At 37.4% G+C, this 57,671-nt stretch carries 46 protein-coding genes (1 of these 46 cut by a window edge); 37 read left to right on the plus strand and 9 right to left on the minus strand.

What is annotated here, in order from left to right; translation table 11 throughout:
- The first annotated feature begins 90 nt into the window (after window positions 1-90).
- The 8 genes from MKY07_RS03265 (at window position 91) to MKY07_RS03300 (ending at window position 14,749) form a co-directional block, all read left to right on the plus strand.
- Window positions 91-750: an S-layer homology domain-containing protein gene (locus MKY07_RS03265; protein ID WP_339263806.1), complete on the plus strand. Its 660-nt coding sequence runs from the start codon at window positions 91-93 to the stop codon at window positions 748-750.
- 455 nt (window positions 751-1,205) lie between these two features.
- Complete coding sequence (locus MKY07_RS03270) at window positions 1,206-3,773, plus strand: S-layer homology domain-containing protein (RefSeq protein ID WP_339263807.1); 2,568 nt, start codon at window positions 1,206-1,208, stop codon at window positions 3,771-3,773.
- 427 nt (window positions 3,774-4,200) lie between these two features.
- Window positions 4,201-8,274: a hypothetical protein gene (locus tag MKY07_RS03275; RefSeq protein WP_339263808.1), complete on the plus strand. Its 4,074-nt coding sequence runs from the start codon at window positions 4,201-4,203 to the stop codon at window positions 8,272-8,274.
- Window positions 8,275-8,528: 254 nt separating this feature from the next.
- Window positions 8,529-9,590, plus strand: coding sequence for an S-layer homology domain-containing protein (locus MKY07_RS03280; protein WP_339263809.1), 1,062 nt, complete (start codon window positions 8,529-8,531; stop codon window positions 9,588-9,590).
- A 284-nt stretch (window positions 9,591-9,874) separates the two neighbouring features.
- Window positions 9,875-10,816, plus strand: a complete 942-nt coding sequence (locus MKY07_RS03285; RefSeq protein ID WP_339263810.1) for a C40 family peptidase — start codon at window positions 9,875-9,877, stop codon at window positions 10,814-10,816.
- 535 nt (window positions 10,817-11,351) lie between these two features.
- Window positions 11,352-13,328: an N-acetylmuramoyl-L-alanine amidase gene (locus tag MKY07_RS03290; protein ID WP_339263811.1), complete on the plus strand. Its 1,977-nt coding sequence runs from the start codon at window positions 11,352-11,354 to the stop codon at window positions 13,326-13,328.
- A 231-nt stretch (window positions 13,329-13,559) separates the two neighbouring features.
- Entirely contained in the window at window positions 13,560-13,862 is a 303-nt protein-coding gene (locus MKY07_RS03295; RefSeq protein WP_014822792.1) for a transposase, read from the plus strand.
- The gene (locus MKY07_RS03300) at window positions 13,859-14,749 is read left to right on the plus strand and encodes an IS3 family transposase (protein ID WP_339263812.1); all 891 of its coding nucleotides are present in this window, start codon (window positions 13,859-13,861) and stop codon (window positions 14,747-14,749) included. Before MKY07_RS03295 ends, MKY07_RS03300 begins: the two co-directional genes overlap by 4 nt.
- Window positions 14,750-15,031: 282 nt before the next feature.
- On the opposite strand, the gene MKY07_RS03305 is transcribed toward MKY07_RS03300, so the two are convergent.
- On the minus strand, window positions 15,032-17,041 hold the full coding sequence (locus MKY07_RS03305; protein ID WP_339263813.1) for an S-layer homology domain-containing protein: 2,010 nt from the start codon (window positions 17,039-17,041) through the stop codon (window positions 15,032-15,034).
- A gap of 314 nt (window positions 17,042-17,355) precedes the next feature.
- The gene (locus MKY07_RS03310) at window positions 17,356-17,622 is read right to left on the minus strand and encodes a hypothetical protein (RefSeq protein WP_008407391.1); all 267 of its coding nucleotides are present in this window, start codon (window positions 17,620-17,622) and stop codon (window positions 17,356-17,358) included.
- A 359-nt stretch (window positions 17,623-17,981) separates the two neighbouring features.
- On the opposite strand from MKY07_RS03310, the gene MKY07_RS03315 reads away from it, so the two are divergent.
- From MKY07_RS03315 to MKY07_RS03325, 3 genes are all read left to right on the plus strand, one after another.
- Window positions 17,982-19,472, plus strand: a complete 1,491-nt coding sequence (locus MKY07_RS03315) for an O-antigen ligase family protein (RefSeq protein WP_065216561.1) — start codon at window positions 17,982-17,984, stop codon at window positions 19,470-19,472.
- Window positions 19,473-19,718: 246 nt separating this feature from the next.
- Complete coding sequence (locus MKY07_RS03320) at window positions 19,719-21,992, plus strand: S-layer homology domain-containing protein (protein ID WP_339263814.1); 2,274 nt, start codon at window positions 19,719-19,721, stop codon at window positions 21,990-21,992.
- A 321-nt stretch (window positions 21,993-22,313) separates the two neighbouring features.
- Window positions 22,314-22,502 carry a hypothetical protein gene (locus MKY07_RS03325; RefSeq protein WP_339263815.1) on the plus strand — a complete coding sequence of 63 codons (189 nt, stop codon included), beginning with the start codon at window positions 22,314-22,316 and terminating at the stop codon, window positions 22,500-22,502.
- A gap of 199 nt (window positions 22,503-22,701) precedes the next feature.
- On the opposite strand, the gene MKY07_RS03330 is transcribed toward MKY07_RS03325, so the two are convergent.
- Window positions 22,702-23,649: a nuclease-related domain-containing protein gene (locus MKY07_RS03330; protein WP_339263816.1), complete on the minus strand. Its 948-nt coding sequence runs from the start codon at window positions 23,647-23,649 to the stop codon at window positions 22,702-22,704.
- Between the two features lie 364 nt (window positions 23,650-24,013).
- Between MKY07_RS03330 and MKY07_RS03335 the strand changes: the two genes are divergently transcribed.
- From MKY07_RS03335 to MKY07_RS03350, 4 genes are all read left to right on the plus strand, one after another.
- A complete protein-coding gene (locus MKY07_RS03335) occupies window positions 24,014-25,156 on the plus strand; it encodes a polysaccharide pyruvyl transferase family protein (protein WP_339263817.1) in 1,143 nt (380 codons plus the stop codon).
- Entirely contained in the window at window positions 25,156-26,244 is a 1,089-nt protein-coding gene (locus tag MKY07_RS03340; protein WP_339263818.1) for a glycosyltransferase, read from the plus strand. Before MKY07_RS03335 ends, MKY07_RS03340 begins: the two co-directional genes overlap by 1 nt.
- Before the next feature lie 31 nt (window positions 26,245-26,275).
- Window positions 26,276-27,793 (plus strand): murein biosynthesis integral membrane protein MurJ, encoded by a 1,518-nt coding sequence (gene murJ / locus MKY07_RS03345; protein WP_339263819.1) that lies wholly within the window; start codon window positions 26,276-26,278, stop codon window positions 27,791-27,793.
- A 289-nt stretch (window positions 27,794-28,082) separates the two neighbouring features.
- Window positions 28,083-28,679 (plus strand): TetR/AcrR family transcriptional regulator, encoded by a 597-nt coding sequence (locus tag MKY07_RS03350; RefSeq protein WP_339263820.1) that lies wholly within the window; start codon window positions 28,083-28,085, stop codon window positions 28,677-28,679.
- Window positions 28,680-28,725: 46 nt separating this feature from the next.
- Here MKY07_RS03350 and MKY07_RS03355 read toward each other — a convergent pair whose 3' ends face one another.
- Together MKY07_RS03355 and brnQ are read right to left on the minus strand one after the other, a co-directional pair.
- Window positions 28,726-30,096 carry a S41 family peptidase gene (locus tag MKY07_RS03355; RefSeq protein ID WP_339263821.1) on the minus strand — a complete coding sequence of 457 codons (1,371 nt, stop codon included), beginning with the start codon at window positions 30,094-30,096 and terminating at the stop codon, window positions 28,726-28,728.
- A 195-nt stretch (window positions 30,097-30,291) separates the two neighbouring features.
- Window positions 30,292-31,611: a branched-chain amino acid transport system II carrier protein gene (gene brnQ / locus MKY07_RS03360; RefSeq protein ID WP_339263822.1), complete on the minus strand. Its 1,320-nt coding sequence runs from the start codon at window positions 31,609-31,611 to the stop codon at window positions 30,292-30,294.
- A gap of 302 nt (window positions 31,612-31,913) precedes the next feature.
- Between brnQ and MKY07_RS03365 the strand changes: the two genes are divergently transcribed.
- Window positions 31,914-32,882 carry an NlpC/P60 family protein gene (locus MKY07_RS03365; RefSeq protein ID WP_339263823.1) on the plus strand — a complete coding sequence of 323 codons (969 nt, stop codon included), beginning with the start codon at window positions 31,914-31,916 and terminating at the stop codon, window positions 32,880-32,882.
- A 313-nt stretch (window positions 32,883-33,195) separates the two neighbouring features.
- Complete coding sequence (locus MKY07_RS03370; protein ID WP_008407374.1) at window positions 33,196-33,747, plus strand: C40 family peptidase; 552 nt, start codon at window positions 33,196-33,198, stop codon at window positions 33,745-33,747.
- A 486-nt stretch (window positions 33,748-34,233) separates the two neighbouring features.
- On the opposite strand, the gene MKY07_RS03375 is transcribed toward MKY07_RS03370, so the two are convergent.
- Both MKY07_RS03375 and secA2 read right to left on the minus strand, forming a co-directional pair.
- Window positions 34,234-35,139, minus strand: coding sequence for an accessory Sec system S-layer assembly protein (locus tag MKY07_RS03375; protein ID WP_339263824.1), 906 nt, complete (start codon window positions 35,137-35,139; stop codon window positions 34,234-34,236).
- Between the two features lie 3 nt (window positions 35,140-35,142).
- Window positions 35,143-37,503, minus strand: a complete 2,361-nt coding sequence (gene secA2 / locus MKY07_RS03380; protein WP_339263825.1) for an accessory Sec system translocase SecA2 — start codon at window positions 37,501-37,503, stop codon at window positions 35,143-35,145.
- A gap of 350 nt (window positions 37,504-37,853) precedes the next feature.
- On the opposite strand from secA2, the gene MKY07_RS03385 reads away from it, so the two are divergent.
- Window positions 37,854-38,909 carry an MraY family glycosyltransferase gene (locus tag MKY07_RS03385; RefSeq protein ID WP_014824666.1) on the plus strand — a complete coding sequence of 352 codons (1,056 nt, stop codon included), beginning with the start codon at window positions 37,854-37,856 and terminating at the stop codon, window positions 38,907-38,909.
- A gap of 321 nt (window positions 38,910-39,230) precedes the next feature.
- On the opposite strand, the gene MKY07_RS03390 is transcribed toward MKY07_RS03385, so the two are convergent.
- Together MKY07_RS03390 and MKY07_RS03395 are read right to left on the minus strand one after the other, a co-directional pair.
- Window positions 39,231-40,280 (minus strand): LCP family protein, encoded by a 1,050-nt coding sequence (locus MKY07_RS03390; RefSeq protein ID WP_065216550.1) that lies wholly within the window; start codon window positions 40,278-40,280, stop codon window positions 39,231-39,233.
- A gap of 141 nt (window positions 40,281-40,421) precedes the next feature.
- A complete protein-coding gene (locus MKY07_RS03395) occupies window positions 40,422-41,057 on the minus strand; it encodes a YigZ family protein (RefSeq protein WP_339263826.1) in 636 nt (211 codons plus the stop codon).
- Between the two features lie 161 nt (window positions 41,058-41,218).
- Between MKY07_RS03395 and MKY07_RS03400 the strand changes: the two genes are divergently transcribed.
- The 19 genes from MKY07_RS03400 to MKY07_RS03490 form a co-directional block, all read left to right on the plus strand.
- Window positions 41,219-42,382, plus strand: a complete 1,164-nt coding sequence (locus MKY07_RS03400) for a sensor histidine kinase (RefSeq protein ID WP_008407367.1) — start codon at window positions 41,219-41,221, stop codon at window positions 42,380-42,382.
- A gap of 22 nt (window positions 42,383-42,404) precedes the next feature.
- On the plus strand, window positions 42,405-43,079 hold the full coding sequence (locus tag MKY07_RS03405; protein ID WP_008407366.1) for a response regulator transcription factor: 675 nt from the start codon (window positions 42,405-42,407) through the stop codon (window positions 43,077-43,079).
- 297 nt (window positions 43,080-43,376) lie between these two features.
- Window positions 43,377-43,892, plus strand: coding sequence for a nuclear transport factor 2 family protein (locus MKY07_RS03410; RefSeq protein ID WP_339263827.1), 516 nt, complete (start codon window positions 43,377-43,379; stop codon window positions 43,890-43,892).
- A gap of 176 nt (window positions 43,893-44,068) precedes the next feature.
- Window positions 44,069-44,911 carry a DegV family protein gene (locus tag MKY07_RS03415; protein ID WP_339263828.1) on the plus strand — a complete coding sequence of 281 codons (843 nt, stop codon included), beginning with the start codon at window positions 44,069-44,071 and terminating at the stop codon, window positions 44,909-44,911.
- A gap of 280 nt (window positions 44,912-45,191) precedes the next feature.
- A complete protein-coding gene (locus MKY07_RS03420) occupies window positions 45,192-46,658 on the plus strand; it encodes a DEAD/DEAH box helicase family protein (RefSeq protein WP_339263829.1) in 1,467 nt (488 codons plus the stop codon).
- Window positions 46,651-47,256 (plus strand): ComF family protein, encoded by a 606-nt coding sequence (locus tag MKY07_RS03425; RefSeq protein ID WP_339263830.1) that lies wholly within the window; start codon window positions 46,651-46,653, stop codon window positions 47,254-47,256. The genes MKY07_RS03420 and MKY07_RS03425 overlap by 8 nt, the downstream gene beginning before the upstream one ends.
- A gap of 98 nt (window positions 47,257-47,354) precedes the next feature.
- A complete protein-coding gene (locus MKY07_RS03430) occupies window positions 47,355-47,765 on the plus strand; it encodes a TIGR03826 family flagellar region protein (protein WP_008407359.1) in 411 nt (136 codons plus the stop codon).
- A 230-nt stretch (window positions 47,766-47,995) separates the two neighbouring features.
- Window positions 47,996-48,259: a flagellar biosynthesis anti-sigma factor FlgM gene (gene flgM, locus MKY07_RS03435; protein ID WP_008407356.1), complete on the plus strand. Its 264-nt coding sequence runs from the start codon at window positions 47,996-47,998 to the stop codon at window positions 48,257-48,259.
- Window positions 48,260-48,292: 33 nt separating this feature from the next.
- Window positions 48,293-48,796, plus strand: a complete 504-nt coding sequence (locus MKY07_RS03440; protein ID WP_339263833.1) for a flagellar protein FlgN — start codon at window positions 48,293-48,295, stop codon at window positions 48,794-48,796.
- A 92-nt stretch (window positions 48,797-48,888) separates the two neighbouring features.
- Entirely contained in the window at window positions 48,889-50,430 is a 1,542-nt protein-coding gene (gene flgK, locus MKY07_RS03445; protein WP_339263834.1) for a flagellar hook-associated protein FlgK, read from the plus strand.
- A 28-nt stretch (window positions 50,431-50,458) separates the two neighbouring features.
- Window positions 50,459-51,382 (plus strand): flagellar hook-associated protein FlgL, encoded by a 924-nt coding sequence (gene flgL, locus MKY07_RS03450; RefSeq protein WP_339263835.1) that lies wholly within the window; start codon window positions 50,459-50,461, stop codon window positions 51,380-51,382.
- Window positions 51,383-51,576: 194 nt separating this feature from the next.
- Window positions 51,577-52,143 (plus strand): DUF6470 family protein, encoded by a 567-nt coding sequence (locus MKY07_RS03455; RefSeq protein ID WP_339263836.1) that lies wholly within the window; start codon window positions 51,577-51,579, stop codon window positions 52,141-52,143.
- Window positions 52,144-52,157: 14 nt separating this feature from the next.
- On the plus strand, window positions 52,158-52,601 hold the full coding sequence (gene fliW / locus MKY07_RS03460) for a flagellar assembly protein FliW (protein WP_339263837.1): 444 nt from the start codon (window positions 52,158-52,160) through the stop codon (window positions 52,599-52,601).
- Window positions 52,602-52,823 (plus strand): carbon storage regulator CsrA, encoded by a 222-nt coding sequence (gene csrA / locus MKY07_RS03465; protein WP_339263838.1) that lies wholly within the window; start codon window positions 52,602-52,604, stop codon window positions 52,821-52,823.
- A 254-nt stretch (window positions 52,824-53,077) separates the two neighbouring features.
- Entirely contained in the window at window positions 53,078-53,890 is an 813-nt protein-coding gene (locus MKY07_RS03470) for a flagellin (protein ID WP_339263839.1), read from the plus strand.
- Between the two features lie 114 nt (window positions 53,891-54,004).
- Window positions 54,005-55,693, plus strand: coding sequence for a 6-hydroxymethylpterin diphosphokinase MptE-like protein (locus MKY07_RS03475; RefSeq protein WP_339263840.1), 1,689 nt, complete (start codon window positions 54,005-54,007; stop codon window positions 55,691-55,693).
- 15 nt (window positions 55,694-55,708) lie between these two features.
- Complete coding sequence (locus tag MKY07_RS03480; RefSeq protein ID WP_339263841.1) at window positions 55,709-56,056, plus strand: hypothetical protein; 348 nt, start codon at window positions 55,709-55,711, stop codon at window positions 56,054-56,056.
- A gap of 1 nt (window position 56,057) precedes the next feature.
- Window positions 56,058-57,278, plus strand: coding sequence for a 6-hydroxymethylpterin diphosphokinase MptE-like protein (locus MKY07_RS03485; protein WP_339263842.1), 1,221 nt, complete (start codon window positions 56,058-56,060; stop codon window positions 57,276-57,278).
- Between the two features lie 178 nt (window positions 57,279-57,456).
- On the plus strand, window positions 57,457-57,671 hold the 5' end (the start) of the coding sequence (locus MKY07_RS03490) for a polysaccharide pyruvyl transferase family protein (protein WP_339263843.1). 886 nt of this gene lie beyond the right edge of the window; 215 of the gene's 1,101 nt are visible here — the first part of the coding sequence; the start codon lies at window positions 57,457-57,459; the stop codon falls past the right edge of the window.

Consider the following 57,671-nt stretch of genomic DNA (forward strand, 5'->3'; position numbering starts at 1 on the left):
ATGAGATACCGGTTGTATAGTTATCATCTACATAAAACTAAAACTATTGTATAATTGTGCTAATTAGTTTAATCGAAAGGATTGTTGTAAATGAAGAAATTATTCAACGTATCAATACTTACTGTAGTGCTTGTTATTATTTCAAGCATTTTTGTAAGCGGCCATTCAGTACAAGCATATACAAACCCATTTACCGACGTAAAAGAAACGAACTCCCATGCCAATGCAATAGTTTCATTATATAATGAAGGAATTGTTACAGGCGTGACGAGTAAAACTTATGAGCCTGGTAAATCGGCAACACGCGGGGATGCCGCACAATATTTAGCGAACGCATTGAATCTGCAAAATAATACCGCTCCAAATCCAGGTTTCAAAGACGTTCCAACATCAAGCAAATATTACAAAGCCATCGCAGCGTTAAATAAAGCAGGCATTGTGAACGGTTATGTCGATGAATTCCGCCCGAACGCAACATTGACTCGTTCCCAGTTAGCGAAAATGTTAACGATCGGTTTTGAGCTCCAGCAATCTACTACTACGAAGACGAAATTTACCGATGTCAACAAATTAACAGATACTGCAACGAAGAAGTACATCCAGACTTTAGTTGATTACGGAATTACAAAAGGTACGACTGCTACAACATTCAGCCCGAACATGAAATTAACACGCGCCCAGTTAGCGACATTTTTATATAATGCTATCGAAGCAACTTCTGATGACTTTATTGTAATTGGTATAGAATAAGGAAGATTTTTGGGTAATGCACTTGAGTCTTGATATAAGCTCAAGTGTTTTTTTATGGGGAAATTCAGAGATTGAGATTATGAGATAGAGGGGGAGAGAAGAAGTGTGGAGCTTTTATGTGTAAAGGGAAAGTTTATGCTTAAAAGTGGAGCCTTTGCTCTGAAAAGTAGAACAGATTATGAGGAAAGTAGAATTTCAGAAGGGGAAAGTAGAAAGTTGCGGCGTGAAAGTAGAACGCTTATGTCAGAAAGTAGAACCACACCGCCGAATACTAGAACCCCAATAAAGAAATACCTACTAAAGGAAGCGAGAATTACCATCGCTTCATAACAAGTAGCGTGCTAAACTTACATTGATTGCTATTATTCTATTAAATATTGTACATTTCAGTGAAATATATGGCGATATTCGGTATAATTTATACGTTATTGAAATAAAAGGAGGGAATCTGTCGAATGTTGAAAATAAAATCAGCACTGTTAGCCTCGCTACTATTTATATCCACAGCGCTACCAACCGCAACGTATGCAAATGTACAAGGCACAGTTGAAGCTGAAAATCCAACAGTACAAAATTCAACCACTACTACGACTCAAACTACGGATTCCGGTAATAATCCGGTAGTTCAAGAGGAAACGGTTACAGATGAAAAGGAAGCGGAATCCACTTCTGCAGACGAAAAAGCTGAACAAACAACGACAACACCTGCTCAGCCAGAACCACAAACAGAAACATCTCCAGAAAAAGAGGAATCAGTAGAGCAAGAGTCTCCGGCACAAACTGAACAACCTGCAACTGATGCGGAACAAAACGAGTCATCAGAGGAGCCAGCTAATCAGCCGCAAACAGGTGAGCGATTAACGGTTAAGCAGAAGCTTGCGGATGTGCCGGATAATTTCTGGGCAAAAAATGAAGTGATGCAGCTAGTAGAGATGGGCGTAATCGGCGGTTACCCGGATGCACAGTTCCGCCCCAATCTAAATATTAACCGTGGTCAGGCGACAAACCTGTTTAAAGGTGCGTTAAAGCTTCCGGACGGAAAGTATCAAAACAAGTTTTCAGATGTAAGTACGAAATCTAGCTTTTTACAAGGTGTGTTTTCTACATATGAAGCTGGTATTTTTGGCGGTAAACCAGACGGACGTTTCGGTGTAGCGGATGCGTTAACACGTGAACAGATGGCGACGACTTTAGTGCGTGCATTTGATTTGAAAGATACAGGTAAGGAACTGACATTTAAAGACTGGAACAAAATCAGTGAATCACATCGTGAAAATGTTAAAATTTTAGCGCAGCACGGAATTACAACAGGGCGTGAAGACGGTACTTACGATCCTAAAGCAACAGTTAACCGTGTTACGTTCTCGGTCATGCTTCACCGTGCACTTGTTGCAACAAATCAAATTGCAAAAAACGAATATAAAGTTCAAGCAGCAGAAGTATCAAGTAATTTTAAAAACAATCGTGAAGAAATGAATTTTGCGCAAGTAACATCGGATGCAAACCCGTTATATCTTCGTTCAACAGCTACGATTGTATTTAAAGGAACAACGACTGAAACTTACGGTGTTGCAAAGGATACAGTTTATAATTATGCAGTCGGAAACCAAGGTGCAACAGTGAAAGTAACAGTTCGAGCTTTGGAAAATGGCGATGATTTTGTATTTACAACGTTAGCGAATAAGGGAAAATCAAAGCTGACTGTGGATTTATTCCAGAAAGCAACGAATGTAACGAATTACCGATTGTACCGATATGATCGTTTCCCAATTGAGAAAAATTCGGCTGATGTATTTGGCTTTGACTCGTCATCATACCCGACAGGATTATTACGCATTATGGAGAACGAAAAGCTGGCGACAGATCGTATGGTCGGAAAGGCATATCGTTCAAAACAATTAACACAAAGCTATAAAGATACTGGTGGTACAAGTTATATGCGTGATCTGGAATCGGAGTATGAAGCGTATTCACAAGCGTGGCTTGGCGAAGATTTATTCAGCTACTATACACTTGTTTCTAATGGCAACGATATTGTTGACACATGGTATATGAATTCCAATGAACGTTTATTTAAAACAGATGAAAATATGAATGGCTGGATGCTTGAAACTGCGCTTAACTATAAAAAGCGTAATAACTGGTACACAGCAGAAGGTCCATACAATAAAATGGCGACAACTACAGAGCCAATGCCGAAATCTTATCAAGGATTCGGGCGTAATCTATTGTTGGTAAAAGAAGACCGCGCACTTGTATTATTAAAAGAACAGGGCGACCGTTATTTTGCAAATTTAGTGAAAAACTCGTTCATTAACTTGAATAAGTTTAAAGGTGACGCGACTTACTGGAAGACTGAAGTAACGAGTACGTATTTAAAAAACTTATTTGGCATTACAGCACCATTTATCGACACGCGCTTCAATGAGCAGATTGCGTTATTCTACTATAATTCCGGAGCAGAGTTTAATATGCCGAACTATAAAGAGCCATTACGTAATTATGCGGACCTTTTAGCATCGCGTAAACAGGCAGGGCATGTTATTAATGTTGCTAAAGATGCTTACTATATTTCAGATTACTTCCCTGTGAATCAGCAAGTGACAACACATGCATCGATGAACCATGTACTTGGTGGCATGAATGTTCTGTTGTTGGCATATAAAGAATTCCAGGATCCAAAATATTTAGAAGCGGCAAAATCGATTAGCCGTGCATTACAAATTGAGAAGAACAAGTGGATCCGTTCAAACGGAGATATTTGGTACCGTGTAAATCCAAAAGGTGAATTTGCCGGTGATGATTATCAGCACTTAACGCTTGAAGACTTAATTAACTCTTATAAAAACTGGAAAGATGTAGATCCATCACAATTACCGGTGTTTGAAGAGATGTTGATTTCAAAAGCGAATTATTTATCGAAAAACCGTTTAGGTCACACATACAAAATTAAAAATGGTCTTGAAGAAATCGGCATGTCCGAGTATTTACCGGAAGGCAAATTATATACAGACGCATTGTAATAAAAAATCACTCTATTCTTTATTGGATAGAGTGATTTTGTTTTTTAAGGAAATAACGGATAAATATAAAAATTGTCTATTAAATATGGAATTGCCTATTATTTCATGTAAAGTGACGATTATTTGAGTTAAATTGACTAAAATACTAATGAAATTGACTAATAAGCTCACAACGTTGACTAATATGTTTAGTTAATTGGCGAATAAATGTTGTCAGTTACAGACTTTGCAACTTTACAATGCATTTTGACGAATAAGGAACCCCTTTTGGCGAAAATAGCATGTAAAGTGTCGAATATATATTGGGCTCACTAACCCTAAATCCTTTTCCTTATAAATCAACTAACAAACTGTGAGAATATGCCGATAATTAACCTAGGATTATGAACCATTTTGAAGCACTACCCATGAAGGAAGGGATAATACGATGAAGAAAAACTTGAAGGTTGGTTTAATGGCGGGGCTTTTGATTACTCCTGCTATCGTCGCGCAGGCTGGAGCGACAGAAGCGAGCGAAACACCGACTCCCTTTAATGTCGTAGCATCAGTTACTGCAGAGGGATTATTGAATAGTTTTAAAGCAGTCAATGAAGAATCAGGCGCTCAAACAATTCAAATTGAGCGGAATCGATATAATACAATGTCTGAGGAAGAAAAAGCCCTATTATCAGATACGGATAAGAACTTAATTGATTCCAAGCTTACATATTTAGAAGACTATATTGAATTTACGAAAAAGGCCAATAGTTTACAGGAAGATATAGGAAAACTAACTTCATCCAATAAAAATTTAATTGCGAAAACTAATGCTGCTCAAACTGCATATGACGAACTGTTAAAAGATATACCTGCAGCTTCACAGCAATTAAGTTCAGTAGCTGCCCAAGCAGGCGAACATGCCGGTAATTTCCTTTCGACACTTAAATATTACGGAGGAAATGGAACAGACACATTTGTGAGCGAACAAGCTGTCGAAAACCTGAAAACGAATAAAGAGGTTGTTGAGCAGCTGGAAGAATTTATTGCGAATGCAATTACTCCTATTCAAACCGCTTCAAAAACGGAATCGGTTGATAAAGATACTTATGAAAATGTTGTTGAAAATGCCCATACAATATTAAGTGAAATTGAAATTTCAAACCCGTCGTTAAAAAATATTTTAATAATTCAAATCGTTGAAAATAGTATCAGCGTTGAACAATATATAAAAAACGCAGAGACGAATATTACGAAAGCTGAATCTGTAGAAAATAAAATAAATGATATTAAACTCAATCCACCAACTGCAACTACGTTCAATTCAAAAATAACGTCAATTATTAATGAATATGAAAAATTGTCTACACTTCAACAGCAACTGGTAGAGAATTACGGTGATTTGGAAAGCTACATAAATGCTTTACAAGTTTTGAATGGAATTACCCAATTAACGAAGCTGAAGGCAAACTCAGAAGAGCTTCGCACAGAATTACCGACAATAGAAGCAAAGTATGAAAATCTGAACACAATCGAAAAAACGTTTGTTACAAATTATAGTAAATTATTAGACATGCAAGAGGCTATTGAAAAAGTACAAAAAGTCGAAGTGGAAATCTTAAAAATCAACACTGCAACATTTGAAGAAAAAAGCTCGATCGTTGCGGATGCGCGTAAAGCTTATAATGGCCTATCCTCGTCTGATCGCAAATATATATTAACTGAGGCATTGGATTTACTAACTTCATGGGAAAAAACATCATCAACAGCTGCAAGTGTTATAAAGCAAATTGATGCAGTCAAAACAAATGTTTTTTCTAATCATGATGATAGTAAAATAGCGGATTCAAAAAAGTTATCGACGACAACAAGTTTTATCACGAAGGTTCGCACAGCTGAATCTTCTTATGCAAAGATTAAAGCAGGCGAAGGACCAACTGCTTCGCCAGAGCAAGAGCTTGTCACGAATCGTGCCCGCCTTGAAGCCTTGATGCCGATAGCGAAAATTGCCGAATATGTAGCCAACTTAAAAGTTACGAGCACTACTTATACGGAAGATCTAGTAGAAGCGGAAAAACAATTAAATACTTGGGATTCAGTCAAAGTTACAGTTCTTCAAGATGATGCAGAATATATCGAGAAACTTCATCAATTTTTAATGTCCTATTTGCAACTGCAAAAAGAAGAACAATCTATCGCGGCAAAATTGGATACGGACATTCTTGTATTCAAAACTGCTGATATAGTTGATTTACAGCAAATTGATGCTGCTCGTGAAAAATATAATTCACTATCTGCAAACGGCAAACGATTAGTGAAAAATATTAAAGTATTAACAGAAGTCGAGCGGTCCCACAAGACAGCATTAAATACAATTGAGGCAATCAATAAAATTGACGTTAAAGTAAAGGATTTTGCGCGTAAAACGACTGCAGCCGAAACCTCTTTCAACAAACTGACAGAGCCTATGAAAGCGATTGTCTACAATAAAACGAAACTGGATGAACTTTTGCCGTTCGCAAAACTGATGATGGAAATTGATGCAATCCGTCCGACTGTAAAAGATTTCAAAGAAAAATTATCAGCTGCACAAAATGAGTTTATAGAATTATTAAAAGGCTACACAGCACCAGAAAAACCAAATACAGATTTAGATATTATTAAATCTAAGTTACAGAATGAATACGGTAAAAAGTTAGATGCCTTCAATTATGTTGTCAGTTCTGCATTTTCAATCGAGCAAAGAATCGATGCACTGCAAACAAAATCCGGTGAAGCATTCATCACCGATTTAGCGGAAGTATCGGCAGCTTACAAAAAATTGGATTCTGCAACGAAACGCAATGTCGGGAATGCCAAAGTGTTAACGGAGCTTGAACGGGACTACAAAGCATCATTAAAAGTAATCGATCTCATTGAAAAGCTGCCCGTTCACACAGACCGTAATTTTCCGTCAAAAGTAGCGGCTGCTCAAAAAGCATATGAACGATTAACGGATAAGCAAAAACAAGATGTTTATAATTATGGCTCGAAGCTGAGCGATATTTTAAAAGTAGCAGATTTAATCAACCGTATAGAAAAACTGCGTGTTGGTTCGAAAACCTATGAGGCAGAAGTTGCGGCAATACGTACGGATTATGCAGCACTATCTGTTCAAGAGCAAGAACTCGTGCACAATATTACGAAGCTTGCGTCTGCCGAACAAGGTGTTTCCGATGCCAAGAAGGTAGCGGCACTAATTGATGCGGCAATACCTACTGCGGAAGGTTATATTCAAAAACTGATTGATGCGCGAAACGGCTATGACAGTCTGACTAAATCAGATCAGCGTTTAGTAACGAACTACAAAGATTTGACGAATCGCGAACGCGGAGTAAAACCGGTATTAAAACTGGATAACGATATTCTCGCATTGGATCCGTCAAATGCCCGTAAATTTATTTCTAAGTATCAATCAGCAGAGAAAGCCTATGAAAAGCTGACAATGTCTGAACGCGCACTGCTCGTCAACAGTGAAAAGTTATTGGGAGATCTCGCTACCATTTATAATGTAGTAAATACAATTAATTCAATTAAATCATCGAGCAAAACGTTTGTGGAAGAGACAGCAGCAGCAAGAGCGTTATATAACGAATTGCCGGCTGAGTTAGCAGCGCAAGTGTCGAATTTACCGACATTGCAGGAGCATGAACTGAATGTAGAAGGTGGCGCAAAGGTAGATGCCATGATTCGAGCATTAAATGCAGCACCGGCAAATGAATTTATCGCCAAAATAAAAGAAGCGCGTGAAGCCTATAAATCATTAAGCTCGGCCAATAAAAAAGGCGTGACGCTCGAACCTGAATTAAAAGAACAGGAAAAATACATTAAACCGATCGAAGCAGCAATTAATGCAATTGAGGGTTTGAGCAATCCAAGAAATGATTTGAGCCGTCAGTTCAATACAGTCAATAATGCACTGAAAAAACTGGATGATAAACAAAAAGAGTACGTAACAAATATGGATCAGTACTCGAATTTATCGAATGTAATTTATGTCTATACACTAATTGCCGGGTTAAAGCCAAGCGACAAGTACTATCAAGGGAATATGGAAGCAGCAAAGCTGGCATATGACAAATTGTCTGAAGAGGAAAAATTGAAGGTAACAAACTATTACAAATTACAAGAGGCCGTACTCGATATGACAGAAGTCCAAAAAGTGACGACAATCATTGCCTCATTGAATTCTTCTTCCAGCAGCTTTGCTACAGATGTTACAAATGCATTGGCGGCATATAAAGCACTTCCTTCTGGTTCCAAGCGTCAAGTACTGAACTACTCTGTTCTTCAGCAAGCCGAAAAAGATTTAAAAGCAGCGGAGCGTGTCATTAAGCAAATTGAGGATCTGGATTCAACCTTAAGAACGTACGCTTCAAGAGCAAAGTCTGCGAAAACAGCTTACGATCGCCTGACAAACGACCAAAAATCATTAGTGAAAAACTACAATAAACTGCAGGCAGCTATTTTTGAATTAGGGTTGTAATTTAATTGAAAATATTATAGTTTAATTACTGTACCCCAAAAGGTAGAATGGAAAATCTGCCTTTTGGGGTATTTTTTAGAGTAAACTTAAATTTGAGCTGGACGCTTTTTAGCAGAAAATAAGATTGATTCTGGTCGAATTTGTCGTAGAATTTCTATTTAGTGGCTTTTAAGTGAGTAGACAAGTTTTCTGTTAAGAGAAAAGTAATTAATTCATTGTATAATAATAGGAAATGGACTGATAGGGGGGGTTTGATGAAACGGGTTTTAATTATGGGGTCCATCATTGCATGTTTATTACATGCACCATCTTCTGATGCATATGCAAAAACGTCTCCAACTTTCACTGATGTGAAAAGTACGTATTGGGCAGCACCTGTAATATATGAGCTAGTTGAAAAAGGGTTTATGGAAGGCTATACAGACGGTACATTCAAACCGAACAGTACGACGACTCGTGCTGAGGCGGCAAGTATTATTGCAAGAACGATGGGCATTCCTCTCGCGACTGATTTTGTTCCGAATTTTACGGATGTTCCTGCAAATCACCGTTATTATAAAGAGATTTGTAAACTTGCAGAATTGGGGATTATTCAAAACGCTAGTGAGTTTCATCCTGAAGCCCCTTTAAAGCGTGCACATATTTCAAAAATGATCGCTCTTGCCTATGAGGTTGAAGTTGATCAGAAAAATAAGACATCATTTAAGGATCTGCCTAAAAACTATTGGGCAAAAGATTATATTGAATCATTGGCAGATGTGGAAATTGTAAAAGGAAAGACTGCTAAAACTTTTGAACCGAATGAGTTTGTTACACGAGCTCATGTCGCTGCACTGACGATGCGCGGAATGGAGTTTAAGGAAAAGATTAATAATCTGGAAGTAGTATATGACTTTTTACAAAAAGATTATATTGATACAGTGAATCATCATAAACAGTGGGAGAAAAAAATATTGGAGCTTGTTAATAAAGAACGGGCTGCTAAAGGACTTTCACCATTTATGCAAGACAAGAAGTTAACACAGATCGCTATTATTAAAGTGAAGGATATGCTAAAACGCAATTACTTCGAACATAATTCACCATTTTACGGCAACCCCTGGGATTTAGCGACATTGTTCGATTATGAGTATTCAAGCTATGGAGAAAACTTGGCCCGAAACTTCGAGTCACCGGAAACAACGGTAAAGGCTTGGATGGCGTCACCGAAACACCGAGATAATATTTTAAAAGAAGTGTATACACATATGGGCACCGGCATTGAGCGATCTAAAAATGGAAAATATTATGTAGTTCAACACTTTTCTAGTAAATAAAATGGTAAATACTAGTACCTTACATTACAGTAATGTTACAAAATATAATTTCGTATTATAAAAATTCTATTAAAAACACCAAATCTCTGCGTAAATACAGGGATTTGGTGTTTTCTGTTTTTATATCGAATTACTACAAACTGTTACACAAGTGAAAAATAATATCACAATTATATATGTTACCCTGTTATTAGGTTAAATAAACATGAACAAACAAGTTTTACGTTATGTTATACCTCGAATATTCATCACGAGGCCTATTTTGAAGGGAGTTCCATTTTAAAGTGAAAAAGAAAATCTTATTACCGATCTTTGCAACTTTCATGATTTTTTCAGGTGTAGGGATGGGTTCGAATAATACAGCACAAGCAGCATCAGTTTCAGAATTAACAGCAACAGCTTCTAAATATATCGGTGTACCATACGTTTACGGAGGAACAACAGCAAGCGGATTAGATTGCTCTGGATTTACTCAATTAGTATTCAAGCAATTAGGCTATGACCTAAACCGTACAGCTGCTTCTCAATATAAACAAGGTAGTTCCGTTTCAAAATCAGATTTACAACCAGGCGATTTAGTATTCTTTAATACTACTGGTAAAGTAGCTTCTCATGTTGGTATCTCATTAGGTGGAAATAAATTCGTTCACGCTGGTACAAGCACAGGCGTTACTGAAGCAAGTTTAAATTCTTCTTATTGGGCGAAACGATATAACGGAGCAAAACGCGTAGCGAGCTTTGGAGAAAGTAATAAAGTAGTTGCAGCAGTATCTTCAGTTGAAAAAGAAGAAGTTAAAGATTCAGCTATCGATTTCACGATTTATGCATCTCGTGGTGAAGTAGCGATTCAGTTAGCCAAAACATTAGGTTTAAATACATCTGATACAAATTCACCATTCTCAGATATTAAATCATCATCAAAATATGCAGGTGCAGCAACAGCACTATATAAATTAGGCGTTTTCACTGGTGATGAAGGTAAATTCAATCCAGCTTCACCATTAACACGTGCTCAAATGGCAAAAGTGTTAGTAAAAGCATTTGACTTAAAAATGAAACAAGATACTTTAAAGTTCACAGATGTACCAACATCTCACTGGGCACATAACGACATCGCGATCTTAGCATCGAACGGCATCACAGTTGGTAAAGGTGACGGCACATTCGGTACAAACGACAACGTTATGTTAAAACATTTAACAGCTTTCATTAACCGTTTACAATAATAAGATTGGCAATACCAATACTTAATGAATAAAAATTAGTAACTTCTACATATCTCAATAGATATCCACCTTGCAGGGAAGTACTTACTAATAGTATTAGAAACACAGACGAAATTTGTCTGTGTTTCTTTTTTTTGTGGGGGGAGCTTTATTAGCAGTTTGCGATGGGAAAGTAGAAACTCTTTCGTATAAAGTAGAATAGTTGCAAGGGAAAGTGGAAATTTTTACTCCTAATGTGGAACAATCAGCACTAAAAGTTGAACTCGACAACTCTATTAGAAATTCTCAGAAAGAAAGTGGAAACTTTTTCGCCTAAAGTAGAAGTTTACGAGAGAAAGTAGAACCCCACCAGTTTAATAGCCATTCATTGATGCCATTTTCACCTAAAAGGGAAACTCTCATCAGCAAATAATGAAAATATCACTTTCTACTTTCTATAATCTAGAAAAATATTAAATTTCTTGCTTTGTACATATTAATTTTATGAATAATTTGGTAAAATGGGAACTATCTAATAGAGGGGAGGATTTTAACATTGTCTTTGCGCAACCTGGTCATGTCGGTGACAATCATCTTCATGGCAATGTTCCAATTGAATACGGCATATGCTAGTACAAGCTTTGCCGATGTCCCTTCTTCAAACGGGGCGTATAATGAAATAAACTATTTAATAAATGTGGGTGTCATAAAAGGGTATACAGAAAACGGTAAAACTCTTTATAAACCGAATGCCCATGTAACCCGGGGACAAGCTGCTAAAATGGTTGTTGTTGCAACAAATAACAAGCCTTTAACTGTAAAAAAGTCCTCGTTTTCTGATGTTACATTAGGCACTGAGCTTTCGGGCTATGTAGAAAGTGCTGTGGAGTTAGGGTTTTTCTCTGAGCAATCCAATGGAAAATTTGCGCCGAACACTCCTTTGACAAGAGAAGAAATGAGTAAAGTGCTGGCCATTGCATTTAAATTAAACACAGCTCAAACAGAAAAGCTGGAAATTCCATTTAAAGATATTAAACCGACGTATGGCTATTATCCATACATCGCGGCAATCTACTTTAACGGAATTACTGTAGAAGCTGATAAATATAATCCGAAAAATTCAGTAACACGTGCACAGTTCGCATCATTTATTGCTCGTGCCTCTTCTGACAAGTATCGTTTGCCATTGCCTGTTCAAGGGGTGAATGTACCGGATATTTCGACAGCAATTGCTTCTGTTAAAGCAAATGTAAATAATTTAAATGTTCGCACATCTGCTTCTTCTTCAAATGCATCAAATATTTTGGCGAAAGTAAATACAGGTGCATCGTTTGCTGTATTTGATATCCAGAAAGATGGTTGGCTGAAAGTTTCCCATGAAGGACGCTATGCCTATGTTTACAAGGATTATGTAGATTTTATGGATGAAACAGGTAAGCAGCTTAATAAAGTACAAAAGCATGTTTACGCATCGGGCAATATTAAAGCATACGAAAAGCGTGATGTTGGTTCAAATAGTGTAAGTTCAATAGCAGCAAAAGAGAAAATTGCTGTTTATAATACTATTGGCAATTGGTATGTCACGTTAGTAAATGGTTTACCTGCCTATGTCCGTGTTTCTCAAACTGAGGATGCATTGCAGACAGAACCAGTTACTCCTCCAGTAGTGGAACCGGAAAAACCGGTAGTGGAAGAGGAAAATAATGTACCGAATCCACCTGCAGATAATGGCGGTGAAAACGAACAACCAGTTACTCCGCCGCAAGAGCTATTGACGAATACGTTTGGTAAAGCAACAGTTGATGCATTGCAAATTCGCGAGACTGCTTCAGGCAGTGCACGTTCGCTTGGTCAAATTAAGCGAGGTACACTTGTGGAAGTCCATTCGGTATCCGGTAGCTGGGCTAAAATAACGTATAACGGTATAAAAGGTTATATTAATAAAACATATTTACAACTTCTAAATCAAAAAGGACCTGCTGTAAAAGATCGTATTATTGTTCTTGATCCAGGTCATGGCGGTAAAGACCCAGGTGCTGTAAAGAAAGACGCACGTGAAAAGGAAATCGTTTTAAAAGTTGCGAATCTCGTAAAGCAAAAGCTTGAAAAAGATGGTGCAAAAGTGAAAATGACGCGTTCTGGAGATACATATCCTAGCTTAGAGGATCGTGTCCGATACGCAAAAAATGAAAACGGTGAAATTTTTATCAGTCTTCATGCAAATGCAGCAGCAAAGGAATCAGCAAATGGAACGGAAACATTCTACAGCGTGACTTCCAATGCAAATGAAAAAGAAGATTTAGCGTTGGCAACGGCCATTAACAATGAAATCGTTAAAAACGCCAAAATGTACAACCGTGGTGTAAAGCGCGCGGATTATGTTGTTACTAAAGGAAATGTAATGCCTGCTGTTTTAGTAGAGCTCGGTTTCATAACTAACAATGCCGATAGAGAAAAACTGGTATCTGACGAGTATGTCGAAATTTTTGCCCAGTCTATTTACAACGGCATTGTGCAATATTATACGAAATGATTGACTGAGCAGCTTCCTAGTAGAGGGGGCTGCTCAGTTTTTTGTTTTCGATTTGCTAATATCTTCATCAGAAGTTCTAATATCCTGGAAAATGTTCTAATAAAAGTGCCAAGTTCTAATATAATAGGCATTTCTTCTAAAATGACATCCGAATGTGAGGTTAGTATAAAAAATGGACACGTCTTAAGAGACACTTTAAGATTAAGATATCTAAAAAAGGACGTGGAACCGATGAAAGAAAAACAAACTCGTAAGCGATTAGACGCACAAACAAAAGAATACATTTTAAAGTCTGTTTTAGAAGATGGCGCAAAAGTTTCAGATCTGGCATTTAAGTTTGAAATTGGGTCTTCAACGATCCATAAATGGATTAAAGATTATCGTGAATCGAAAAATCAGGATGTCACACGATACTTTACTTCTAGCGAAGTAGATAAGTTGCAGGCAGCGTTTGATAAGAAGTTACGTGATTTGGAAGAAGAGAATGAAATTCTAAAAAAGGCTATGCACATCTTCGCGAAAAACCCCGAGTGATTTATGCATTCATTGAAAAGCATAAAAACGACTTTGGCATTGCGATGATGTGTAAAGTATTGATGGTTTCAAAAAGCGGTTATTATGATTGGCGTAAAAAACAGATACAGCCCTTATCGGAAAAAGAAGTACGTGATACAGAAATTGCCCATCAGATTCATCGATCGTATGCGAGGAGTTTTGGTACATACGGTAGCCCTCGAATTGCGCAAGACTTAGCGAGTTTAGGTTATGTCTGTTCGCAAAAGAAAATTGCGAATATGATGCGAAACCTTGGGTTAAGTGCCGTAATCCCGAAAACTGTTCAACGAACAACGGATTCCAATCACCATCAATTTATTTATCCGAATCTAGTCAAACGCCAATTTCAAGTAAAAGAGAAAAATAAAGTATGGGTCGCAGATATAACTTATATCCGAACACTGGAGGGGTGGGTGTATCTTGCGTCAATCATGGATTTATATTCTCGTAAAATCGTCGGCTGGGCCATCGCAGATCATATGGAAGAAACATTAGTAGATCAAGCCTTGAAGCATGCTTTAGCAGTTCGAAAACCCGAAAAAGGATTAGTTCATCATTCAGATCGAGGCGCACAATATTGTGCCACAAGCTATACAAGCACTTTAAAAGAACATGGGATTAAAATTAGCATGAGTCGTAAAGGAGATCCCTATGACAATGCGTGTATTGAATCCTTCCACGCCACAATCAAAAAAGAATGGATCTATCGTCACCGTTTCGAATCCAAAAAAGAAGCAAGAAAGAGCGTGGAGTCATATATCGTAAACTTTTACAATGAACGACGACGTCATTCAACAATCGGTTATTTATCACCAAACCAATTTGAGAGAAATCAACAGGAGTCAGTTTGTCAAAATGCCTCATAAAGTTCTCTTACAGGGTTTTCATCCCTCCATGCCCAGGTCTGGGCATGGAGGGATGAAAAGCAGAGCAACCGAAGGGCGGTAGCAAAAAAAGTCTCTTAACGTTTGTCCGAAATATTGACGGAAGACCAAATGTTCTAAAATCATAGCCGGAAGTTCAAATATCCTATCCCATTCTTCTAATAACCTTCACAACTTTTCTAATAAACAACAACTCTCGCAACCTCAGCCTCAATCTCAACTCACAAAAAATCCAGCACTTCCGTAGAAGTACTGGACTAAAAATTAGCTTCCTGGAATTAGTTGAACTAAATCAGAGCGTACCCAACCGTATTTTGCAGGAGGGTTATTGTCTGACATAATTTTGTACCATACATAGCCGTCTGTACCCTTCGTTTCTTCAACGATTGAGATAGGGTAGCCGAACACGCCTGTTTCACCTACATATTTCGCTTTATAAGTGAAGTGAACTGGTGAAGCTGTTGATGGCTCGTTACGGACATTTACTAAAAGACCATTTTCATAAGATACGAAGGCCAATTTAGCTTGTTTGTAATCTTTTTTACCAAAGCGGTTATCCATACGGTACATATGGCCCGCAATTTTACTGCCCCAGAATGGATCTGATGCATAGTGCACGTTCATGCCGGCTGTTTTATTCCCCGGTGCTGCACCTTTTGCATAACCTCCTGATTGAGGCACGTAGTTCAGGTTGACATAGCGGTTAATAAACGCAAGGACACTATCATCACGAGATTTATAAACTTCACCTAATGTCGGATCTGTATCGAATACTTTAATACCGAAAATATTGTTTTTCGTTAATGCATTTTTACTTACACCGTAATCACCTTCGTGCATTGCTGCAGCTAAAATGAATAGGGCATTGACGTTATATTGTGCTTCCACCTGCTTTAAAAATTTACCCATGCCGATTAAACGAGATTCAGTCGTTGCTTTAGCATATTGTGGGGAAGTTTTGATTGCCTGGCGCTCTGTTAATAATGTCATAATCATATTGTCTAGTTCCTCAGCTGTATAGTTAGATGGCTGACGAATCGATTGGAATTGGAAGTACGGATAATGTGTGCCTACTTTTTTCGTTAATAGAACATCAGAGTAGAAGTTTACCCCATCCTGGCTATAGTATTGACCGCCGCGCTGCATAAATACAGGTGCTTCACTCACTACATAATCCCAATTATACTTTTGTGTAATATGATTGTACGTACGATGTGTTAAGTAACCGCCTTCAACAAAATAGAAGTCTTGTCCTTTAATTAAGCTTGTCGGTGTTAATGTAACTTCATCAATTTTCGCATAGCCTTTTGTATCAGCTAATTGAACGATTGCATACTGATCGTTGCTTCCGATGTATTTAAACTGAGAGCCTTCTACAGCATACGATAACGACTTCGTGAAGTTTTTATCTGAATAAATTGTTACAGTGTTTGCTTTCGTGTCAGCTGCTGAAGCGATGCCAGATGACATTTTAATGATTTTATCGCCTTTAATAATCAAGTTTGAGCCAGAATTTTTTAACGCTGATTCAGCTTGTTCGTAGTTAAAGTAAACAGTAGAGTTTTTCGTAATTACTCCATTTGAAATTTTGCCGACATAATAAACATTTGGGTTCGGAGCAGGTGTTTCCACCGGTCCTTCACCTTCTTTTACAGCAAATGTTTCGATTGTCGTTTGCATACGGAATAAAAATGCTGCGGCATGTGCGATTGTCGCATTGCCTTGGGGTTCAAAAAATACCCCGTTTTTCGTATGTGATCCTCGGATAATATTGTAGTAAACATTTGTAGCTACAGCTGGTTTGAACTGATCACTGATTTTGTTGTTATCCTTGAATGTTAATGGTTGTCCTTCCAATGGCACGTTTGAATAACGCAATGCTTTTTCCAAAAGTGCTGCCATATGCTGGCGTGTAATCTTTTCGTTCGGACGGAATGTGCCATCAGGATAGCCACTTAAAATATTCGAGCCTGCAGCTGCCTGAATTTCACGTGTCAGTTCATTACCAGCTTTTAAATCTTTAAAAGTGTATGTAGATGAGTCTGGTAATTTAAGTGCGCGTGTAATGTAAGAAGCAAATTCACCTCGCGTAACGGCACGGTTTGGGTAGTAATTTCCTTTGCTGTCTGGTCGGATGACATTAAGATTAGACCAGTATGTTAATTCATTTACCATTTGATGGCCTTTTATATCATTTGCATGAGATGTAGATTGTGTTGTGAAAGACAGAGCAACGATTAATGCGAATGCTAGTCCAACTATTTTTTTAAACACAGATTCACGCTCCTTTCCTATATGATGATATTTTACCAATATATGAGCGAGAATCATAGATGAATCCTAATTCTTTAGACGTTTGTAATATAAATGTAATTAAAAAGTCCTTTGAAAAATATTTTGATGATAGGGAAAAATGAGTTCAATACTATAAGGATAGAAGAATATAAAAAAGAGTGAGCTGGGTTAAAGCTCATAAAATTCAATTGAGGGGGAGGTTTTTTATATGAGAGGAATAGCGATAAACAAATAGAATAGAAGGCACTTCAAAACAAAGCGTCGTATTTCTATTTAAGAAAACCGGAAAATGACTACAAGTTTAATGCCTTCGATATTTTTTTTACTTCTTTTGTTAAGTAATGAAGCTGTTCATGTACTTCCTGGAGATTCACGTTGTTTTGATTGTTATTAGTGACCTGCTGCTGTGTTTCCTGTAGTGCAAGAGCAGATGCAAATGTAGAAATCCCTTCAGCTAACGTAGCTAACAAACCGGCTAATACCTCAAGTGAAGCGGCTTGAATTAATGGATTGTTATCGATCGGCGGTTCATTGTTTTTCTTACGGTTATTAGTTTGCAATAGTACGACCTCCAAAATAGTGATGTATATATTTTATGGTTTTGATGAGCAATTATGAATGACTGGAGGGATTTGCTGCAGAAAGTTTTAAAATCTTTCAAGTTTATTTTATGGTAAAATTTAGGGGTATTTTAATTCGAGAGGTTTGGGGGTGAAGAGAGGCATATTTCCTCTCTTTTTTTTATGTTATGTGACTGAAAAACCATTGATCTGACAATTATTCTAGTAATTTAGGGTGTGTTTTATACTCTCATTGAATTATAATTGTAACCATATTATACTTAAGTTCGTCTTAATCCACATGAGCAAAACTCATCTAAAAATAGAGAACTACATATAGGAAAGGGTTTGGGACATCTATGAATGACATTTCTGTCAAAATGAATAAAAAAGAGTGGCTCGAAATTTTTGGGGCAATTCTTGTACTTGTGGCGGCCTTACTGCTTCCGCCTTCGATAGCGCAAATCAGTACAGCGATTTTCTTTGTACTCTTTGCATTTTTTAAGCCGTTTCAAAGTTTAGTAATTTTAGTACCGTACGTTATCTTCCGTACCTTCTTTATTGAACTGAACCCTGGTCTTAAACTCATCGGCGATTTAATTACAATCGTCGTATTACTGCGTTTATTTTTACTTAATACGAAGAAATTTAAAACTTGGTTTCATTTCAAACCATTTGAATACTTCTTCTTCGCCTTTTTAATCTTCGGTGCAATCATTGGCTACAAAAACGGTGTATCACTTGGTGCGATCGTCTTCCAATTACGTACATTCGGCGTTATGTATTTACTGTATTACATTCTAAGCCGCAGTGAATTGCCGAAAAACTTCCTTGTGAAACTGGCATGGGTTACTGTATTTTCAGGTGCAGTTATTTTCATTCAGGGGATTTTCGAAAAATTGTCGATGCGCCAGTTATTAATGCCTGAAATTTGGACGGAAAAAATACTTTCTTCAACAAACTTCGTGCGTGTCTACGGTATGCTGAACAATCCGAACTCACTGGCATTAGTCATGTTCTTTGCAATTGGCGCGGTATTCTTCCTGCGATGGGCTTATAAAAACAATGAATTTAAATGGACGTTCCGTATAGCACAAGTCGCTTTCTTTGGAATGCTGTTATTGACACTTTCCCGTGGTACATGGATTTCTGCGTTCGTCTTCGTCTTATTCTTCATGCTGCTATCACGAAATTGGAAGCTATTGAAGAGAATTGCCATTTCATTTGTTGTGGCAATTGCACTAATTTATTTCCCTGTAAACTGGGGAGTATCATTTTTACAAAACTTAGGTGTGGAAAACACGGTAGCACCAGAGGAAATTTCTGGTGGAATCAGCAATCGCTTCACGGAAACATTCTCGGACGACACTTTGGAGCTGATGCAGGAAAGTGGTCGTATGTTCTATATTAAAAAAGGATTTGAAGTGCTGAAGGATTATCCGATTACAGGTGCCGGCTTTGGGACATTCGGTGGTTCGGCAACTTTATCATATGACTCACCGATTTATGAGGAGTACGGTATCCGTTCTGATATATACGGCGGCAAGAACTTCTATTCCGATAACCAATATATTCAAGTTATTGCTGAGACAGGTGCAGTCGGCGTTCTATTATTTGCAGGCTTCTTACTTGCGATGGTATGGATGTACTGGAAAGAACGTAAAACAATCTTCGGGCAATATTTATTCGGGCTATGGTTTGCAACAGGTGTAGCAGGCTTCTTCTATAATATTTGGGAATTAAAAGTATATGTACTATTCTACTTTATTCTCTTTGGAATATTTGCAAGTATGCGCACAATGTATCCAATGCTCAAACTCAGCGATTACGAAAAACAAAAAGCAGAATAAATTAAGGAACTATCTCTTCAGGGGGGTAGTTCTTTTTTTATAAAATTTACAGACTATTTTAGAAGCTTCCATTATTGTATTTGCATTATTCTCTTATACAAGATGTAACTTTATGTTGAAAAAATGGATTTCTTGTAAAATGTAACAAAAGATTAATAGTTTCTCATGCGAAAATTTGTTAAGGTTAGAGATAGGACATTAAGAAAGGAAGGTGACTTGCTTCAATTTAATTAGGAAGCACAAATTATGAAAACAAATAAATCTCTATTTATTGCAGTGCTAATGGTGTTTGCACTCATTTTCAGTACACCGCAATTTGCAAGTGCAGCACAAACGACAAATGACTCATACCCGATCTCGACAGGGGTAACATATTCAAACTATACTCATAAAGGTTCTAAAACAAGTGTGGTTAATCATTTAGAAGTTGATTTAACAGACTCTTTCACAAAAATCGGTTTAGGTTTACCAACTCCGGTCAATACGTTAATGACAACGACGCAACATGCGAACAGTCATACGAAGGAAGGAAACCGGGTAGTTGGGGCAATCAACTCTAATTTCTATAATATGGGGGATGGCTATCCTTTATATTTAATTTCTCAATATAATACAATCGTTACACCAAGCGTTATTTCAGATTCAAGTTCGAACTATGTGAGCCAACCGATCGCATTCGGTATTACAAAGGACGGATACGGAGAGATTGCTTATTACAATAGTAAGATTAACGTTACATATAACGGTCAAACAAATGAAGTAAATGGTCTTAATGTAAAGCGCGGAACAGATGAGGCGGTTATTTATACACCGCAAAATCATAGTTCTATGACGCCGAACAATGGAAAAGGTATGGAGTTTATCGTTGAAACTGGAAATACAGTCGGTGCAACGAAATTCGGCCAAACATTAACGGGTAAGGTTACTGCAATCCGTGGTTATGATGATGAGACAAAAACGAAAATTCCGCGTAACGGTTTCGTGCTTTCATTTAACGGATCAGCATGGGGCGATAAATACCGTGGTATTAAAGTCGGCGATGAAATTTCAGTAAACTTTGCTATTGATGATCGTTGGATGGACGCACAGTTTATGATGGCAAGTGGTCCATTACTCGTATTGGACGGCAAGAAAAATCTGACAATCAATGAATCAAGCTCACGTGCAAGAGAAGTTGCACCACGTACGGCGATTGCAATCAGCAAAGATAAGAAGAAAGTACACTTAATTACAGTGGACGGACGTATTAGCTCAAGTGCAGGTATGTCTTTACCACAGTTTGCGGATTATCTAGTAAGCCTTGGCTTTGACCGTGCGATTAATTTAGATGGCGGCGGTTCAACAACAATGGGTATTCGAAAATACGGCAGTAACACAGTCGTTTTAGCCAATACACCGTCTGGAGGTACACAACGTCGCGTATCTGCAATTATTGAAGCAATCAGTACAGCACCAACAACAAATGCACCTAAATATATTCAAGTAAATCGGGATAAAGTAGGTACGTTATTAGTCGGTGCAACAGTGAAACTTACACCAAACTATGTGTTGGACGAGTATTACAATCCATTGGCAGTAAATGCAAGTGATTTTGTGTTAACACCGCAAAATAATACAGTAACAGTTAATGGCTTAAGCTATACAGCTGTAGCGCCTGGCTCAGAACGTCTAACGGTTTCAAATAAAGGCGCAACACAAACAATCAGCTTTAATGTAGTCGATGCACCTGCTGGACTTTCTATTTCAGGTGTAACAGGTCCAGTTGTACCAAATGCATCGCTTCAATTAAAAGCTAATGTAACAGGGGCAAATAATGAAACATTAATTTATAACGATTCACAAATTAAATGGTCTGTTGATGGAAACATCGGTTCAGTATCCAGCTCAGGTCTTTTCAAATCGAATGGTAAAGAAGGCACTGCCCGTGTAACAGCGACATTAGGAACAAAATCTGTTTCTAAAGATATCGTTGTAAAGGCGGTAGAAAAACCATTATTCAAAGATATTTCTGTGAACAATGTTTATAAAAAAGAAATTCAATATTTAGTGGATAATAACTTAATCAACGGGTATCCGGATGGTACATTCAAACCGGATTTAGCATTAAACCGTGGTCAAGCAGCTGTATTGCTGACTCGTGCATTAGGCTTATCTACAAAAGATGTGCCAAACCCTGGATTTAGCGATCTATCAACAAAGAGCACATATTATGGTGCAGTTGCAGCGATTGTACAAGCAGGCATCATGAGTGGTACTGGTGATGGCAAGTATGAGCCAGGCAAACCATTAACTCGTGCTCAAATGGCGAAAATCCTAGTTGAAGCGTATAAGTTAACAGGTACTACTTCTACGAAATTTAAAGATGTAAGTACAAAGCACTGGGCGTACGATTATATTCATACGCTAGCAGCAAATGAAATTACGACAGGTTATGAAGATAATACTTATAAACCAAGTCAAGAAGTATCACGCGTGCACTTCAGCTTATTCTTATACCGCACAATTACACAAAACAAATAAGAGGGAACCTTTGTAAAGTTGCAGCGAGGAATCGCAACTTTTACAAAGGTTTTTTTATGGAGAAAAGGGGGCGTTGGGGAAGAGGGGGAGGGAATTAAAAGAAGTGAGGTTGGAACGGAGTGTTTTATTACGTGGAATGAATTTTTTTATGGGGAAGGTGTAAGTATTGGCTTCAGTGTTGTTGAAACTATAGAATTTTTTGGCACGAAAGTAGAACAATTACGGAAGAAAGTGGAACTTCGCACCAAGAAAGTAGAAATTTTCTAGGTAAAGTAGAAGATTTCATTTAAAAAGTAGAACGGGTAGCGAGTATTCGCCAAGTTGTCGCAGAAAGTAGAATGTTTACGGATTAAAGTAGAACTTCGTACTAAGAAAGTAGAAAGTGTCATTCAAAAAGTAGAACGAGTTGGAGTATTCGCCAAGCTGTCGCAGAAAGTAGAAAGTTTTGGCTCGAAAGTAGAATGCTTTCGGGTTAAAGTAGAACTTGGCATCAAGAAAGTAGAACATTAATCAGATAAAGTAGAAAGTTTCAATTGAAAAGTAGAAATGGTTGCGAGTATTCGCCAAGTTGTCGCAGAAAGTAGAATGAATTAACGTTAATGTAGAACCAAGCCCCAAAAAAGTAGAACTCTACCCGGAAAAACTAGAAGAATATACTTCGTAAGTAACTCATCACCTCCTTTAAGTAGAAATTACATAAGAAAACAACCTATCCATTTTTCTGATCTAAAACCTCTTCAGGAATTAAGTAATAGACACCACGTCCTTTGCCAATTTGCTCAAAGTTTAAGCGCTTTAGAAGTTTGGAAGTAACTGCTTTACAGTCGATTCCGACAAATTCCCTCAATTCACGATTTGTAATGCGGTCCCCGATTAATACGCGATAGTGATGTAATGCTAAAAAGATTGCCTCTTTACTTTTCACGCCGCAATGTGGGCAAATCCATAACCCGTGATGATAATACATGACATGCTGAAAGTCGCACTTTTTGCAAAGGACGCCATTTCGTATACGATATCTATCTATTTTTCTTCTAACAGGTAGCCGGCAAGAGATGGCCGATAATTTATTTTCCAATTTCACTAAATCAAGTTTTGTTTCACCATAGTTTTGATATAATTTCTCCAGAAACTTCGGCAAGCCGCTTAAATGAATAATCGGACAACCGTTTAAGGATGAGTCCAATTTGGTTCTGATATTAGCATTGACCACAATATATAAGACAGGCAGCTGAATTTTCCAGCTTGATAATAAATGCAATAAAAATAACTGATGCCGGTAAGCCTGGTCAAACGGATTCGGGAAATTTTCTAAAACCCCCTCCTCAGTTTGACGGGCGAACTCGTGGAATGCGGATTTATAAAATAATGTACCGGAAATTTGTTTAACCTCAACAACGAGAAGAAATCTTGTAGTAATTATAAGAGCGTCGATTTGATGTGAAAAACCCTTTTCATTTATACATTCAAAGTTATAAAAAATTTTATATGGACCAATAAAATGATAATCCGCTAATGTTCTCTGCATTTTTAATTCGCCTGCAACTCCAGCTTGGACGCGATAATAAGCCTCTTGATAAGAGGTAAACTCTTCATCATCAGCTTGTAATCTAGAAACAAGAGCTTCCAAATAAACAAGATTTTCAGACCTGTACAATAAATCACCTCTACTCGTGCATTGAGACAAAATCTCTATGACAGCAATGTATCCGAAAATTCCCCGGCTTGCAAATGACCCAGAAAAGTCCTTTAACGCATAATTTCCACTTCAAAAAGTAAAAATGAAACTAATCTTATATGCAAACCGTCTCATTAACGAAAAACTATAAATTTATTGTTAATTTTCTTCTTGTGAAATGGTGTGATCTTGCCCTCGGGAATATCGTTTCAAACAGACATTATGCTATACTGAAAATACGAATCATAACGCAGAACACATCGACTTCAGATGTGTTTTTCAAATGAAAAATGAAATAAGCCAAGCGTACTTAATATGCTTGATTCAAAGGATGAATGAATAAATGAAAATTGGTATTGTTGGAAATTACGGGAATGATAATAATGGAGACGAGGCGATTTTATTAAGTATTATTCGTCAGCTGCAGAAGGTATTTCAAATAGATACAAAAAATATTACGGTATTTAGTAATAACCCAAAACAAACAGCTGAACGTTATTCTGTGCAAAGTTACCCTTTATATTACAAAAACGGTAATGCTGTGAAAACGTTTATGAAGACGTATAAAGAAAATTCTAATGTCGTGAAAAACCTTGATTTTGTCGTAATCGGCGGCGGCGGTATTTTGATGGATCTTTATAAACGTGAAGCACCGCTGTATGGTTCATATGCGATGATGGCCAAAAATAATAATGTACCATATGTTGTCTATGGTTGTGGGGCGGGTCCACTAAACACAGGCTTAGGTAAATGGTTTATCCGCTATATGGCCAAGCATGCACAAAATATTTCAGTGCGTGATCCGCAATCTGAACAGCTGCTAAAAACAATCGGGGTAAAACGTAATGTACATGTAATTGGAGATCCGGCATTTAGTTTAGAAGTAGAACGTTCAAATTATAGTGATAAACCAAAATCGGTTGGTGTTACAGCGGTTCCTTACTATAATGCTTCATACTGGCCAACAGGTGATGAGACTAAATACGAAAACTATATTAATGGCATGGCGAAAAACCTGGACCGTTTAATTGAAGAGCATAATGTCGATGTAACATTTTTTGCGACAAAATATCCGCAAGATGCTGATGTGACAAAAGATATTCAGGCTAAAATGAAGCATCCGGAGAAGACAAAAATTATTGATGAAAACTTGCCGCCGCAGCGTATTTTACATATTACGTCTACATTTGATGTGTTAATCGGTACAAGACTTCATTCATTAATATTGGCAACGGATGCGAAAACGCCGATTATCGGAGTGTCTTATCATGTGAAGGTGAATGACTTCTTACAAATGGCGGGACTTGGCAACTATTCTTTACCGATTGATTCGCTTCATGAATCAGACGAGAAGTTTGCGATGCTCTTTAACGATATGGCAGTAGATTGGAACGGTGCACAAAACTTAGCGGCTCGTACAAATGCGTCATTTAAAGAAAAATCAGCATTAGGGGAGCAGCTTTTAAAAGAAGGTGCGAAAAAGTAATGAAAAAAGTATTCGTCATTAGCAATATGTATCCTTCAAAGGAACATTTAGCTTACGGCATTTTCGTGAAAAATCAGGTCGAGCAATTGGAACGAGAGGGTATCGATACAGTGCTCGCGGTAAATACCAATCCAGCAACAGGAAAGAAAAATGTTATTCTGAAATATTTAAAGTGGGCTCAACAGTTTATGCGTGCATTCCGTGCTAACAAGCGGAATATTTCGCTAACACATAGCCATTACGTATTTCCAAGCGGGATATTCAGCTACTATTTAAAAAAGCGTCACAATATCCCGTATATCGTAACGGCACATGGCGGCGATATTAATAAAATGGCTAAAAAAGGCGGACAAATCCGTGAGTTTACGGAGAAGATTTTACAGTCTGCAGATCATGTCATTGCAGTAGGGGAAGAGCTTGCTGCAACGATTGAAACAACTTTCCATGTTGAAAACGATAAAATTTCGGTGATGAGCATGGGGATTGATCGCACGGTTTTCAATAAAGCAGACGATAAAAAACAACATGCAAAAGAGCTCGGAATGGACCCTGACAAGACAAACTTTTTATTCGTAGGAAACATTATACGGGAAAAAGGCGTTACAGAACTTGTACGTGCATTCAATAAAGTAACGGAATCGCTTCCACAGCAAGCCGCTCTTTATTGTGTTGGTTCGACAAAAGATAGTAATTTTACTAGTAAAGTAAAAGAGCTTGCTAGGGACAATACTTCGGTTCATTTTATCGAACCATTACCACAGCAGGAGTTGGCGCGTTATTTTCAGGCGGCTGATGTTTTCGTACTCCCTTCTTATATTGAAGGACTGGGATTAGTAGCTTTAGAGGCAATGAGCTGCGGCACACCGGTCATTGCATCGGATGTCGGGGGACTGCATTATATGCTGGCAGATGGAGCAGGGGTATTAGTGCCTCCTAAAGACGAGATCTTACTTCAGCTGGCACTTGAAAATGCAGTGAAAGACGGAATCGCAGTGAATGAAGCACGTGTAGCTGAGCTGCTTCATACACATGATGCAAAAAACATTATTGCACGTTTAAAAGATCTCTACACAACACATGCGAAATAAAGTAATTGTAATTAAAGGATTGTGATAAGCGTTGAAAGGAATTTTAAAAATAATAGGGGCCGTCGCGGTTATTAATATTTTAGCGCGTCTGGTCGGTTTTGCCCGTGAAACATATATCGCGGTTGAATTTGGTACCACTTTATACTCAGATAGTATTGTTAATGCTTATACAATTCCAAACTTTTTATATTTAGTCATCGGCGGAGCGTTTACGACGGCGTTTATATCCATATACCATAAGACGTCATCAAGCATTACCGAATATATACAGCGAACGTTTACAACGATTGCTGTTTCGATTACGCTCATTGTCATTTTATTTATGGCGTTGGCCGATCCGATATTAATGCAATTTTTCCAAGTTGAGAATCAGGCGGAATATGAAATACTGCGCTCGCTTTACTACTGGATGATGCCATCGACGATTATGCTCGTATTATCGACTTGGATGAGCGGTATTTTAAATGTCCAGGGCCGTTATCATTTATCAGCGTTTTCAGTGCTTATTTATAACGCTTCATTTTTACTCGTATCCGTAGTCTTATCCATCACAATGGGACCGGTCGGAATGGGGATCGGGGCATTAGTCGGGGCAATCTGTATGTTCCTGTTCCTTGTATTCGGAGTTCGGAATGTGAAAGAAATGTCCTTCAAGCCAAACTTTAAACAGGCTGAAGATCAAAAAATGCTATGGAAAATTGCGTTGCCGATTATGCTTGGCGGTGCGACTGCACAGCTTTATATTTTAATTCAACGATTCTTTACTAATATGCTGGAAGCTGGTGTTCCGTCAGCGATGAACTATGCGACAAAAATGTCCCAGTTCCCGCAGGCAATTTTAATGACTGCTGTAACGACCGTTATTTTCCCTTTACTCAGCAAAAAAGAAGGGGAAGGGGACACAGAGTCGGTAAAACAACTGTATGTTCGCGGGATGCGTTTATTATACATACTAGTATTGCCTGTTTCGGTGTTTTTCTACTTCCAGGCAGAAGGGATTGTCCGCATCATATTTGAATATAAAGAATTTGATGCAAAGTCAACAGCAATTACAGCGCCACTGCTGCAAGTATTCAGTACGACGATGTTCTTCCTTGCTGCAAACACGTATATTACACGTTTCTACTATGCGAAGGGTAACTCCGTATTACCGATGATATTCAGTATTTTAACGGTATTCGGTGTGAACATTGCGGTCGTAATGGCGACGATTGATGAAATGGGCGCTAATGCGGTTGCCCTAGGGACATTAATCAGTGCTATCGTAAACTTCCTGTTGCTTGTATTTGTGCTTCAAAGTAAATATAAGTTAAAACTTTTGGACAATAACGTTGGTCAGCTGTTTAAGTTGGCCATCATTGGACTAATATACATCGCAATTAACTGGGCGATTGCACAATGGATTTCAATTGATCAAAAATGGCTTCATATAATTGCTACATTTATCGTTGCGTCAATTAGCTATATGATATTACTGTTCGCGTTCAAAATGGATGAGCTGCAGCAAATTACAGGTAAAGTAAAAGGTAAGATTTTACGAAAAAAATAACATGACAAAGCGCGTATCCTGAAATTGATTAGGATACGCCTTTTTGTATCTACTATTTAATGATATTTCAGGAAAAGAATAATTTATCCTTATAACAGGTCAATTAACGGATGATGAAATTCAAATTATTGCTAAGTTATGTCAATGGAGTGCTAATAATAAGGAGAAATGTTAGTTATATGGCGGAAAACTTTATTTTAAAAAAACTTTCCTATATAATCATAAGTGGAATAATTGGAATTTAATATAAATTACTAAACATCTAAAATAGAGATAAGGGTGGAGAAGTATGGCAAGAGGAAGACGTGTAAATTCATGCGGTGAAAAAAGTAAAAAATTATTATTGGAAAAAGCAATTGAGTTATTTTCTACATATGGTTATCATCAAACAAAAATCAGTGATATTGTGAAATCGGCAAATTTAACACAGCCGACATTTTATTTATATTTTCAAAGTAAGGAATCATTGTTTAACGATTTAAATGAGAAGTTCCACAATGAGCTAACTGAAATTTTTTCTAGTTCAACAAATGACATAAACAACGGGAAAATTGGAATCGACCTTATTCAAGGAAGTCTGACACATATTTTCGAGTTTTTTGTCGAAAACCCCAACCTCACAAAAATCGGTTTTTATGAAGCAGAGCAATCAACGGCCGTAAAGGAAATGCTTGTTTCTGAATTAATACATATCCTAAATACACAGTTAAAAGATTCGAATGTTTTAAAGCAGGCGGATGCGACTATTCTTGCAGAAAGTCTTATTGGTTCGGTGGAACGGCTGACACTGACAAACTTATTAACGAATAAAACGAGTCCGGAACAGCTTGCAAAAGAGATTTGCATGATTTATTTTGCAACAGAACTAAGTTTAGTACATTTATAAAATTGAAAGAGACGATTGCTAATGCGCAAATCGTCTCTTTTTTCATTTACTGTTTTGTCGTTACATGTAAATAAACACCGGCTTTTAAATTTTTGCCTTTCTCATTTTTTACTTTAGGATGAACGATGAGGGCATATTCTTTGCCAGCCGTTAATTCTTTTTCAGGGGTAACAACGAGCTGTTGAGCCGATAATTTGTGAGTTGTTTTTACAGTATCTGCACCCAGCTCTACTAGTTCTACGGAAGAAGCATTGAGCTCTTTCGCCAGTTTAGCGGAAAACTTGATCGTAAATGTTTTATTTAACGGAACATTTTTTAGGGCAGCAAGTTCTTTATAATTTTTTAAGTTTGAAGCGATTGTATCGTAATGTGCTTTAAAGAGGGGCTCGCTTGCTGTTTTAATATGTGGTTTAACCCCAACCTCATTTATTTTCGTACCGTTTGGACCATAAAAATGGCCAACTGTTAATTTTAGAAAGCTGCCGTCTTCAAGCTCGTAAAATGCCTGCATCGAGCCTTTACCATAAGTCGTTTCCCCGTAAAGTGTGACTGCTTTTTGATCGGAAAGTGCTGCCGCAGTCATTTCCGACGAGCTGGCACTATATCGATTTATAAGCATTTTCGTATTTTCAGGGAATGTTGTTGATTGCTTCATCGAACGTACAATAGATGTCCCCGAAGTTTCTTTCAATTTATAGGCATAGGAGGCATTCGGGAACATACCGATAAGCTGTTCTGCTGCGGTTACATAGCCGCCCCCGTTATTTTGCAAATCGAAAATAAATGATTTTGCCCCTTTATTTTTCAAATCACGAATAGCCTTTGTAACGAGGCTCGCCGTGTCGTTTGAAAATGAATTCAATGAAATGTATCCCGTATTGCCGTATAAAAGCTTTGTTTCCACATTAGGAAGTGAGAAAGCTTTACGTGTTAATTTTTTCGTTATAATTGTGCCGTCTTCACGTGAAAGCGTTAAAGAAACCGTTGTATTTGCTGCTCCTTTAATAAGTGAAGAGGCCTGGTCGATTGTCAGTCCTGCAACCGGTTTCCCCTCAATCTCTGTGATGATATCGCCAACTTTTAAGCCGGCAGTTTTTGCGCTGCCCCCATCGATCAGCTCGGATATTTGAATACCGCCTTCAACCTTTTCAATGATAACGCCGATGCCTACAGTAGTTAGGTCCACGCCATTAATAAACTCTTCGAATTCTTCCGGAGTAAAGTAAGCGGAATACGAATCGAGCATTTCTGTCAGTTGGTCGATGCTTGTAGCACGGTTGATATCACCATTAATATTCCCTACATAGTTTTCCTTAACAATCTGTTTTACTTCATCTAAAGGAGCACCTAGCACCGTCAAAGGAACGGTTAGGCACATAATGAAAAACAGTATTGCTGACAAACTTCTTCTTAGCATGAGTCCACCTCATCAGTTTTATTTTTCTATAATGTAATGCGTAATGCCATAATAGCGATATTACCATATTTTATCATGAATACTTCACTAATTTATGGAAGTATAAAAAATTATTTTAATCTATTTTTAGTCAATAAAAGAGGGTAAGTTACAAGTTTTTACACTTATAACTTACCCTCATTCTAGTAATTAAACTTATTTTCGTTTTGCTAAATACATGATGTAGCCGATGACACCACCAACTAATGCAGGGACAACCCATGCGATGCCTTGCTCATAAAACGGGAAAATTGATAAAAACTTATCGTAAGCTTCGATTTCGAATCCGGCTTGTTTGATTCCGTCATAAATTGCAACAACACCTGTGAAAATTAAAGCCATTCCATACACGCTCGGTGCATGATTGAAAAGGTTTCCGAATAATGCAAAAATCATAAGCACAATGGCGAATGGATAAATTGCAACCAAAACAGGCAATGATAGATTAATTAAATCCGATAATCCAAAGTTTGAAACACCGAAGCTGAAAAGTGCGAAAATAACTAAGTATACCTGGTAAGAAACTTTCGGGAAAATCTTATGGAAAAATGTTGCGTTTGCAGATAATAAACCTACAGATGTTGTTAAACAAGCTAAAATGATAACGGCTGATAAAATGATATTACCGGCTTGTCCGTATAGTTGCTGTGCTGCCAGAGAAATTATTGTACCGCCATCTTCTTGGAAGCCGATAGCCGATGTACTTGTTACACCGATATAACCTAATGATACATAGACAAATGCTAAACCTATTGCAGCGACAATACCTGCGAAAATTGTAATTTTAACTTGTTTAGCTCTATCCGTTACGCCACGAGCAACTAATGATTGAACGATAACGATTCCGAACACTAATGATGCCAGTACGTCCATCGTCAAGTAACCTTGAATGAATGATTCACCAAAAGCATTATTAATATATGGCCCCTGCGCTACACCAGCTTCACCTAACGGAGTAATAACGGCTTTAATCGCGAGTAAACAAATAACGATTAGAAGTGCAGGTGTTAAAATTTTTCCGACACGGTCGACGATTTTTGTCGGGTTATATGCTAAGTAGAATGTGATTCCGAAAAAGATAAGTGTTGTAATAAATAATGGAATCCAGCTACCTTTCATTGCTTCTGTTAAAAACGGTTCCACACCGATTGAATATGACACAGCACCAGTACGCGGAATTGCAAAGAATGGTCCGATCGACAAGTATATAATCGACGTGAAAATTATACCGAAATATGGATTAATGCGACCTGCCAATATTTCTAAGTCTCCGCCGTTCTTTGCTACGGCAATAATACCTAATAGAGGCAACCCTACTCCTGTTATTAAAAATCCGATCATGGATATTACAATATTTTCCCCGGCCATTTGACCTAGTTGTGGTGGGAATATGATATTACCTGCACCTAGGAACAATGCAAATAACATAAAACCTACCGCGATATTCTCACGGAAAAAACTTGACTTGCTATTCATGTTGACTTAACTCCTTTAATTTGAAAATACAAAGTTTTCTAAAAATTTAAATCTTTTAACAAAAACTAATTCTATCATAAAACTATTAAAAAACAAGCATATTTTAAGAAATCATTTTGCAACAATTCAGTGTCTATAAAATATTCGTTTATTTCTATTACATAATATTACTATGTGAGTATAGTAATAGAAGAAAAATATAGCTATCCGAATAATTTTCTTATTAAAAGAGGGTTGTATCCTCTATTAAAAATTAAGTAAAATAGAGTAAAAAATAGTTTCATTGAGAAGGGGGAGTTTTCATGTTGAATAATAAATGGAAGGTAGTGCTGACAGGTGTCACATTTTCACTTGCACTATTCATTGCACCCGATGCCCAAGCATCCACCTATACGGTGAAACATGGCGATACGTTAACAAAAATTGCGAAAGCTCACAACACGACGATTAATCAGCTTAGACAATGGAACAAACTATCCCAAGATCGCATTTTTATCGCACAAAAACTGGTCGTTGCACCAGCAAAAAGTGCAGTGAGCAAAACTGCGGCGGCAACTAAAACAACAGCTGTTTCAGTTGTAGAGGAAAAAGTCGAAACCCTGCAAAATTCAGTTTCTCATACCGTTATTAAAGGTGATAATTTAACAAAGATCGCTAAAAAGTATAGTATATCGGTAGCGAGTATTAAACAGCTGAACAATTTGAAAACGGATGCGATTAAAGTTGGCCAAAAGCTGACAATCAGCCAGCAATCAACTAAAGACTTAGCTGTTGAAGCGCCTTCTGCCAAAACAGTGGAAGCGGAAATTAATTTTAATCAAACGGCAGATGATGCGATTGAAAAACAGTTAAAGAAGGAAGTTGCAATGCCTGGGAAGGTTTCGCAACAAACAGAACACCTTTATGCACAAGCTATTGAAGCGGCTAATGCAGTATTAGGCACACCTTATAAATACGGCGGAACGACAACAGATGGATTTGACTGTAGCGGCTTTGTAAACTACATATTTAATTCAGTTGGTATCCAAATGGATCGTAAAAGCAGTCTTATGTATTTCGAACAGGATACGACAAAAGTGACGCACCCTGTACCGGGAGATTTAGTATTTTTCAAAAATACATTTATCCCAAATGTCTCACATATGGGTATTTATATTGGTAATGATGAATTTATCCATGCGGGTTCTAAGGGGATTACGGTTTCGAATGTCAAAGAAAAATATTGGGATGAGCGCTTTGTCGCATACAAACGCATTAATAATTTAAAATAAAATAGTGAAGAGCTAATAAGTGATGTTGAAAATTGCTTACTAGTTCTTTTTTTGTTACATAAATTCGTGATAATGTTACAAATGTTACAAAAAAGAGCTTGAATATTGGTTAATATTACAAATAATAGAGGTATTTGTTTGGGTAATAGTGTAAAAATCCTAATTAAAATAGGTTCTTTGGCAATGTTTGAAGTTATTTAAAAGCGGGTAAATGTAACTTTGTTGTTACATAACTGTAATGTCATTAAATATAATCTCGTGTTAACCTAATATCAGTTAAGTTTTCAGAAAATTTATTGGTTGGGGGAACACGATGGATTACTTAAAATTAATACGCAATACCGTACTAACTTTGGCAGCTGCCTTCGTAATTTTCTTCGCACCGGTGAATGAAAAGGAAGCTTCTGCAGAAGAATCTGCTTACTCGATTGATGAGTTAAAAGAAGTCTCTTCAAAATATTTAGGAGTTCGCTATTCATACGGCGGTACATCAGCAAAAGGCTTTGACTGCTCTGGCTATGTACGTCATGTCTTTAAAGAACTAGGCATTACATCACTGAATCGCACATCTTCAGATATGTATACGCAAGGTACGAAAGTTAAGAAAAGTGACCTTGAGCCAGGCGATTTAGTATTTTTCAACACATCAGGCAAACGCATCTCTCATGTAGGGATTTACATTGGTTCAGGAAAATTCATCCACGCTTCTACAAGCAAGGGTGTTATCAAAACAAGCATTAACGACAAATATTACTGGGGTAAAAAGTACGTAGGTGCTAAACGCATCGCCAACTTCTCAACAGAAGAAGCCCTTGTAGCAGATGCAGACGATTCAGATGTAGACAACACTCCAGAAGCAGAATAATACATAGCTTACACACACTACTACATACTGCATAATTCGTAATTATAATCTCTCACCTTTTATAGGGTGGGGGATTTTTTAGTGTGGTTTGGGCTTGGTAGTGCGGCTGAATGATAGATTGGGTTTCTATATTTTGAGGGGGGAAGCTAGAATTTTGGATGGCATTCTACTTTTAGAGCGGGGAATTTTCTCTATAAGTTTCGACGTGTTCCACATTATGAGCGCTTCGTTCTACATTAGCGCTGAAACTTTCCACATTTCCTGATTGAATGGCGAATAAAAAGTCGATGTTCTACTTTAAATGCGGAAATTTCTACATAAGTGCTGCTACTTTCTACATTCCGAGTGAAGCGTTCTACATTAGTGGTGAAAGTTTCCACAATAGATTCAAAATTTTCTACAATTCAAGACAGAAAAGAGTGCCACAAACCAAAAAACAGCACCCGGAAGGCAAATAAATGACTTCCAAATGCTGCATATTAAAAGCTATTGTGGCACGCGGGCTGTCCAGCGTGAAAGATCGATACCTTTAACTGTTACCAACTCTTTCGGGAAGATAAATGTCCATGGTTTTGTCGTATTAGGCTGTACTGTTAAGACAGGGGCTAATTTAAACGATCCTTTTGCCACTACGACATTGCGTGCATCCATAATTTCAAGAGGTAACTGTTCCAAGTTGATAGCTTTATCATGGCCGTTACGGATGAAAATAGAGGCGTGTAGGCTGCCGTCATTATTCATCTTCGCTTGTAATCCTGTAAAGTTCACTTCTGTTTTACCTAATTTCGGTAAGCTTTTCACGATTTCTGCCAATTTTTCTTGTTGATCATCTGGTAATTGTTTTTTCCATGTTTCATCCAAGTCTAATTGATGACCGCGTAATGAAAGTAAGTTGAATGAAATTTTCCAGCCTTCTTCAGGCACTTCTTCTGCAGTAATTGAAGAAGCAGGGAATGTGAAAATCCATGGACGTGCACTTTCTGCTGGGATCACGCCTAGCTCTTTAAAGTCAAAGTAATGTGAAGCGATTCGATTATCATCCTTATCTAAAATCAATAATTCGATTTCGCCTAATTCAATTGCTTCAGATAATGAAGAACGGAAAAATGCTTTTACATTCCATGAGCCGTTTGCCAGTGATGGCTCAATATTAATTGCTGCCAATGATAATTGATTTGGCTTTAATGGTGCTAAATCATTTGCCAGGAAGTTAAATACATACTTTTGCTCTTGTGGAACATCCCATTCAGGATGAAATGACAATTTTGTAATTACATCACGGTCCGCATCTTTTTTAGAATTTTCATCAGATGTTTTTACGACAGATGATGAATCTACAGCACTGTCTTTACCTACTTTGTCACCTTTTTTAAATAAATCAAATAAACCCATCTGCTATTCCTCCACATTCATCGTAATGTTTTTCATAAATGTTACAAGCTCTTCTACAATTTTGCGGCGAAGTTCCTGATAGTTTTTACCAAATAATTCAAGTCCTTCACGTTGATAAATTCGCATTGGATCTTCTTGTTGATAATGACGTAAACCGATTCCTTCTTTTAAGTGAGCCATTTGTTCTAGATGTTTAACCCACATATGATCGATGAAGCTTAACATGACTTGCGGAATAACTGCCATAATTTGTTCGTTTTCCTCAAAGCTTTCGATTACTGCCTTTAATTGCTTAACTGGAGGATCCATTGCATCTAGTAAATTTTTCACCTTTGTTTCATCACGATTTACTATGATTGGTTCAATAAATAAAGAGTTGACGGTTTTCTCCATTTTATCGAAATCCCACTCAGCAACATCCTTATCCTCGGGTGCATTTTCACGAACGGCAAAGTCCACTGTTTCATACATCATACGAACTAATAGAGGTATAATATCTTCGTTTTTTAAGACTCTGTCACGTAAATCGTAGACAATACGACGTTGATCATTAATCACATCATCCAGTTTTAAGTTATATTCACGCATAGAGAAGTGTGCGCCTTCAACGATACGCTGTGTACGTTCGATTAGCTCTGTCACTTCTTTGTTTTGAATAAGACCAATTTCGTCTGTTGTCATTTTCTTACGGAATTTCTCGACATCATCTTTTGCGAAACGTTTGAACATATCGTCTTCAATTGAAAGGATAAATCGAGTTTCACCTACGTCACCTTGACGACCGGAACGTCCGCGTAATTGGTTGTCGACACGACGGCTTTCATGCTTTTCAGTACCGATTACAAATAGACCGCCAAGCTCATCAACGCCTTTACCTAATACGATATCCGTTCCACGTCCAGCCATGTTTGTCGCAACGGTAATACGATTTTTTTGTCCGGCTTCCGAGATTAATTCAACCTCTTGTTCGACTGTTTTCGCATTTAATAATTGGAATTGTAATCCATGTTTTTTTAAATAATCCGCTACTTTTTCTGATTGCAAAATAGAAGTTGTCCCGATTAATACCGGTTGTCCTTTTTCATGGCGACGCAATACTTCCTGTGCCACATATTCGTATTTTTGCTCGATTTTTTCGAATACGATATCCGGTTGGTCAAGGCGTCGACGTGGACGGTTTGTCGGTATTTGAATAACACGCATACCGTAAACTTCTAAAATTTCCTTTTCCTGAGTTTTCGCAGTACCTGTCATCCCTGATAATTTCGGATACATACGGAAGTAGTTTTGAATTGTAACTTGTGCCTGTGCTTTGTTTTCCTCAGTGATTGTCACGCCTTCTTTCGCTTCAATCGCCTGATGTAAGCCGTCAGAAAGTGAACGACCTTCCATAATACGGCCAGTAAACATATCGACTAATTCGATTTTGTCATCACGTACGATGTAATCAACATCACACTCAAACATAACGTGTGCACGTACTGCCTGAATTACATAATGGTACAAAGTTTGATGTTCTAAATCGTATAAGTTGTCGACTCCAAATGCAGCTTCAACTTTTTCGATACCTTGATCTGTTAAAGAAGTCGCTTTCGTTTCGTCATCGAAATCATAATCTTCTTCAGCTTTGAAACGTTTCGCCAACATTGCAGCAATACGGTGCAGTTCTTCGTTTGCACCCATTTTACCCGCGATGATTAACGGTGTTTTCGCTTCGTCGATTAAGACAGAATCTACTTCATCGATAATCGCAAAGTGGTATGGACGCTGTACTTTATCGCCGATTGTATGGGCCATATTATCACGTAAGTAGTCGAAGCCGAATTCTGTACCGACACCATATGTAATATCCGCATTGTACGCTTCCTTTTTATCTGCAGGCTCCATCATTGGAACATTCAGTCCAACTGTTAACCCAAGGAAACGGTGAATTTGCCCGATTAATTCAAAGTCACGTTTTGCAAGGTAATCGTTTACCGTAATAACGTGTACACCTTTGCCTTCCAATGCACGCACGTAAGAAGGGAGTGAGGCAACAAGTGTTTTACCTTCACCTGTCGGCATTTCGGCAATATTACCTTCAGTCAGTACTAGACCGCCGATTAACTGCACATCAAAGTGGCGCATGTTTAATACACGTTTAGAAGCTTCACGGACAACAGCAAATGCATCAGGGATAATATCAACCAGCTGTGTTCCGTTTTCTAAACGCTCTTTAAATGTAAATGTCATATTTCGAAGTTCTTCGTCAGACATAGGACTATATGTTGCTTCGAGACTATTAATTTGCTCTACTGTTTTGTAGTATCTTTTTAGCTCTCGAGCACTTGTTTGCTCTTTATTACGTTTGAAAATTGAGAACATTATTTTACTCTCCTTTGAAATTGGCTACTTTAATATAGTAGACACTCCGTTATTTTATCAAATAATGCACAAAAAGACTACTGAACAAAAGGGAATTCATAGGAACAATATAAATAAATTGGATGAACTTCTCTTTTATAATATTAATTATTTGATTGTTTTGAAATATACTAGAAGAATGATAGATGTAAAATTTATGTGAGCGGAATAAATAGTGGAAGGAATTTGAGCTATATTTTATGAATTGTTCATGCTATACTTATGTTGAATAAAAATGTAGAGTTTTTAATGAATCTCCAAAAGGCGATTTATTGTAATGCTTAATACTACAAAAATTAAGGAGGAGAGACATGATTTACGTGTCTTTAATCGTAGCTTTTATTGCTGCTATTATACTAACTCCGCTTGTGAAGCGATTGGCTTTTCGCCTTGGAGCTGTAGATGCCCCGAACTATCGTAAAGTGCATGCTCGCATTATGCCACGATTAGGCGGTTTAGCAATTTTTGGTGCGTTTATGATCGGGATATTACTTTTAAAATTAGTCACGAACTTCGAAAGTGACTACTTATATGCAATTTTAATTGCCGCGACAATTATTGTAGCAACAGGTATTGTCGATGATATGCGGGAAATTTCCGCAAAGGCTAAGCTGCTTGGTCAAGTGATTGCTGCCTGCATCGTTGTATTTGTCGGCGGTATTCAAATTGATAATATTAACTTGCCGTTTGGTGGGGAACTGGAATTCGGCTGGTTAGGTATTCCGTTCACAATTATTTGGATTGTTGGTATTACTAATGCGATTAACTTAATCGATGGTCTTGATGGACTAGCTGCAGGTGTATCAACAATTGCGTTAATGACATTAGCCGTAATGGCAATGATCATGGGTAACGGTATTGTTATCGCAATGGCTGCAATTTTAGCTGCTGCAACAATTGGTTTCCTGTTTTTCAACTTCCACCCAGCGAAAATTTTCATGGGGGACACAGGTGCACTGTTTTTAGGATTTATGATATCGGTGCTCGCACTATTAGGTTTTAAAAACGTAGCAGTTATTTCATTCGTTATCCCGGTTATTATGCTGGGAGTTCCGATTTCCGATACATTCTTCGCGATCGTGCGTCGTTTACGTAGCGGTAAAAAGTGGTCAGATCCGGATAAATCGCATTTACACCACCGTTTACTGGATTTAGGATTCTCGCATCGTCAAACAGTGATGATTATTTATGCGATGGCTGCAATGTTCGGTCTCGCTGCTGTCATCTTCTCGATGGCAAAAGTATGGGGCGCAATTTTACTCATTGCCGTTATATTAGTGGCGATTGAGCTGTTCGTAGAAATTATCGGTCTCGCCGGCAAAAACTACAAACCATTGCTCAACCTCGTAAGAATATTTAATAAGTGAAAAGATCGAAACAAGTAAATGGCCTCGTGCCGTTTGCTTGTTTTTTGTTTTGGGGATTTATTTGCCAAGTTGTTGAATTTATTAGCACATTCACGGGGGGGAAGTGGAACAAAATGAAGTGAAACTAGAAAGTTCGGAAGCAAAAGTAGAAGTTTCTCGTGGGAATGTAGAAAAGTACACCTGAAAAGTAGAAAGTGCCAATTTATTAGCACATTCGCCGACGAAAGTAGAACAGAATGCCAGTCAACTCACCCCCCCTATACTAGTAGAAACGCCATATAAAAAACCAACCCCCGCATTACTTGCGGAGGTTGGTTTCGGTTATTGTGTATCGGAATTCGTTTTTGTTGTATAAGCTGAGTTGGATTGAGAGCTTGTGCCCGAAATGTTTGTCGATTCCGGAGTTAGCCCTAAATGACTTTTTAAAATATGGCTTGTTTCTGCAAGCGCTTCTTCATCCAGTTTGTAATAGTAAACACCAGTCGACATGTCGTCATAGCCTTCCAATGTCAATGTATCGATACGAGGCATGCCGTTTGTTAAATAGCTGAAGAAAGATTTCATCTCCGTAAATGTCATATCTGTCTTCATGTTGTTACCGACAGCGGATAAAATATCATCGTATTTTGAAAGTGATGTAAATGATGCTGCTTTAGAAGCGATCGCCTGAATGATTTCCTGCTGGCGTTTACCGCGTTCAATGTCATTGTCCTGTTTACGTGTACGGGCAAGTGCTAGTGCTTCACGGCCGTCCAATGTTTGCATTCCTGGCTGCAAGTTGACTGTGTTGCGGTCGAACTCATCTTTTTCAAGCATTGCGTATGGTACTTCTGCTTCAATGCCACCTAATGCATCGACAATATCGATGAAGGCATTAAAGTTTACACGCATATAGTAATCAATTGGGATATCAAATAATTCTTCTACAGTTTCAATTGAAGCAAGTGTGCCACCGCGCGCATGCGCATGGTTGATTTTATCGTTATATCCGATATGAGGGATGTAAACATATGAATCACGTGGGATACTCACTAGTTTAACTGTTTTCGTTTTATTGTTCAAAGTGGCAAGCAAAAGGGCATCAGTGCGTGAATTGTCTGCACCTTGACCGCGCTTATCACTATCATCGACACCTAAAATTAAAATAGATACATTGTCTTGGGCAGGCTCAACTTTTACTTCTCGCTGGTCCGACATTTTGCGGTCCTCGATTACTTCATATGCACTGTCTGCTGCATGTTCGGCTTGCTTCGTCAAATAGACACCGTATGCTGTTGCGCAAATTGCGAGTGAAAGAGTCAGAAGCATCGTAACTTTAAGAAATAATCTGAATTTCGAAGAGCCTTTCTTTTTATTTTGCCTTGTTTTCATAAAGATTCTCCTCTAGGTTAGGGATAGGTTACTATATTAAATTGGTTATTATAGTTAATTCGTAATCTTATCTAATATACTACATTCACCTTTTGTCGTAAAGTAACGAAATCTTGCATTATGATGACATTTATTTCGAGGTTATTCCTTCGAAAATTCGATGAAAAGCGCGTCTTCGTTTTTAATTGCTGCCTGGCCGTTTGTCAGTTCAGTAATCCAGTCGATAAATGTTTGCTCTTCTTCTTTTAAAACATGTACATAAATTTCTACATTTTCCGCATACTGAATATCATGAAGAAGGTAGTGGGAACTACGTATTTCATTTTCTAATTTCCCTAACCACACATAATCAATCTCAATTTTCATTAAATAATGCAATTTTCGCTCAACAACTTGGGCAGCTGCGATTCCTTCTGTTGTAGCTTTACTATATGCACGGATCAAACCGCCTCCGCCCAGCTTAATCCCGCCGAAATAGCGAGTAACGACAACAACCGTATCTTTTAAACCTTGTTTTTTAAGTACTTCTAACATAGGGACGCCAGCAGTACCGCTTGGTTCCCCGTCATCATTCGCTTTTTGGATCTGGTCATGCTCCCCGATCATATAGCAGGAGCAGTTATGGGTAGCCGATGCATGCATCTTTTTTATTTTATCTATAAAGAGAATCGCTTCTTCTTCTGTCTCAACGCGTTCTACATAAGTTAAAAAACGTGATTTTGATATGATGATTTCTGATTCTCCGTAACCTTTTACAGTAATGTAGTTATTTCTCATTATCGATTCTCCTTAATATTACAATTTGATTTCAAATTTGTGGTTATAATTTAACTTAAAAAATGATTTACTAATGATATAATATGTATGTACTATAATAGTAGGTTGCAAAGTAAAAAGATAGAGTAGTTCGCATTCTGACTAAGTAAGGTGGGGAAAAAGTGCTAGAAAACAATCAAATAGACATCGCCTCGCTTGATGTAATATTTAATCGAATGTTGGAAACTATTACAAGTTCAAAAGATGATGTATTTATTATAAGCGAACAAAGCCGCAGAAACTTTGAAGAAATGCAACAAGAGCTAGAAGTTGTGCGACATGAAATAAAGATTATAATAGATGAAAGTGATAACTTGGAAAAGTTGCTTCAATTGTCTAGACAGCGATTAGTCGTTGTAAGTAAAAGTTTCAATAATCATTCAGAAGAGCAAATACGTGCAGCTTATGAAAATACAAGTAACTTACAATTAAAGGTCTCCCTTTGCCGGGAGCGCGAAAAGCAGCTAAGAGATAAGCGTGACGATTTGGAAAGGCGCCTGCGCACACTTTATGATACGATTGAAAGAGCGGATCATATTGTGAACCAAGTGAATGTTGTTATCAATTTTTTGACGACCGACCTGAAAAATGTCGGAGCAGCACTGGAACAGGCGAAGATCAAACAAGATTTTGGCATACGTATTATCGCAGCCCAGGAAGAAGAACGAAAACGTTTATCGCGTGAAATTCATGATGGGCCTGCACAAATGATGGCGAATGTGCTGATGCGTTCGAATTTAATTGACCGCACTTTCCGAGAAAAAGGAGCAGACGCCGCTTTAAAAGAAATTCATGACTTGAAAATAAGCGTTCGCAACGCCTTATCAGAAGTACGCCGCATTATTTATGATTTACGTCCAATGGCACTCGATGATTTAGGTATTGATCCAACATTGAAAAAGTATTTATCTACGATTATGGAATACAATCCAGGTGTTGAGATTCAGTTCCTTTCATATAATAACGAGCGCAGAATCCCTACAGATTATGAGGTGGCCGTTTTCCGTTTAGTGCAGGAAAGTGTAAACAATGCATTGAAACACGGAAAGCCGAACCTGATTATTGTTAAACTTGAGTGGTTATGTGACGAAATTAATGTTGTAGTAAAAGATAATGGGGTTGGATTTGATACGGAAAGCGCTCGTGAAGGATCTTTCGGTATTATAGGAATGAAAGAAAGAATTGATCTGCTGAAAGGTTCTTTGAAAATTAGCAGCAGCATCGGTAAAGGAACAACAATTTTAATGAAAATTCCATTGCCGACAAAAGATGAAGAGATAAGATAGCAGAATTCCAGGGGGTTTCGAAATGACGAAAATTATTATTGTAGATGATCACCAATTATTCCGTGAAGGGGTAAAACGTATTTTAGATTTTGAAGACACATTCGAGGTTGTTGCTGAAGGTGATGACGGTACAGATATCGTAAACTTGTATGAACAAAACGAACCGGATGTTGTATTAATGGATATTAATATGCCAGGTAAAAACGGTGTAGAGGCGACAGCTGATTTAATCGCTGTATATCCGGATGCGAAAGTAATGGTTTTATCAATTCATGATGATGAATCTTATGTAACACACGCATTAAAATCAGGTGCCCTTGGCTATATGCTGAAGGAAATGGATGCCGATGAAATCGTTGAAGCAATCAAAGTTGTTTCAAACGGTGGTTCATACCTGCACCCGAAAGTAACGAAAAATCTGGTTGCGGAATTCCGCCGTCTTTCAGAGCACGAAAACAAAGGTAATTTCCACCAAACAGAAATTCGCCGTCCATTCCACTTATTAACGAAGCGTGAATGCGAAGTGCTTCAATTATTAACAGATGGCCAATCAAACCGTACAATCGGTGAGACATTATTCATCTCGGAAAAAACGGTTAAAAACCATGTATCAAGTATTTTACAAAAAATGAATGTTAATGACCGTACACAAGCAGTTGTAACAGCAATCAAAAACGGCTGGGTAGAAGTACGTTAATTACATATTATACGTTAAAACAGGGATTCGAACTCGTCTCCCTGTTTTTATTTTTGCATATTATTACCGATTAATAAATAGTTATAGCCGCGTAATCTATGAAACATCTGTGAACAAGATTCGTCCTAATGTTTTGAAGACGATAGCAAATAATTCGAACATCGAATTTTTACGCTGCTAAAGAAGGTATTCGTTTTCAATGAAATCAGCATAAGAAAACATTATTCGTGCTATTTAATACAAGATGTGTTTTTCTAATATTTTGTGCTAAAATGTTTTGCGGGAGGTTGTAAAATTATGAAAAAATGGTTGGTAGCTGTACTGGCGGTTTTTGTACTGGCAGCTTGCGGGGATAAACAAGAAGCTTCACCTGAAAATCTGCAGAAAACGATCGACGAAGGTACTGTAGGTTTTGAAATGATGGGAGATTCGATTGAAGAAGCTACAGATGTCCCGGAGGAAGAAAAAAATAATATTATCACTGCTTTTAATGAGTATATTGCAGCCTTTAATGAAAAAGATTTAGAACGTTATAAAAATATAATTTCAAAAAATGCGACAGGCTTTAATTATGATGAAGACATTGAGGCGGTTTCCGATGTGTTTAATCAATATGATGTAAAACGTACGGCTGAAGATATTACGATTGTTAAATATAGTGGCGAAGAAGCCCAAGTATTTTCCAATTTAAAGACCGAAACGAAAGAAATAGACACAGGTGCCGAACTATCAGGTGTCGGCCGCCAAGTAACGGTATTTAAGAAGGAAGACAGCTGGAAAGTTTCAAGTATCTATTATATCGGTAGTGAATAAAAACTTATCTTCTATAATATAAAGTAAAAACGTCTTGTGCGAATCGATGCCAAGATGTTTTTTTCATATAGCGATGAGGTTGAGACAGCGGGAAGTTCCCTATAAGAATGGCAATTTACCGTTCACAATTATAGTGAGTTCATGTAAACTAATGAACATAGGAGAGTGGGAGAGCGATGAAAACAGCAATTGTTACAGATAGTACAGCCTATTTAACACTTGAAGAACGAAATTCGTACAATGTCCATATGATTCCTCTAAGTGTCAACATTGAAGGAACATTTTACGATGAAGAAATCGATATTACAGCATCTGAATTTTACGACCGTGTGCGCGGTGCAGCGGAGTTTCCGAAAACGACGCAGCCCTCTGTCGGAAAATTTGTCGAGCTTTATGAAACATTAGGTAAGGATTATGATGAAATTGTAACGATTCACTTATCAAGCGGAATTAGTGGAACTTTCCAAGGCGCGGTCCAAGCGGGCGCAATGGTGGAAGGTGTAAACGTTCACGCTTTTGATTCGGAAGTTGCCGCCTACTTGCAAGGCTTTTATGTAAAAGAAGCTGCTAAACTAGCGTTGGAAGGCGCTTCAGGCGAGCAAATTATGACACACTTAAACGATCTGAAAAACACGATGGATGATTACATTATTGTTGATGATCTGCAGCATCTGCAGCGCGGCGGTCGCTTATCAGCGGCAGCGGCATTGATCGGGGGATTGCTTCAAGTAAAACCGATTTTAACTTTCCAGAACAAAGTCATCGTGCCATTCGAAAAAATCCGTACACGCAAAAAAGCACTACGCCGAGTGGAAGAACAACTCGCTTCAGCAGTAGAAAAGCACGGCGCTCTTCAAGCAACAGTCATTCACGCCAACTGTGAGGATGAAGCCCGCGAATGGATGAAATCTCTTGAAGCGGCTTACCCAACAGTCGACTTCACGCTAAGCTACTTCGGTCCGGTCATCGGCACGCACCTAGGTGAAGGTGCAATGGCAATGGGATGGATTAAGAAATAATTTGTTTTAAGCTTAACAGTCACTACTTCTAAGGGAGTTAGTGACTGTTTTTTGAATTGTGGGCAGGTGGGCGGTGGAATTAGAAGTTCGTGGCTGGAAAGTAGAACTTTGGCCGTGAAAAGTAGAAAGTCACAAGGCGAAAGTGGAACGTGAGCCCCTGAAAGTAGAATATGAAGAGGGAAATGTAACCTATAGTATCAAAAGTAGAATAGTCCGAGGTACTTCATTAGCAATAATTGATTATCAACAACTTCTGAAAATAAATAAAGGAGCGAAAATTATGTTAACAACAACCTCAATAAACAAATGTTATCGACTTCTCAAACTCTTCGTTTTAAACCACTCCAGTGACTCAAATATACTCAATTATCCAACCCACACCCGATACACTGGACTCATCCCCGAACCGGCAATCGTAAATTTCTTCACTGGCCGAATCTGGTCGCGCCGTCATACACCATTTCCCCAGCAAAAAATTGACACCTACATCAACCACGGCTATTTTGAAACAACCCCAGCTGTCATCACAGCACCCAAGCTTATTTGCCGTCGTTGTCTAAATGAACAACCATATAAATTTGTTTCTTTTCCCTGTGCCAAGTGTCAAAAAATCTGTCACTATTGCCGGCACTGTATTACGATGGGGCGAATGTGCAGCTGTGATGAGCTAATTTTGTGGAAAAGAGCGAAAACTCGGAAATCAAAATCGCCAGTTCAGTTTTCATGGACCGGCAACCTTACCCCTCATCAGCAAAAAGCGGCGGATGAACTCACCCGAAGTATTTCACAAAACAGAAATCACCTTTTGGAAGCAGTTTGTGGTGCTGGTAAAACAGAGATTCTTTTTACTGCAATATACGATTCGCTGAAAGCAGGTAAAAGAGTTTGTGTAGCAACGCCTAGAACCGATGTAGTCCTAGAATTGTATCCTCGTTTTCAACAAGTGTTCCAAAAGATTACGATCCATGCACTATACGGCGGCGCGGAAAATAACGCCGAGTTTGCGCAGATTGTTCTGGCGACAACACATCAGTTGTATCGGTTTGAAAATGCGTTTGATGTCATGATTGTTGATGAAGCGGACGCTTTTCCGTATACCTATGACGAAGCGTTGCAGCGTGCGGTCGTGAAAGCAAAAAAGGCGGATGCCCCGATTGCATTTGTTACCGCCACTCCTTCAAACAAACTGCTCCTTCAGCAAAAAAGAGAAAAATGGGGCTACTCATTTATAGCAAGAAGATACCATGGCCATGTCTTGCCAGTGCCAAGATTCCAGTCCTTATGGAATTATGAAAAAGCCTTTCAGAAAAATAAAATCCCTCAAAAGCTTCATATATGGGTCAAGCAAAGAATCCAGGAAAACGAGCCATTCCTCATCTTCTTTCCAACAATCGAATTAATGGAACAAGCAACACCCTTGTTTCAAAAAATAGAATCTACCATTGAAAGTGTCCATTCCGAAGATCCTAACCGAAAAGAGAAAGTCCTGCAATTGCGCAATGAACACCGAAAAGGTTTATTGACTACGACTATATTGGAGCGCGGAGTCACGATTAAAAATATTCAGGTCGCTGTAGTCGGTACGGAAAATCCTGTCTTTACCTCCAGTGCCCTTATTCAAATTAGCGGGAGAGTCGGTCGGAATGTGCAGTATCCTACAGGCGATATTGTGTTTTTCCACCATGGCATCGCGATGGAAATGGATAGGGCACGAGCTAAAATAAAGGAGATGAACTGCCATGAATAAACCGATATCGAATTGCCTCTTATGTGATCGCGAGCTTCAGCAAAGCATTGGCTGGAAAGAACTGCTGCTAAAAATACTGCCTCAGACAATCTGCTCGCGCTGTGAACAACGCTTTCAACGAATCGACCAGCAACAGGAAGAGGGGGTCGTATCTTTATTCCATTATAATGAAGCGATGAAAGATTATTTGCACCGTTATAAGTTTCAGCACGATATACTCCTTGCGAAAGTATTCAATAAAATCCTCCATGAACAGCTAAAAAATGAAACCCGCCTCATTATCCCTATCCCAATGCATCCCGAAAACTTGCGATTAAGAACGTTTGCACATATCGATGAATTGCTAAAGGCGGCGAATATCCCCTTTGCCCACCATTTAACAAAGCTTTCAAAGGAGCAGCAATCACTGAAAACACGGGAAGTGCGGCTGCAAACCCCACAACTTTTTGAAGTTATCAATCCTACTGCAATAAAAGATAAAAGTTTACTTGTAGTTGACGATATTTATACTACAGGGACAACATTAAACCATGCGAAAAAGGCGCTGCTCGAAGCCGGTGCGAAAACAGTGGACGGATTCACATTAATCCATGGGTAAAATATAGTGCCTATTAAGATATTGGAAAGTTTTCAAACAAAGTTATCGAAGTATTTTGTATAATAATGAAAAGTAGATACGAAGAAGGAGGGCTCAAAATGGCGGAATTAAGAAATTGCCCGGAATGTAATGCTTTTTTTAACTACACTGGCTTGAGGGAAGTTTGTCATAACTGTGCGCAAAAAGAAGAGGACTTGTATCAGGAGGTGTATCGTTTCCTGCGTAAGCGCGAAAACCGTGCAGCAAATGTTGATCGTATTGTGGAGGCGACTGGGGTTGAGCGGGACTTGCTTTATAAATGGGTCCGAAAAGGGCGTCTCCACCCGGCGATGTTTCCAAACCTGGGTTACCCATGTGATAACTGCGGAAGAATAACAAATTCAGGGAAGCTATGTGAAAAATGTAAAAATGATTTAAAATCTGAATTGCGGACATTTGATGCAGCAAAAGAATTTCGAGATGATATTGAACGTCGTGAGCGTGCAACATATCTTTCCGGAAAAAAATAAGTGCCTAAAACGGAGTCGTTTAAATAGGACTTCGTTTTTATTTTCAGTAAAATGAGCATAATAATATACTACATAAGTCCAATTTTTTGCAATAGAGCATAAACAATTGGTAGAAGCAGTCGAAATATAAAGTAGACGAAGCTTTTAACTTTATTTTGCTGTAATAAGTTTAAGCCCCGAGCAATAAGCCGAATCGAGGCGTAACTGATTTTAAGAGGAGGTCTATAAATATGAAGATTAATCCAATAGGTTTACAAGCGATCAATAATTACAATAAGCAAGCACGTCCTGTAAAAACAGAAGAAACTAAAAAAACATTTGCAGACCAGATCGAAATTTCAACAAAAGCAAAAGAGATGCAGGCCAATTCGACCTATGCAAATGAGCGTGCAGAACGTGTGAAAAAGATTAAAGAAGATATTGATTCTGGAAACTACAAAGTAGACGCAAAGCAGGTTGCAGAGGACATGCTGAAATTCTATCGAGGGAAATAACAGAAATTTTACGAGCAAGGGAGCGCTAAATACATGTCAATTGCCAATATTGTCGTCACGCTGGAAAAGCTAGAGAAAATGCATAAAAGTCTGCTGGAACTAGCGCTTGCGAAAACGGAATACATTAAGCAAGGTGATATGGAAAAGCTTGATCAGCTCATCAAAAATGAGCAGTCACATGTAGCGGCGATTAATACAATTGAGCAACAGCGTCAGGCGATGGTAACGGATTACCTCCGAGCAAAAGGAATTGCTCTCACTGACACATCATCTGTTGCCGATGTGATAACAGCCGCTGAAAACAGCGAATCCACTGAAAAATTGATTAATGTACGCGAACGTTTAATAGCGTTGCTGAATCAATTAAAGATGCAAAATGATTTGAATCAGAAACTGGTCATGAACTCACTGCAGTTTATTAACATAACATTGGATGCAATGCGCCCACAGCAAAATGAGCAGTTCAATTATTCCGGTGCACAAATACGTGGGAATAAAGAAGGGGCTAAACGATCATTCAATGAATTTAAAGCCTAATCGCATGTAAGCTTCCGCATGCTGCGGAGGCAATACATGCGATTTTTTATTGATACTGTACAGAAACTACACACTAAAAGGGAGGTCCTACAATGCGTTCAACATTTATGGGACTTGAAGCAAGTAAGCGCGGACTTTACACGCAGCAATCAGCACTTTATACAACAGGACATAACATTTCAAATGCCAATACACTCGGCTATACTCGCCAACGCGTTAATATGGAAACAACACCGGGATTCCCAAGTCCGGGTTTAAATACAGGTAAAACAGCAGGTCATATCGGGACAGGGGTGCAGGCGCATTCCGTACAGCGTATTCGTGATGAATTTATCGACCGCCAATATCGCCAAGAAACAAATAAATTGGGCTACTGGCAATCGACAACAAAATCAATCTCTCAAATGGAAGATATTATGTCCGAACCTTCTGAATTTGGGCTTAACCAGGCATTCACTGAATTTTGGAAATCAATGGAAGACATCGTGACAAATCCAAAAGATACAGCAGCACGCCAAGTAATGATTTCAAAAGGTCAATCTTTGGCAGAATCATTCAACTATATCGATGCTCAGCTAAAGCAAATTCAAGGAAATATCGGGAATGAAATTAATGTAAAAACGAAAGAAGTTAATAATATTTTAAAGCAAATTGCTGATTTAAATGGTCAAATTCAAGCGGTAGAGCCAAATGGTTATATGCCGAATGACCTTTATGATGCACGTGATGCATTGGTGGATAAGTTAAACGATATTATTCCGGTATCAATTACGGCTGAAAAATCTGGTGGTAATGCTTTAGCAATTGCAGAAGGGAGTATGACAATTTCCTTTAAAACAACAGACGGCCAATCGATTACTCTTGTTAAAGGGAAAGAATATGCAGCACTTTCGACAAATAATGCAACAGGCGCAATCACCGGTGATGTAGATGCGAATGGTGAATATCCGGAGTTCGATAATATTTCTATTTCGGGATTGTCAAGTAATCATGAAAAAAATCCGCCGACAGCCAATGTTGCAACTGTGAATTATAATCAGCTTGAATCTTCAAAAGGTTCTTTAGTGTCGTTGATTGATGCATTTGGTCACAGTAACGGAGAAGGCATATATCCAGAAATGTTATCACAGTTAGATCTTTTGGCAAATGAATTTATTGAGAAATTCAATGCAGTACATGAAGACGGATTTGATTTAAATGGTGATAAAGGTAAGCCATTCTTCTCGGGCACTTCAGCGAAGGATTTTAAAGTTGTTACTACAAAACCAAGTGAAGTTGCTGCTTCTAGTGAGGAAAATGAAGTAGGTAACAACCAAAATATGTTAAAGCTTTCTGAACTGCAATCCAAAGTTCAAACAGCTCTGCAAGGTGGTACGTTCCAATCCTTCTATAAATCTTTAGTTGGTGATTTAGGAGTTAAAGGTCAACAAGCAGTAACATTAGAATACAACTCAATAACTTTGCGTCTGCAAAATGAAAATAATCGTGCATCCCATAACTCAGTTTCACTAGATGAAGAGATGACGAATATGATTACTTTCCAACAAGCCTACAATGCCAACGCACGTATGATTACAGTTATCGACGAAACATTAGACAAAATCATTAACGGAATGGGCCGTGCAGGTTTATAATCCATACTAGAAAGAAGGGAATAATACGATGCGCGTAACACAATCGATGCTCTCTAGTAATATGCTTCGTAACTTAAATAATAGTTATAATAAAATGGCTAAATACCAAGAACAATTAAATTCAGGAAGTATAATTAACCGACCTTCCGATGATCCAGTAGTAGCTGTAAAAGGAATGGGATATCGCATTGACCTAGATAAAAATGCACAATACCAACGTAATATGAGGGAAGCAAATACTTGGTTAGATTCAACAGATGAAGCGTTAGATCAAGTAGGAACATCTCTTATTCGTGTAAAAGAGTTAATTGTTCAAGCAGCGAATGATACAATTACTACCGAGGATCGTCAAAAAATCAATCAGGAAATTTCGCAAATCAAACAACATATTCAAGATTTAGGGAACACAAAAGTTGGGGAAAATTATATTTTCTCCGGGACACATACTAGTAGCCCCTTGTTTGATGAAAACGGTGAAATTCAAAATGGTCCTAATTTCACGGGAATGGGTAAGGAAATTGAGATTAATGTGTTCGATGGAATCTCAATGCCTATTAATGTAACGGGTGCAGAACTATTTGGAGGAGTAAAAAACTTCATGAACGAGCTCGACTCTCTTTTAAATAACGGAGCTACAAGTGAAGAAATCGGTAATGCACTAGGCGTTGATTTTACAGCAGGAGGCACTGCAAATATTCCAGGACTTGATTCATTAAATGAAAAGGTACTGGTAAAGCGCGCAGAAGTCGGCGCAAAGCAAAATCGTGTTGAGTTAATGGAAAGTCGTCTGCAAATGCAAGAAGTAAACGTAACAAAGCAAATGTCTGAAAACGAAGATACAGACTATGCAAAAACGATTACAGATATGGTAACAGCTGAATCTATCCATCAAGCTGCCCTCTCTGTAGGCGCCAAAATTATTCAGCAAACTCTAGTAGATTTCATCCGTTAATGAAATCTACTAGAGTTCTGCGCCGAAAGCAAAGCGGCAGGCGCAAACATAATTAATTTAACAGTAGATTTCATCCGTTAATGAAATCTACTAGAGTACTGAACTCGCAATATTGCGTAAAATACAGAAAATACTTATAAACAAAGCGTTTGGATAATCTCCAAACGCTTTTATTGAAAAAGGGAGGAACAAGGATGCGATTCCCGCAAATTCAAATATCAAAAACTGATATTCAAATGGATTATTCAATTACGAAGCCTTTCCAACGAATCCAACAGCCACAAGCAGATTTAAGTATATCCCAGCCAGCAGCAACAGTCGAAATCAATACGACTAACGCACGACTCAATATTAATATGGATCAAATGTGGCGTGATTTAGGGATGAAGCCAGTAGGGGAATTCATTAAAGAATATGCACAAATGGGACGCCAAGAAATGTTGAAGGGAATGTCCAGACGAATGGGGGAAGGCCGTCAAATCATGATGAGTGCAGGGAAAGAACAAGGTCGAACGACGATTCAAAATCTCGCGAAGCAAAGTCATGGCCCCGAACGGCCAGGTCCATATAATATCAAGTTTATTCCCTCCATCGGCTCAGTAAAAGTAAACATCACACCAGGAACAACAGATATTAACATTCAGCAAAACGAACCGAAAATTGCCGTAAAGGTGAACAAGCCACAAATGGACTTCACTTATGGGAAAGTCAGTGGGGAAATGATGGTAAGGCCGGCTGTACAAATTGATGTCGTCGCTTAAAAGGAGCAGAATACATGAAAATTAAAACAAAATTCTTAGGCGAAGTTGAAATAGAGCAATCAGAAATACTTACATTTGAAAATGGTCTACCCGGGTTTCAAGAATATACGGAATTCATCCTTTTAGGCTTAGATGCAGATTTACCTATTGCATTATTACAGTCTACAGAAAAGGAGCAAATCGGTTTTGTAGTAGGGTATCCATTTGCATTTAAACATGATTATGCATTTGATTTAAGCGAGGAAGACAAAGAGCAACTACAGTTAGAAGATGAAAGTGAAGTAGCTTCATATACAGTCATTACACTGAAAGAAAATTTCGCGGAATCTACAATAAATTTAATGGCACCTATTATTATTAATACGAAGCAGAAGCTCGGCAAACAAATTGTTCTACAAGATAGTGAAAAGTATCCACTTCGTTATAAAATCTCTATAGCTGAAGGAAGTGGGAAATAAATGCTAGTCCTATCTCGAAAAAAAGGCGAAACAATAATGATTGGTGATCAAATTGAAGTAAAAGTAATTTCTGTTGAGGGAGATCAGGTAAAGTTAGGCATCTTAGCTCCGGAATCTGTAAAAGTACATCGTTCAGAAGTGTTTGAGGCGATACAACAGCAGAATAAAGAAGCATTGGCTAGTTCAGTCGATGCATTGAAGCAGTTTAAGCTTAAGCAGTAATATGAAAAAGCCTTGTAGAAAGTGTTCAATAAGGCCCTTATATTCGTATAAATTTTTATCTTACGCATCTTTCGCATCAGATAATGTTTACTTTTTTTAATACATTTAAAAAATATAAAGTTATTTATAAAAAACTATTAAATATTTTAAATTAGCTACGATATATATAGTGTAAGGCAGAGGCACTAGCCAATGCCAAGCTTTCCCACAAGGACGTGGGTCATAAATATAAAAAATTCAAGGAGGAATTCCAAATGAGAATTCAACACAACATTTCAGCATTAAACACACACCGTAACCTTGGTTTCAACAACGCTCAAGCGTCTAAAAACCTAGAAAAATTATCTTCAGGTTACAAAATCAACCGTGCTGGCGATGACGCTGCAGGTTTAGCAATCTCTGAAAAAATGCGTGGACAAATCCGTGGTTTAGACATGGCTACGAAAAATGCACAAGATTCAGTATCACTTATCCAAACGGCTGAGGGCGCATTAAACGAAACACACTCTATCTTACAACGTATGCGTGAATTAGCAGTACAATCAGCGAACGATACAAACGTATCTTCTGATCGTAACGATTTACAAAAGGAAATTAATGCTTTATCTGAAGAAATCACTCGTATTTCTACTGATACTGAGTTTAACACTCAAAAATTATTAAATGGTGATTTTGATGGTAAGGTATTCCATATCGGGGCAAATGCATCACAAAATATTTCTCTTTCAATAGCTGATACAAGTGCTACTGCTCTAAGTGTAGCTAACATCGATATTTCAAGTCAAGGTGCTGCAGATTCAGCAATTACGAAAATTAATGATGCATTAAAGACAGTTTCTGATACACGTTCTAGTTTAGGTGCTGTTCAAAACCGTTTAGAGCATACAATCAACAATTTAGGTGCTACTTCAGAAAACTTAACAGCTGCTGAATCTCGTATTCGTGATACAGATATGGCAAAAGAGATGATGGGCTTCACGAAAAACAACATCTTAATGCAAGCGGCTCAATCTATGCTAGCACAAGCTAACCAACAGCCACAAGGTGTATTACAGTTATTAGGATAATTCATTATCATTTAGTATGATAATTGTTTTAACAAAAAGAAATCCATTCAATTTTTGAATGGATTTCTTTATTTTTATATATTTTTGACGATAAAAGAAAAGAGGTGAAATTACTTGTCTGTTTATAATATTGATTATTTAACAACTAAAAATAATTTAGAGACAGTTACTGTTAATGGGTTTTTACTTCATAGTAAGTATGACCCAATTCAAGAAGCGACTAGAATTGTAGAGAAAGAATTCGAACCAAACTATGTCTATGTTTTATTTGGTTATGGATTAGGATACATAGCCAAATTATTGAGTGAAAAGATAGAGGATCCTTCAAAGCTAATTATTATAGATCCAATATATTCATTATTACCTCAGAGTGATAATGGATTAGTAATAACTACCCACTTTGATGAGTTGAATTTTGAAACAAATATTGCATTATCTTTAAAGCATTTAAGCAAGAAAATAAAAGTAATTTGTTCACCTAATTATGATAAAATACTTCCAGAAGAATTAGCAAAAGTATTAAGAGTTATTAAAGATGTGCAAAGTTTAAACAAAGTAAATGAAAATACTATAAGAACTTTTGCTGATTCATGGCAAGAAAATTACATACATAATTTATTAAATGTGTATCGAAATAATTCATTGAGTAAACTCAAGAAAAAATATACATGTCCAGTTGTCCTTGCTTCTGGAGGCCCATCTTTAACTAAACAATTACCATTACTTAAAAAAATGCAAAATCATGTAATAATTTTAGCTGCTGGTTCAACGATTAATTCACTTCTAGCCAATAAAATTGAACCTGACTATATTGTAACCGTGGATGGGGCTATTGAAAATTACTTGCACTTTAAGGATTTAAAAAATATAAACTCAAAATTAATATATGCATTGTCTAGTCATTATAAAATACAAGACGAATTTATTAATGAAAAGTACGCTTTTGTAGATAGTAATAGTAAAGAATACTTCGAAAATATTAAAAATATCTTTTCGATCGAATTACCACTTATTAGAGGGGGAGGATCAGTTGCGAATTTTGCATTTTCAATAGCTTCTTATATAACAACCGGTCCTATCGCAATAATAGGTCAGGATTTAGCATATACTGATAATAAGACACATGCAGAAAATAATAAGCAATTTAGAGAGATAGATTTAGTATTAAAAAAGGAAAAAGGTACCTTTGAAATTAAAGGATATAATGATGATAAGGTTTTTACAGACTATGTGTTTTTAGCAATGAAAAAAGCCTTCGAGATAATTAACAAAAGTATGGATCATAGCTCTTTAATATATAACTGTACAGAGGGCGGTGCGAAAATAGAAGGAATGCAACAATTGTCCTTTGCTGATTTTTATGAAAGATTTGTAAATTCACAGCTTATTTTGAACAAAGAAATCACTAATAACGATTCTAAATTTGATATAAAAAATTTCATTAAGATAATGAATGAACAGATAAATATTTTAAATGAATTAATAAAGAAGTTAGAATCTGCTCTAAATTTATTAGAACAAAATCAATCAAGTATATCCTTTAATTCAAAAATACTAAAAAAGTTAGATAGGATTGATGAATTTATAAATAGAGTATTTGATCAAATATCACTAAGTTATATTACAGAGCCTATTACGTTAGACGTATTGAGGAATTATGAACCCGCTTTGAATGAGAAGCCAAGAGACACATATCTAAGAATTTATAACCAAAATAAAGAACTTTATTCAAGATTATTAGTAGCTATTGAAAAAACAAAACAGTATACATTGGATACGATTGAAAAAGCAAACTCATTATAAAAGCGAGGGATAAAAATGGAAAAATTAATAGCAGAAACCATGGAAAGTTATAATATGTATATAAAAAAAGTGCCTACTGGGGCCGAATATATAGCCAATAACCTACGAGAAGATAATATAAACGATGGGTTACAGACAATTAAAGATTTTTCTGAGGGAGTTATTTGGCTTACTGAAGTTAGTGAATTATTAAATAGAAATGGTATAACTGCAAAGTTGGATATTCAAAAAATAAAAGGTTTTTTAATTGAAATAAACGAAGGACTAGAAAAACAAGATTACGTACTTGTAGCAGATATGTTTGAATATGAAATTGCTCCATTTTTTATTGAATTAGAGCAAGCAATGGGAATGGAGCAATAAATTGAATTGGCATGTAAGTACAGCTAAAAATGGTGAGGAAACTCTAAAGCTAAATAATGTAGCTATTTATAGTAGTTATTGTCCAAAAGAAGATGCAAAAAGATGGATTGATGCAGAAATTAATAGTACAGCAGCGAGTTACCTTTTAATTGGACTAGGATTAGGTTATCATTTGTTAGCTCTTCACAGTTTAGTCGGAGAAAAGCCAATTACTGTATTTTGTTTTGACATGGAAGAAAAGAAAATTTTCGAGTCTAATTATTCAGAAAGATGGTGGAAGAAATTCAATATAAATATTGTTTTTACATTGGACTCAATGAATCTTACTAAAGATACTCAATTACTTTTACCTAATGTTTGGATAAAAGCATTGGGGGAACAACATAAACTTTTTGGTTTTTTGGAGACAATAAAAATCTACCAACAATCTTACAAAAAATTTTCTCCATTACTATTAGAGAATTTTAAACAAAACACTAAAAATATGGGTGAATTTAACTATCCTACCAAGGTAAACGAAACTGCTTGCCTAATTGCTTCTGGACCTTCACTTGATGAATCAATTTGCGATTTAAAAAAACTAATTAGCACGGTAGACGTTTATGCGGTAGGTTCCGCTTTAAAACCATTACTTCAGCATAATATTAATCCAAAGGCTGTAGTTATTTCTGATGCGCAGGACGACATAATAAAACAATTTGAAGAGACAGGTTATACAGGTGAATTATATTATTTATCAACAGCAAACTTTAAAGCAGTAAAAGAACATAAAGGTGACGCTTTTATTATGTTCCAACAAGGATTTGAATGTGCAGAAAATATGGCAAATGAATTAAATTACCCATTATTAGAAACTGGTGGTTCTGTATCAACGGTAACTTATAGCTTAATTGAATTTTTAGGATATAAAAAAGTTTTATTGTTTGGGTTAGATTTAGGTGTTACTAAAACACACACCCATGCTAAGCACTCTACTTCAGGTAAGTTTATCGAAACAGACCTTCAGCTTAAAGTAATAGCAAATGATGGGACAATGATATACACTATGCCGAATTTAAGGGTTTATTTACGTTGGTTTGAAAAAAAGCTTAAAGAAACTACTTTAGAAGTATATAACACAGCTAAGCAAGGTGCAAAAATTCCTGGTGTACCTTTCATAAGTTCTAAGGACTTAGTTGAAAGGCAAAAAAATTGCTATATGGAAAATAGAGTAAATGATTAATGAGTTATCTAAAGTAATTACACTATAATTGGAGTTACAAAGCTTGATACAATAATTCATTAGTTGGTGGTTATTTATATAGTAAATATATAATCCCCTTAATGATGTGGAAAATAATATCTATTAAATTGCATTTTTTATATTTTTTGATATATGAATCGAAGTAAGAGGTGTTTAGATGAAGGTAGGGGTATTATCTGGGGCTTACAAAAACTCAGGTGATTTTTTAATTGTAGAAAGAAGCATAAAATTATTGAAGTATGCTTTGGGAGAAGATATTGAATTAAATATATTTTTACGGAATCAAAGTTTAGATAGTCAAATAGATGAAATAAATAATTGTGATGTTCTAGTTTTTGCAGGTGGGCCAGGATATATTCAAAATTTATATCC

The organism is Solibacillus sp. FSL W7-1472, assembly GCF_037969775.1.
GTDB lineage: Bacteria > Bacillota > Bacilli > Bacillales_A > Planococcaceae > Solibacillus > Solibacillus silvestris.

What these genes read in the sequence shown, in the direction of transcription:
- MKY07_RS03415 (WP_339263828.1), top strand. Translation starts at nt 44,069, where the DNA reads ATGAAAACAGCAATTGTTACAGATAGTACAGCCTATTTAACACTTGAA.
- flgM (WP_008407356.1), top strand. Translation starts at nt 47,996, where the DNA reads ATGAAGATTAATCCAATAGGTTTACAAGCGATCAATAATTACAATAAG.
- MKY07_RS03350 (WP_339263820.1), top strand. Translation starts at nt 28,083, where the DNA reads ATGGCAAGAGGAAGACGTGTAAATTCATGCGGTGAAAAAAGTAAAAAA.
- MKY07_RS03280 (WP_339263809.1), top strand. Translation starts at nt 8,529, where the DNA reads ATGAAACGGGTTTTAATTATGGGGTCCATCATTGCATGTTTATTACAT.
- MKY07_RS03470 (WP_339263839.1), top strand. Translation starts at nt 53,078, where the DNA reads ATGAGAATTCAACACAACATTTCAGCATTAAACACACACCGTAACCTT.
- MKY07_RS03410 (WP_339263827.1), top strand. Translation starts at nt 43,377, where the DNA reads ATGAAAAAATGGTTGGTAGCTGTACTGGCGGTTTTTGTACTGGCAGCT.
- brnQ (WP_339263822.1), bottom strand. Translation starts at nt 31,611, where the DNA reads ATGAATAGCAAGTCAAGTTTTTTCCGTGAGAATATCGCGGTAGGTTTT.
- MKY07_RS03320 (WP_339263814.1), top strand. Translation starts at nt 19,719, where the DNA reads ATGAAAACAAATAAATCTCTATTTATTGCAGTGCTAATGGTGTTTGCA.
- MKY07_RS03270 (WP_339263807.1), top strand. Translation starts at nt 1,206, where the DNA reads ATGTTGAAAATAAAATCAGCACTGTTAGCCTCGCTACTATTTATATCC.
- flgK (WP_339263834.1), top strand. Translation starts at nt 48,889, where the DNA reads ATGCGTTCAACATTTATGGGACTTGAAGCAAGTAAGCGCGGACTTTAC.
- secA2 (WP_339263825.1), bottom strand. Translation starts at nt 37,503, where the DNA reads ATGTTCTCAATTTTCAAACGTAATAAAGAGCAAACAAGTGCTCGAGAG.
- MKY07_RS03430 (WP_008407359.1), top strand. Translation starts at nt 47,355, where the DNA reads ATGGCGGAATTAAGAAATTGCCCGGAATGTAATGCTTTTTTTAACTAC.
- csrA (WP_339263838.1), top strand. Translation starts at nt 52,602, where the DNA reads ATGCTAGTCCTATCTCGAAAAAAAGGCGAAACAATAATGATTGGTGAT.
- MKY07_RS03425 (WP_339263830.1), top strand. Translation starts at nt 46,651, where the DNA reads ATGAATAAACCGATATCGAATTGCCTCTTATGTGATCGCGAGCTTCAG.
- MKY07_RS03405 (WP_008407366.1), top strand. Translation starts at nt 42,405, where the DNA reads ATGACGAAAATTATTATTGTAGATGATCACCAATTATTCCGTGAAGGG.
- MKY07_RS03480 (WP_339263841.1), top strand. Translation starts at nt 55,709, where the DNA reads ATGGAAAAATTAATAGCAGAAACCATGGAAAGTTATAATATGTATATA.
- MKY07_RS03355 (WP_339263821.1), bottom strand. Translation starts at nt 30,096, where the DNA reads ATGCTAAGAAGAAGTTTGTCAGCAATACTGTTTTTCATTATGTGCCTA.
- MKY07_RS03335 (WP_339263817.1), top strand. Translation starts at nt 24,014, where the DNA reads ATGAAAATTGGTATTGTTGGAAATTACGGGAATGATAATAATGGAGAC.
- MKY07_RS03370 (WP_008407374.1), top strand. Translation starts at nt 33,196, where the DNA reads ATGGATTACTTAAAATTAATACGCAATACCGTACTAACTTTGGCAGCT.
- flgL (WP_339263835.1), top strand. Translation starts at nt 50,459, where the DNA reads ATGCGCGTAACACAATCGATGCTCTCTAGTAATATGCTTCGTAACTTA.
- MKY07_RS03420 (WP_339263829.1), top strand. Translation starts at nt 45,192, where the DNA reads ATGTTAACAACAACCTCAATAAACAAATGTTATCGACTTCTCAAACTC.
- MKY07_RS03275 (WP_339263808.1), top strand. Translation starts at nt 4,201, where the DNA reads ATGAAGAAAAACTTGAAGGTTGGTTTAATGGCGGGGCTTTTGATTACT.
- MKY07_RS03390 (WP_065216550.1), bottom strand. Translation starts at nt 40,280, where the DNA reads ATGAAAACAAGGCAAAATAAAAAGAAAGGCTCTTCGAAATTCAGATTA.
- MKY07_RS03375 (WP_339263824.1), bottom strand. Translation starts at nt 35,139, where the DNA reads ATGGGTTTATTTGATTTATTTAAAAAAGGTGACAAAGTAGGTAAAGAC.
- MKY07_RS03395 (WP_339263826.1), bottom strand. Translation starts at nt 41,057, where the DNA reads ATGAGAAATAACTACATTACTGTAAAAGGTTACGGAGAATCAGAAATC.
- MKY07_RS03295 (WP_014822792.1), top strand. Translation starts at nt 13,560, where the DNA reads ATGAAAGAAAAACAAACTCGTAAGCGATTAGACGCACAAACAAAAGAA.
- fliW (WP_339263837.1), top strand. Translation starts at nt 52,158, where the DNA reads ATGAAAATTAAAACAAAATTCTTAGGCGAAGTTGAAATAGAGCAATCA.
- MKY07_RS03315 (WP_065216561.1), top strand. Translation starts at nt 17,982, where the DNA reads ATGAATGACATTTCTGTCAAAATGAATAAAAAAGAGTGGCTCGAAATT.
- MKY07_RS03365 (WP_339263823.1), top strand. Translation starts at nt 31,914, where the DNA reads ATGTTGAATAATAAATGGAAGGTAGTGCTGACAGGTGTCACATTTTCA.
- MKY07_RS03385 (WP_014824666.1), top strand. Translation starts at nt 37,854, where the DNA reads ATGATTTACGTGTCTTTAATCGTAGCTTTTATTGCTGCTATTATACTA.
- MKY07_RS03455 (WP_339263836.1), top strand. Translation starts at nt 51,577, where the DNA reads ATGCGATTCCCGCAAATTCAAATATCAAAAACTGATATTCAAATGGAT.
- MKY07_RS03440 (WP_339263833.1), top strand. Translation starts at nt 48,293, where the DNA reads ATGTCAATTGCCAATATTGTCGTCACGCTGGAAAAGCTAGAGAAAATG.
- MKY07_RS03265 (WP_339263806.1), top strand. Translation starts at nt 91, where the DNA reads ATGAAGAAATTATTCAACGTATCAATACTTACTGTAGTGCTTGTTATT.
- MKY07_RS03340 (WP_339263818.1), top strand. Translation starts at nt 25,156, where the DNA reads ATGAAAAAAGTATTCGTCATTAGCAATATGTATCCTTCAAAGGAACAT.